The organism is Methylobacterium amylolyticum (assembly GCF_030700245.1).
Taxonomy (GTDB): domain Bacteria; phylum Pseudomonadota; class Alphaproteobacteria; order Rhizobiales; family Beijerinckiaceae; genus Methylobacterium.
In genome coordinates this window covers 1-49,711 of sequence record NZ_JAUYZI010000043.1, presented here as the reverse complement: position 1 = coordinate 49,711, position 49,711 = coordinate 1, and the positions used below count along the sequence as shown (strand labels likewise).

The following is a 49,711-nucleotide window of genomic DNA, read 5'->3' as shown; positions in this document are numbered from 1 at the left end:
GCCACCCTTGTATCTAGGAGGCGGCCCTGTGATGTGCTGAGATTGGGGCTGCGCCGGGTGGGGTGGCCACCCCACCCGGCGCGCGGCGTTTGGCGCCCGCCCACCCTCCGGCCACAACCGTGGGAGAGCTTTGGGACCGAACGCCGCCTCGTCACGCACGACCGGACAGTCGCTCGATTGCCGCTCGCATGGACAAGGCAGGTCACCGTGACACGCATCCTCTGTGGCGTCGACATCGGCGCCGACACCCTGGTCGCCCGCCTGGGCCGGGACGGGCCCGAACACACCTGCCGCAACACGCCGGAGGGTCTGGCCGACCTCGTCGCCTTCTGCCGGACGCATCGGGTCGACGTGGTGGCCATGGAAGCCACCGGCGGCTACGAGCGCTTGGCGTTCGGCCTGCTCTGGGGCGAGGGCCTCGCCTGCGCGCTGCTCAACCCGCGCGCCGTGCGCCGGTTCGCCGAGGGTATGGGCGTGCTGGAGAAGACCGACCGGATCGATGCTGGGCTGATCGCTTGGTACGCGCAGGTCAAGGCTGTCCGGCCCACCCCGCTCGCCTCGGCGGCGCAGGCCCGGCTGACCGCCCTGGTGACCCGCCTGCGCCAGCTCACCGCGCTCAAGGTCAGCCAGAGCAACCAAGCCCGTCTCGTCACCGATCCGGACGCCCTGGCCTCGTTCGCGCCCATCCTGGCCGCGGTCGCGGCGCAGACCCGGCGCCTGGAGGCGCTGATCGCCGAAGCGCTCGCCGCCGACCCGCTCTGGGCGGCGCTGGAGGCCGAGTTCCGCACGATCAAGGGCGTGGCGGGCCGCACGGTGGCGCTGCTCATGGCCGAGATGCCCGAGATCGGCACGCTCTCGGGCAAGGCGGCGGCCAAGCTCGCCGGCCTCGCCCCCCTGGCCAACGACAGCGGACGCCGCACCGGCCCGCGGCCGATCCGGGCCGGGCGCGCGAGCGTGCGCGGCATCCTGTTCGTGGTGGCCGAGATCGTCCGCCGCCATGAACCGGACTTCCAAGCCTTCCATCAGCGGTTGAGCCAAGCCGGCAAGCCCAAGAAGGTCATCCGCGTCGCCCTCGCCCACAAGCTGCTCGTGCGCCTCAACGCAAAAGCCCGAGATCTCCGTGCCGCTCTGCCCCAACCCGCTTGACACCCCAGACAGTCGCTCTCCCGCAGAGGGGAGAGGGAGGGGCCTGTCGGAACCGGAGTCGCAGGCCGGCCCCCGCCGGGCGAGCTGCCTCACCCGTGGTCGTGGTGCCCGTGGTCCTCCGGCAGACGCAAGCCGAAATGGCTGACCAGATCCTGCACCTGCGCCGGGCTGAGCATTCGCGGGTTGAGGTTGCGCAGGAGCAGGTAGAGCTTGGCCGTCTCCTCCAGCTCCTCCGTGGCGAACACCGCGCCCTCCAGGCTCTCGCCGGCCACCACCGGGCCGTGGTTGGCGAGCAGGACGGAGCTGTACCGGCCGGACAGGCCCCGGATCGCGTCGGCCACCGCCGGGTCGCCCGGGCGGTAGTAGGGCACCAGCGCGGTGGCGCCGTTGCGCATCACGCAATAGGCGGTCAGTGGCGGCAGCACCGCCCGCGGGTCGATCTCGGGCAGCATCGACACCGCCACCGCGTGGGTCGAGTGCAGGTGGACGATGGCCCTGGCCTCCCCCCGGCTCTCGTAGAGCGCCGCGTGCAGCGGGATTTCCTTTGTCGGTTTATCACCCGAGACGAGCCGGCCATCGGCGTCGAGCCGGGAGATCCGCGCCGGGTCGAGGAAGCCGAGCGAGGCGTTGGTCGGGCTCACCAGCCAGCCGCCGTCGGGGAGCCGCAGGGAGATGTTGCCGGAGGAGCCCGGCGTCAGCCCCCGCTCGAACAGCGAGCGCCCGTAGCGGCAGATCTCCTCGCGCAGCCGCGCCTCGTCGCTCATGCCGTCGCTCCCTCGATCACCGTGAACCCCACATCGATCCTCTTTGCTCCGTCGCCGACGAGGCAGGCGGCGGCCTGCCGCCCGATCTCCAGGCGCGGCGTGCGCACGGTCGCGAGCGGCTGCGGCATCGCCGCGCCGAAATCGAGCCCGTTGAAGCCGAACAGGGCGAGCCGCCCCGGTACCGCCCAGCCCGCCGCGAGGCAGGCGAAGTAGCCGCCGAGCGCCATGTCGTCGTTCGAGAAGTAGACCGCGTCGAGCTCCGGGCACCGCGCCATCAGCGCCTCCAGCCCCGCCCGCCCCGCGGTCGCCGAGGAGGGCCCGGGCCGGATCTCCTTGTCCATCAGCCCGATCCCAGCCTCGGATAAAACCTCCTCGAACCCCGCGAGCCGCTTGCCAGCCCGCAAGTCCGAAAAACAATCGTGGCCGACATAGCCGATGCGGCGGTAGCCCCGGGCGCGCAGGAACTGGGCGCTGGCCCGGCCGACCGCCCGGTTCGAGAAGCCGACCACGGTGTCGATCCCCGGCCCATCGAGGTCGATCATCTCGACGACGCGCACGCCGGAGGCGCGGGCGAGCGCCGCGGTGCCCAACGTGTGCTCCAGGCCGGTGAGCAGCAGCGCCGCCGGGCGCCAGGACAGGAGGGCCGCGGTCAGCGCCTCCTCACGCTCTGGGTCGTAGTCGCTCACCCCGATCACCCCCTGCACGCCCTCGGCGTCGAGCGCCGCCGTCAGGCCGCGCAGCAGGTCCGGGAACACGACGTTGGCGAGCGAGGGCACCACGATCCCGACGAGGCGCGCGCCGCTGCCGGCGAGGCTGCCCGCGAGGCGATTGGGCACGTAGCCGAGCCGGGCCACCGCCTCCGCCACCCGCGCGCCCGCCCGCTTCGAGTAGGAGCCGTGGTTGCGCAGCACCCGCGAGACCGTGCTCTCGCCGACGCCCGCCGCGCGGGCCACGTCGCTGAGCGTCACGAGCCGGCCCGGCGGCTGGAAATCCGACATCTCCCGGTCGCTCCCGGCAGGTTTCGGGCCCGGCATGGCGGCCGGCCCGGCGCCGCACGATCGGATTGGCAGCGCTGCCAATTCGCGATAAACGACGATTCGGCGCCGCCGGCAAGAGCGGCGCGATCGATTCGGTCCGTGCCCCGATCAGTGCCTGGGGGCGGGCCGGGGACGGGACGGTCAGGCCGGGTCGCGCGACGCGCCGACCCGCGAAGCGCAGGGAGCCGGCGATGACGGAGGCCACGACGGGCCGCGCGGCGGTGATCGGCCTCGGCTCGATGGGCGCCGGGATGGCGGCCTCGCTGCTGCGGGCCGGGTTCGCCGTGGCGGCCTGCGACGTGAACCCGGAGGCGGTCGCCCGCTTCCGCGCGGCGGGCGGGACCGGCGCCGGGAGCCCCGCCGAGGCGGCTTCGGGCGCCGACGTGGTGATCTCCGTCGTCGTCAACGCCGCGCAGACCGAGGCGGTGCTGTTCGGCGAGGGTGGAGCGGCTGCGGCGATGCCGGAGGGCGCGGTATTCGTCTCCTCCGCCACGATGGACCCGGCACTGGCCCGCGGCCTCGCGGCGCGGTTGGAGGCCACCGGCCGCCACTATCTCGACGCGCCGATGAGCGGCGGGGCGGCCCGGGCCGCCGAGGGCGGGCTGACCTTCCTCGCCTCCGGCTCGGCCGCGGCCTTCGCCCGGGCGCGGCCGGCGCTCGATGCCATGGCCGGCACCGTCTACGAGCTCGGCGACGCGCCGGGCCAGGGCGCGGCCTTCAAGATGATCAACCAGTTGCTCGCGGGCGTGCACATCGCCGCCGCCTGCGAGGCGATGAGCTTCGCCGCCAAGCAGGGGCTCGACCTCGCCCGGGTCTACGAGGTGATCACGAAATCGGCGGGCAACTCGTGGATGTTCGAGAACCGGGTGCCGCACATCCTCGACGCGGACTACGAGGCCCGCAGCGCGGTCGACATCTTCGTGAAGGATCTCGGCATCGTGCAGGACATGGCGCGGGCGGAGAGATACCCGGTGCCGGTGGCGGCGGCCGCCCTCCAGATGTTCCTGATGGCCTCGGGCGCCGGCATGGGCCGGGACGACGACGCCTCGGTGGCGCGCGTCTACGCGCAGGTTTCTGGAGCGACCTTGCCGCTCCCACCCGCCGCCTCATCCTGAGGTGCCCGCGTCAGCGGGCCTCGAAGGAGGCTTCCAGGGTTCGCGCGGGTTCTGGAGCCCTCCTTCGAGGCCTCCGCTACGCTCCGGCACCTCAGGATGAGGTGATCTGACAGGACAAGGCGCAGGGAGTCCGAAGACAATGCCGCGGTTTGCCGCCAACCTCAGCCTGATGTTCAACGAGGTGCCGTTCCTCGACCGCTTCGAGGCCGCCGCGCGGGCGGGCTTCGAGGCGGTCGAGTTCCTGTTCCCCTACGAGCACCCGCCCGAGGCCATCGCCGAGCGCCTCGAGGCGAACGGCCTCACCCAGGCGCTGTTCAACATGCCCCCCGGCGACTTCGCCAAGGGCGAGCGCGGGCTGGCGGCCTTCCCGGAGCGGGCGGACGAATTCCGGGCCGGGGTCGACACGGCGCTCCGCTACGCCGAGGCGACGGGGGTGCGCCGCCTGCACATGATGGCGGGGCTCGCCTCCCCCGACGACCCGCGCGCCGCCGAGAGCTACCGCCGGTCCGTGACCTACGCGGCCGAGACGGTCGCGGGTGCCGGCATCGACCTGCTGCTGGAGCCGATCAACGGCCGCAACATGCCGGGCTACTTCCTGAACGATTTCGGGCGGGTGGCGCAGCTCATCCGGGAGCTGGGCCTGCCCAACGTCAAGCTCCAGTTCGACCTCTACCACTGCCAGATCATCCACGGCGACGTGACGATGCGGCTGCGCGACCTGATGCCGATCGTCGGCCACGTCCAGACCGCGAGCGTGCCCGAGCGCCACGAACCCGGCACGGGCGAGATGGGCGACGCCTTCCTGTTCGCGGAACTCGACCGGCTCGGCTATGCCGGCTTCGTCGGCTGCGAGTACATCCCGGCGGCGGGCACCGAGGCGGGCCTCGGCTGGTTCGCCCCCTACCGCAAGGGAGCCTGACGCGATGGCCCTCGCCTCTCACCGCATCGCCCTCGGCTGCGTCGCCGACGACTATACCGGCGCCTCGGACCTCGCCAACACGCTGACCAAGGCCGGCCTGCGCACGGTCCAGACCATCGGCGTGCCGGCCGACGACCTGCCCCTGCCCGCGGCCGACGCCGTGGTGGTGGCGCTCAAGAGCCGGTCGATCCCCGCGCCGGAGGCGGTGGCGCGCTCGCGCGAGGCGGAGGGCTGGCTGCGGGCGCGGGGCGCGGGCCACGTGATGTTCAAGGTCTGCTCGACCTTCGACTCCACCGACGCCGGCAACATCGGCCCCGTCATGGACGCCCTCCGGACGGAGGCCGGCGAGCCGATCGCGCTGGTCACCCCCGCCTTCCCGGAGACCGGGCGCAGCGTCTACCAGGGCAACCTGTTCGTGGGCGCGGTGCCGCTGAACGAGAGCCCGCTGAAGGACCACCCGCTCAACCCGATGCGCGACGCCAACCTCGTGCGGGTGCTGGCGCGCCAGAGCGCCGGGTCGGTCGGGCTCGTCGACGTCGCGACGGTGGCGCGGGGGGCGGAGGCGGTGGCCGCGCGCCTCGACGACCTCGCCGCAGCGGGGCACGGGGCGGCCATCGCCGACGCGATCTTCGACGACGACCTGGAGGTTCTCGGGCGCGCGATCGTGGCGAAGAAGTTCTCGGTCGGCGCCTCGGGGCTCGGGCTCGGGCTCGCGCGGGCGCTCGCCGCGGACGGGCGCGGCACCCGGGACGCCGCCGGGGCGGCGGTGGGCGAGCCGGTGGGCGGGCACGCCGCCTGCCTCGCGGGAAGCTGCTCGCAGGCGACGCTGGCGCAGGTCGCGGCGGCCGAGGCGCACATGCCGGTGCTGCGCCTCGACGCGCGGCACCTGCTCGCCGGTGCCGACGCGGTCGCCGAGGCGCTGGCCTTCGCCGGCGACCGCCTCGCCGCCGGCCCGGTGCTGATCGCCTCCTCGGCGGATCCCGAGGCGGTGCGCGCCCTCCAGGCCGAGCACGGCGCGGAGGCGGCCGGCCGCGCGATCGAGGACGCCCTGTCGCGGATCGCCGAGGAGCTGGTGGCGCGCGGCGTGCGCCGCCTCGTGGTGGCGGGCGGCGAGACCTCGGGGGCGGCGGTCGATCGGCTCGGCCTGCGCGCCTTCCTGCTCGGGCCGGAGATCGCGGCCGGCGTGCCGGTGCTGCGCACCGTCGGGCGCTCCGAGCCGATGCTGCTCGCCCTCAAATCCGGCAATTTCGGCGGGCCCGACTTCTTCGCCCGCGCCCTCGACCTGATGCAGTGAACGTGTCCCCGTGCGGCGCTCGGGCGGAGGCGAAATCCGCCTCGCGCAGCGATGCGTCGGATTTCGCAAGGAGGCTTCCATGCACGCCCTGATCCTCGGCGCCGCCGGCATGATCGGCCGGCGCCTCGTCGACGCTCTCGTCGCCGAGGGCCGCGTCGGCGGGCAGCCGCTCACCGCCCTGACGCTCCTCGACGTGGTCGCCCCCGCCGCGCCCGAAGGCTTCACCGGCCCGGTGCGGGCCGAGGCCGCGGACCTGTCCGCCCCCGGCATCGCCGAGGCGGCGATCCGCGCGCGCCCGGAGGTGATCTTCCACCTCGCGGCGGTGGTCTCCGGGGAGGCCGAGGCCGATTTCGACCTCGGCTACCGGGTCAACCTCGACGCCACCCGGGCGCTGTTCGAGGCGATCCGCGCCGCCCACGCGGCCGAGGGCTACCGGCCGCGGGTGGTGTTCACCTCCTCGCTCGCCGTGTTCGGGCCGCCCTTCCCCGGGATCATCCCGGACGATTTCTCCTTACGCCCGGCGACCTGCTACGGCACGCAGAAGGCGATGGGCGAGTTGCTGCTCGCCGACTATGCCCGCCGCGGCTTCCTCGACGGGATCGGCATCCGGCTGCCGACCATCTGCGTGCGGCCGGGCAAGCCGAACAAGGCGGCCTCGGGCTTCTTCTCCGGCATCATCCGCGAGCCGCTGGCCGGGCAGCCGGCGGTGCTGCCGGTGCCGGACACCGTCCGCCACTGGTTCGCGAGCCCGGCCGCCGCGGTGGGCTTCCTCACCCACGCCGCCGGCCTCGACCTCGCCCGCCTCGGGCTGCGGCGCAACCTGACCATGCCCGGCGTCTCGGCCACCGTCGCCGAGGAGATTGAGGCCCTGCGCCGCGCCGCGGGCGACGCGGCGGTCGCCCTGATCCGGTGCGAGCCGGACGAGCGGATCCTGCGCATCGTCGAGACGTGGCCGGAGGCGTTCGACCCGGCCGCCGCGACCGAGCTGGGCTTCCGCGCCGACGATTCGTTCGACGCGATCGTCGCGCGGCACGTGGCGGAGTTCCACGGGGGCTGAGCGGTTCCGGTCGAAGGGCTCGCGATCACCGCCTCCGTCTTTGCGAGCGCAGCGAAGCGACCCGGCGGCGCCACATCGACGGGCGTCGCGCAGCCCTGGGTCGCTTCGCTGTCGCTCGCGATGACGGCGCGGGCTCGGAGAATCGAACGATTCGGCCGGAAACCGTGTGCGGCGTCAGCTCAGCGCGGGCGCGATGTCGGTCTGCGGGAAGTCGTCGCCCACGAACAGCAGCGGCACGCCGTGCGTCCGCGCGCAGGCGTAGGCGAAGCAGTCGCCGAGGTTCAGCCGGGCCGGGTGGCGGCCCTTGCCGTAGCGGGCGTGGGCCGCGAGGGCCGCGGCCCCCTCCGCATCCGTGACGGGAATCACCCGGATGCCGGCCGTATCCAGGAAGCGCGCGAGCTGCGCTTCCGAGACCGTGATGTCCTGATCCAGCTTGCGTGACAGGGCGGTCGCCGTCTCGAAGAGCGCGAGCGCCGAGGTGATCGGCGCGTGCGCCGCGTCCAGGCATCGCATCAACGCCCCGGCGGCCGGTTCCGCCGTCAGGATCGCGACCATCGCCGAGGCGTCGACGAACATCACTCGTCGTTCAGGCTGTCGTAGAACGCCTTGTCCGCCGCGAGCCCCGTCCGTGGCACCGCATCGATCTCGTCCAGGAGCGGCTTCAGGCGCTCCACCAGCGGCACGGCCTTGTCGCGCCGGTCGATCTCCTGCACGAGCGCGATCCGCACCGCCTCGGTCTTGCTCACGCCCAACTGCGATGCCAGCCTGCCCGCGAGTTCGTTGACCGCCTCGCTGCGGATGTTGAGCGGCATGTCCGCCTCCGTGTAGACACGACGAGCGTAGTGTCTACACACCCCCGCCGCAAGCGCCCCACACACGCAAGAGAGCCCGGATGACCCGCCTCGACGAGGCCCGCGCAGCCCTGCAGACCACCTTCGGCTACGCGGATTTCCGGCCCGGGCAGGACGAGGTGATCGGCGCGGTGCTCGACGGCGCCGACGTGTTCGCGGTGATGCCCACGGGCTCGGGCAAATCGATGACCTACCAGCTCCCGGCGCTGGTGGATGCCGGCCTGACGGTGGTGGTCTCACCCCTCATCGCCCTGATGCACGACCAGGTGCAGCAGATGCGCGGCTTCGGCATCGCCGCCGCGACCCTGAATTCGAGCGTGCCGGAGGCGGAATCGCGCGAGACGTGGCGCGGCATCCGCTCGGGCGACCTGCGGCTCCTGTTCGTCTCCCCCGAGCGGCTGCTGATGGACGGCTGCATGGACGCCCTGCGCGGGGCCGGGGTACGGCGGCTCGCGGTCGACGAGGCGCACTGCGTCTCGCAATGGGGCCACGACTTCCGCCCCGAGTACCGGGAGATCGCCCGCGCCCGGCAGGCGCTCGGCGACGTGCAGACGCTCGCGCTCACCGCCACCGCCGACGCCGCGACGCGCGCCGAGATCGCCGAGCGGCTGTTTCCGGAGGGGCGGCCGCCGAGGACCTTCGTCCACTCCTTCGACCGGCCGAACATCCGCCTGACCTTCGCGCCGAAGGACAGCCCGGCCCGGCAGATCGAGCGCTTCCTGAAGCACCGCCGCTCCGAGAGCGGCATCATCTACTGCTCGTCCCGCAAGCGCACCGAGCAGCTCGCCGAGACGCTGAGCAAGGACGGGTTCGACGCCCTGCCCTACCATGCCGGCCTCGACCAGGGCACGCGGATGAAGAACCAGGACCGCTTCCTCCAGGAGGACGGGGTGGTGATGACCGCCACGATCGCCTTCGGCATGGGCATCAACAAGCCGGACGTGCGCTTCGTCTGCCACGCCGACATGCCGAACAACGTCGAGGGCTACTATCAGGAGATCGGCCGCGCCGGCCGCGACGGGCTGCCCGCCGACACGCTCACCCTCTACGGCCTCGACGACATGGCGCTGCGCCGCCGCCAGATCGACGAGAAGGAGATCTCCGAGGAGCGCCGCCGGGTGGAGCGGCGCAAGCTGGAGGCGATGATCGCGCTGTGCGAGGGCGCCACCTGCCGCCGCCAGTCCCTGCTCGGCTATTTCGGCGAGACGAGCGGGGCTTGCGGGCGCTGCGACCTCTGCCGCGGCGGCGTCGAGCTGATCGACGGGACGGTGGCGGCGCAGAAGGTCCTGTCGGCGATCGTGCGCACCGGGAGCCGCTTCGGCGCGGCCTATGTCTGCGACGTGGTCCACGGCAAGGAATCCGACCAGATCCGCCGCAACGGCCACGGCAGCCTCAAGACCTTCGGCGTCGGCGCCGACAAGCCGGTGGCGGCGTGGCGGGCGATCCTGCGCCAGCTCTTCGCCGCCGGGGCGGTGGCCGAGAACGGCGACGGCTACGGCGGCCTGTCGCTGACCGACAAGGGCACGGAGATCCTGTACGGCCGCGAGACGGTCCAGGTCCGCCCCGACCCGGAGCCGAAGGCGGAGGCCCGGGACCGCCGCCGCGGCGCGCCGCGGGCGGCCGACGAGATGGGCCTGTCGGAGGCCGACGAGGCCCTGTTCCAGCACCTGCGCGGCCTGCGCGCCACGATCGCCCGGGGCGAGGGCATCGCCGCCTTCATGGTCTTCCCCGATCGGACGCTGATCGAGATGGCCCGGCAGAAGCCGGTGGACCTGTGGGCGATGCGCAGCGTGCACGGGGTCGGCGAGCGCAAGCGCGAGGCCTACGGCGAGCGCTTCGCGGCGGCCATCGCCGAGTTCCTGGCCCATCCCTCGGCGGCGTGAGGCCGCCTCCGTTCGCGCTACGGTGCGGGATGATGTTGCAACGCGGGCGCGGAACGCACTAATCCGTCGCTGCCGTGACGCCGCCCGGTCCGGGCCGTCCGGTCCCGGTTCCGGGACCGACCACGCCGAGGCTGACCATGTTCCGCAACGACGTCCCGATCACGCCCGAACTCGTGGCCCAGCACGGCCTGAAACCGGACGAGTACGACCGCTTCCGCGGGCTGATCGGCCGCGACCCGACGCTGACCGAGCTCGGCATCGTCTCGGCGATGTGGAACGAGCACTGCTCGTACAAGTCCTCGCGCAAGCACCTGCGCGGCCTGCCGACCTCGGCGCCGTGGGTGATCCAGGGGCCGGGCGAGAACGCGGGCGTCATCGACATCGGCGACGGGCTGGCCTGCGTGTTCAAGATGGAGAGCCACAACCACCCGAGCTTCATCGAGCCCTACCAGGGCGCGGCGACCGGCGTCGGCGGCATCCTCCGCGACGTGTTCACGATGGGCGCCCGGCCGATCGCGGCGCTCAACGCCCTGCGCTTCGGCGACCCGGAGCACCCCCGCACCCGCTCCCTCGTCTCGGGCGTGGTCGCCGGCATCGGCGGCTACGGCAACTCGTTCGGCGTGCCGACCGTCGGCGGGCAGGTCGGCTTCCATAAGCGCTACGACGGCAACATCCTCGTCAACGCGATGGCGGTGGGTCTGGCCCGGGCCGATTCGATCTTCTACGCGGCCGCGGCCGGCGTCGGGAACCCGATCGTCTACCTCGGCTCGAAGACCGGCCGCGACGGCATCCACGGCGCCACCATGGCCTCGGCCGAGTTCGACGCGGAGAGCGAGTCGAAGCGCCCGACCGTGCAGGTCGGCGACCCCTTCGCGGAGAAGCTGCTGCTGGAGGCCTGCCTGGAGCTGATGGCGTCCGGCGCCGTCATCGCCATCCAGGACATGGGCGCGGCGGGGCTGACCTGCTCGGCCGTCGAGATGGGCGCCAAGGGCGACCTCGGCGTGGAGCTCGACATCGACAAGGTCCCGGCCCGCGAGACCGGCATGACGCCCTACGAGATGATGCTCTCCGAGAGCCAGGAGCGCATGCTGATGGTGCTCAAGCCCGGCATGGAGGCGCAGGCCGAGGCGATCTTCGTGAAGTGGGGCCTCGACTTCGCGGTGATCGGGCGCACCACCGACACGCTGCGCTTCGTCATCAAGTGGCACGGCGAGACGGTCGCCGACCTGCCGATCAAGGAACTCGGCGACGAGGCGCCGCTCTACGACCGGCCGCACATCGCCAACACCCACCATCCGGTGGTCGCGCCCGCCGACGTGGCCGCCCCCGCCTCGCTCGCCGACGCCCTGACGCGGCTCGTCGGCTCCTGCGACCTCGCCTCGAAGCGCTGGGTGTTCGAGCAGTACGACCACTTCATCCTCGGCAACACCGTGCAGAAGCCCGGCGGCGACGCGGCGATCGTGCGGGTCGAGGACGGGCCGAAGGGCTTGGCACTGACCTGCGACGTGACCCCGCGCTACTGCGAGGCCGACCCGGTCGAGGGCGGCCGGCAGGCGGTGGCCGAGGCGTGGCGCAACATCTCCGCGGTCGGGGCCCGCCCGCTCGCCATCACCGACAACCTCAACTTCGGCAATCCGGAGAAGCCCGAGGTGATGGGCCAGCTCGTCGGCTGCCTCCAGGGCATCGGCGAGGCCTGCCGGGCGCTGGACTTCCCCGTCGTGTCCGGCAACGTCTCTCTCTACAACGAGACCAACGGGGTGGGCATCCTGCCGACCCCGACCATCGGCGGCGTCGGCGTCCTCGACGACGTCGCGCGCCACGCCACGATCGCCCTCAAGCGCGAGGGCGACGTGCTGGTGCTGGTCGGCGCCGGCGAGGGCTGGCTCGGCCAGTCGGCCTATCTGGCGGTGATCGAGGGCCGCGAGGACGGCGCCCCGCCCCCGGTCGATCTCGGGCTGGAGCGCCGCAACGGCGACTTCGTGCGCGGCCTGATCGCCTCGGGCGCCGTCGACACCGTCCACGACCTCTCCGACGGCGGGCTGGCCGTGGCGCTCGCCGAGATGGCGATGGCCGGAGGCCTCGGCGCGGCGCTCCCCGAGGTGCCGGTGGACCTGCCCGCCCACGCCTACCTGTTCGGCGAGGATCAGGCCCGCTACCTGCTCGCCGTCGAGCCGGACGCGGCCTCCGACCTCCTCTACAGCGCCTCGGCGCAGGGGATCGACGCGGCCGTGGTCGGCGTCGTCGGCTCCGACCGTTTGACCCTGCCGGGCGGCGAGACCATACCCGTGGCCGACTTGGCCGCGGCGCACGAGGGCTGGCTGCCCGCCTACATGGCGAGCCAGCCCGCCGCCCCCGCCGCCTGAGCCCTGACGGAGTTGCACCGATGCCGATGGACGCCCGCGAGATCGAGCGGATGATCGTCGAGGCCCTGCCCGACGCGCGGGTCGAGATCCGCGACCTGGCCGGCGACGGCGACCACTACGCCGCCACCGTGCTGAGCCACGCCTTCAAGGGCAAGACCCGGGTGGCCCAGCACCAGATGGTCTACGGCGCGCTCCAGGGCCGGATGGGCGGCGTGCTCCACGCCCTTGCGCTGACCACGGGCGTCCCGCAGGATTGAGGGGCCTCGAAGGATCGAGCCCGATGGACGACCGGCCGAGCCTCTACGACGACGATATCGTGACCTGGGCCGAGGAGCAGGCTGCGGCTCTGCGCGCGCTCGGCACGCGCGGTGATCTGTCGAATGCCGTCGATTGGGAGAACATCGCCGAGGAGATCGAGAGCGTGGGGCGTTCTCACATCCGGGCTGTCGAGGGCCTGCTGATCCAGACGCTCGCGCACCTGCTGAAGCGTGTCTCCGCGCCGCTCGCACCTGCGAGCCTGCACTGGCGGGAAGAGATCGCGACGTTTCAGGCCACAGCATGGAACGCGTACGAGGCGTCGATGCGGCAGAGGCTCAACTGGGACAGGATCTGGAAGGTTTCACTGACGGCGGCGGAAGCGGGTCTCGGCGCTTACGGGAACGAGCTTCTTCCAGGCTTGCCAAAGGCTTGCCCGATCGATCCGCCCGACCTTCTCGCAGAGCGCTTCGACATTGATCGCGCTCTCCGCACGCTCGCGAGTTCGGTTGCAAGGCGCTGATCGACAGCGCACATACGAGAACGGCAAAGAGCAGGAAGCCTGACATGACCGACGCAAACACGACCATCCAGAACGAGATCGCCTCCCAGGATGTGGTGGTGTTCATGAAGGGCACGCCGCAGATGCCGCAATGCGGCTTCTCGGGGCAGGTGGTGCAGATCCTCAACTACCTCGGCGTGCCGTTCAAGGGCGTGAACGTGCTGGCCGATCAGGAAATCCGCGAGGGCATCAAGGCGTTCTCGAACTGGCCGACCATCCCGCAGATCTATGTGAAGGGCGAGTTCGTCGGCGGCTGCGACATCACCCGCGAGATGTTCCAGTCGGGCGAGTTGCAGACCTTCCTCGCCGAGAAGGGCGTGCCGGTGAAGAGCGCCGCCTGATGTTTTCGGATTCGGCGTCGCGCTGATGAGGGCGCCTCCGGGCGCCCTTTTTCGTGCCGCGGCCCCGGCATGAGGCGCGCGCATTCGCGTTTCGCGGGGCGATACCCTATATCGGAACCCTTCCAGACGAAGAGGTTCCGCTCGAAATGGCGACGGCGTCGCTCGACAGCGCCCGCGCGGCCGCACCCGCGATCGAGAAGGCGCCCGATTTCCGCCCCGAGGCGATCCCCGGGCAGCGCCCCTCCCTCGTCGGCCTGACCCGGGCCGAGCTGAAGGCGCGGCTCGTCGAGATGGGCGTGGCCGAGCGCGAGAGCCGGATGCGCGCCGGCCAGATCTGGCACTGGGTCAACTTCCGCGGGGCGACCGCCTTCGACGCGATGACCAACGTCGGCAAGGGCCTGAAGGCCGAGCTGGCGCAGCACTTCACCCTCGACCGGCCCGAGGTGGCCAACCGCCAGGTCTCCCGCGACGGCACCCGCAAGTGGCTGCTGCGCATGGCGCCGACCAACGCCCACGAGCACAACCGCGGCGCCGAGATCGAGTGCGTCTACATCCCGGGGCCGGACCGCGGCACGCTCTGCGTGTCCTCGCAGGTCGGCTGCACCCTCACCTGCTCGTTCTGCCACACCGGCACCCAGCGCCTCGTGCGCAACCTCTCGGCGGCCGAGATCGTGCAGCAGCTCGTCACGGCCCGCGACGAGCTCGGCGACTGGCCCGGCCAGATGCCGAGCCGCGACGCCTCCGGCGCCGGCGAGGCGGGCCGGCTCGTGACCAACATCGTGTTCATGGGCATGGGCGAGCCGCTCTACAACCTCGACGCCGTGGTCGACGCGGTGGGGGTGATGTCGGACCCGGAGGGGCTCGGCCTGTCGCGGCGGCGCATCACCGTCTCGACCTCCGGCGTGGTGCCGCAGATCCCGCGCCTGGGCGAGGAGGCGAACGCCATGCTGGCGATCTCGCTGCACGCGGTGCGCGACGACCTGCGCGACGAGCTGGTGCCGCTCAACCGCAAGTACCCGATCGCCGCGCTGCTCGACGCCTGCCGGCGCTATCCCGGCCTCAGCAACGCCCGGCGCATCACCTTCGAATACGTGATGCTGAAGGGCGTCAACGACTCGGACGGCGACGCCCGCGAGCTGGTCCGCCTCCTCAAGGGCATCCCGGCCAAGATCAACCTGATCCCGTTCAACCCCTGGCCCGGCAGTGCCTACGCGTGCTCGGACTGGGACCGGATCGAGCGCTTCTCCGAGATCGTGTTCAACGCCGGCTACGCCTCGCCGGTGCGCACCCCGCGCGGCCGCGACATCCTCGCCGCCTGCGGCCAGCTCAAGAGCGAGACCGAGAAGCTGCGCGCCCGCGCTCGGATGATGCTCGAAGAGGGGCTCGGGGCCGAGGGGTTCTACGCCGGCGCCGAGGATTAGGGTCAAAACCTCATCAGCTTGGCCGTGCGAGGGGCTGCTTGCGATCCCAAGCAGTCCTACGAGTGAGTCGGGAGCGGGCGTTCCATGATGATCTATCGCTCCTCCCCATGGTAGCTGTCCCGGACGAGGGCGAAACCTAGCTTCGCTCCGGTCGGCGATGGAGCGCTTCGAGCCGGTCCGCCCATCGCCGTGGCGATCACGACGCCCGCGATCAGCCGCGCGATCATACCCTACTCACCTTGGATCAACGCGACGGGGGGAGGGAGACGCAGCGAGACACGCGCGCTGCGCTCGTACCGCCTCACTCACGCCCGCGAGGTCGAAACGCAACGTCTCGCCGCCGACTTGCGCCGTGAGACTGCCGAAGCGCGGGAGGACACGAGCCGGGTCGGCACCGCGACCCAGCTCGATCGGCAGAAGCAAGCCCTCGGGTACGGGCGCGCCCGCCCGGCCCGACCAACGGGTGGCGCCTGTCGTAATGGTGACGTCGACGATCGAGCCGGGCGGGCGCTGCCACCTCGCGCTCTCGATCGCCAAGAAGCCCTGCCCGGCGGTCGTCCGCTGGTAGGCGATCATCTGCCCGTCGCGGCGGAGTTCGATCGTGCAGTAGGGTCCCAGCGGCCCCGCCGACGCCTTGAGGAGCCAAGGGCCGACCGGACGCTCGGTGACGGTGTAACGCCCGATCTGCCTCGTCACCGTCTGGGCTTCCACACTCCACGTTGTGGTCAACGCGCAGAGGAACACGAGGGGGTGGACCACGCGCCGGACCTTCGGGTGAGCTTTCCGTGCCGCAGGCGAGGGATCGACGCCAGGCTGTACCGAGGCGGTGGGAAGGGTGAGGAGGTCGGCCATGCGTTCGCATAACCCGCCGATGGAGTGGCGCTCAACGTCCGCATCCCACCCCCTGCGGCCGTTCACAGGGTCGAGCGGATCAGGTTTTGATCCGAGGGTGCGTCCAGGCCGGCCGGTCCGCCGCGAGGGCTGTGCGACGGCACACATGCGGCGCCGGGCATCGCGCCGGGGCGCGGGCAGCCCCGCACTCGACTTGCTTGTCGGAATGAGATCTGCGGTTCTCTTCTCTCTATAATCTGCGTCATCGTATCGTCGGTCGGCGGTGTCATTCAGTCGTGAAGCGCGCGATCACACGTCCGATACAGTCCTCGTCTGGACCGGATTAAGGCCAAGCTTCGATCCGTCTCCTCTTATCAAGGTCGGCCCGCCGCGCGGTGCGGCTGCGGCGACCGCGGGAGGAACCGGACGGATGCGAAGACTCGCGGCACGACGCGCGACGACCCTCATCGCCACGGCCTGCTTCGGGGTGGCGGGCGCCACCTCCGCCCTGGCCGGCTCGGCCGCCCAGCCCGGCCAGACCATCGGTCTGCCGGTCGGCGCGCAGCTCCCCGTCGGCCTGTACTTCGTCAACCTGTCGAGCTTCGGCGTGCGCGGGACCGACCCGCGCGCCTCGACCTCGAACCCCAACCTGCCGACCCTGGCCTGGGCGACCCCCTGGCCCGTGCTCGGCGCGCGCCTGCAACTCTTCTTCACGCAGCCCGTGGTCGCCGCGAGCAGCCGCGGCGCCCCCTACCAGAGCGGGATCGGCCAGCAGCTCCTGGCCGGCCAGCTCGCCTGGGACCTCGGCGGCGATGTCGGCGTCAGCTACCTGTTCGGCGGCTACCTGCCGATCGACACCCGCTTCCTGACGCAGGAGGCCTCGTTCACCCACCGCTTCGCCGCGAGCTACACCGGCCACGGCTTCAACCTCACCGCCAACCTGCTCTACGGCACCTTCGTCAACGCGCGCTCGCCCGACGGCGTGCTCTACCCCGACTACCTGAACCTCGACCTGACCGCGACGCGCAAGTTCGGCAAGTTCGAGGTCGGCCCCGTCGCCTTCGGCTCGACCGATCTGCCGACCAACGTCGCGGGCTACCGGCGGCAGGGCCAGTTCGCGGTCGGCGGCCTCGTCGGCTACAATTTCGGCCCGGTGAACCTCCAGGCCTACGTCACCCGCGACGTGATCCAGCGCAACTACGGCGGCACCGAGACCCGCGGCTGGCTGCGGGCGATCGTGCCGATCTTCCAGGACAAGGCCGACGTGGCCCCCGACCGCACCCTGGTGACCCGCGAGCAGAACGACTGAGCGGGCGGGGATACGCGGTCAGCGGCGGTCGCCGGACGCGCCCCGCTCGGTCACGAGCAGCACGGCCTGGGCCGCGAGCCAGCCGGCGGCGCCGCCGCCGGCCTTCACGAGGAAATCGGTCGGCCGGCCGTGCCGGGTCGCGGTGAGCACCTGGCCGTATTCCAGCAGCGCGGCGGCCGCCACCACGGCCAGGAGCACGGCCAGGCGCTGGCGCGGGTAGGCCAGGGTGGCGAGCAGCCCGAACCCGCCATAGGCCAGCACCCGCTCCAGGTTCGCCGGCCCGACCTCCGGCCGCAGGCCGATCGGCGCCAGCGTGACGAACATCAGGGCCGCGAGGAGGGTCCAGACCGCGAGGCGGAGCAGGGTGCGCATCGGCCCCTGTTGGCGGCCCGCGCCGTGCGGGTCAATGCGGGCCCGCCCTCCGCTTGACGGCCAAGCACAGCCAGCGTCTAACGGCCTGCATCGGTGCGGGAACACCGCATTCGCGCCGCGGCCCCGGCTTCAGGACTGATGATCGCCACCCGATGCGCCTCCGCGCCCTCCTGATCGGCCTCGTCGGACTCCTCGCCCTGGCGGCCGTCGGCGTCGCCCTCGCGTGGCCGCTGCTCGCCGGGCACGCCCGCGACCGGATCGAGGCGCGGCTCGCGCGGGAGACCGGCCTGCGCTGGCGCATCGGCCGCCTCGAACTCGACGCGAGCCCCGGCCTCGTCCTGGCCGACGTGACGGTGATGGGCGACGGCCTGTCCGGCCGCCTCGCGCGCGCCCGGGCGACCGGATCCGCGGGCCTGCTGCTCGGCGGCGCGGGGACGGTGCAGGTGCGGGTCGAGGCCGCGAGCCTCACGGTGCCGATGACCCTGCCGGCGGCCCGCCCGGGGGAAGCCGCACCCGCGGGATCGGGCGGACCCGCCCTCACGGCCCTGCGGGCCATCGTGCGCGGCGCCGACGCCGCCCCGACCGGCGACGGCCGGACGCTGGCGCTCGCGGCCGCCGAGGCCGAGTTCGACCTCGACATCGCCCCCGGCCCTTCCGGCGGCGAGCCGTCGATCCGCGTCGCGCTGCCCGAGCGCGGCGCCGTCCTCGACCTCGAAGCCGCCCCCGGCGGCGCGGCGCGGCCACTCGCCCTGACCCTGGCGCCGGCCGGCGGCCCGCGGATCGCCGCCACCGCGACCGTCCGGCGCGACGGCGCCGACCTGCGGCTCGACCGGATCGCCGGGACGATCGACCGGGCCCCGTTCTCGGGCACCCTCGCCGCGGCGGCCGCGGGCGGGCGGCCGAGCCTCGCCCTGGACCTGCGCCTCGACGCGCTGGCGCTGACCGAGGCGGGCGCCGAGGCCCCCGCCGACCCGGGCGCCGGGCTCACCGTGCCGGTCCGGACCGACCTCGTGCCGGATCCCGCGTGGCTCGCCGGCTTCGACGGTCAGGCCCGCGTCGCGGTCCAGCGCCTCGCGCTCGGGCCGGTCCAGGCCACGGCGGTCGCGCTCACGGCCCGGGTGCGGGACGGCCGGCTGGACGCCGCCCTCGACACGGCCGCGCTCTACGGCGGGTCCGCCCGGGGCCGCTACGTGCTGGAGCCGGAGGGGCGGACCGGGCGCCACCAGATCGGCCTGTCGCTGTCGGGGGTGCGCGTGCTGCCGCTGCTGCGGGACGTGGCCGGCGTGTCGGGCCTCGACGGGACCGGCACGGCCCGCCTCGACGTGCAGGCGCGCGGCCTCACCCCGCGCGATCTGGTGCGCAGCGCGGCCGGGCAGGCCGAGATCGCCGCGGTCGACGGGCGGATCGACGGGCTCGACCTCGCCCGGGCGGCGGGGCTCACCGGCGTCGGCGGCAGCCTCGCCACCCGCCTCGACCGGCTCGGGGGCCGCTTCACCCTCGGCGAGGGCCGGGCGACCACGCGGGACCTGACCCTCAAGACCGGGCTGATCGAGGCCGAGGGCGCCGGCACCCTCGACCTCGTCGCCCGCACCCTCGATCTCCGGTTCAAGCCGATCCGGGTGACGGCGGGCGGGCGCCTCAACGTGCCGATCCAGGTCTCCGGCCCCTGGGACGGGCCGTCCGTCACCGCCGACGTCGCGGGGCTCGCCGAGGATCCGATGGGCGCGCTGGAGGGGTTGCGCAATCTCGGCGAGACCCTGATGCGCGGCACCCCGGGCGGCGATCCCGGCGAGGGCCTGGGCGGCTTCCTCGACGCGCTGATCCCCCGTCAGGACCGGCCCCCCGCCCGGCGCCGGCCGTGACCCCCATTCCCGACGAGGCTTAGCGCGACGATGCCCCTCCGACGCTCCCGGATCCCCGGCCCGCTCCGCCCGGCGCGCGGGCGCGCGCGCGGCCGGGGGGCGGCGCTCCTGGCCGCCGCCTGGGTCGCGGCCGTGCCCGCGATCGGGGCCGCACCGCGGTCGGCCGCGGCGGACGCGCCGCGGCGCGCCGCGCTGTCGGTCAGCGTCAGCCCGGCCCGGGCGCAGTGCTTCACCGACCGGGTGGAGGTGACCGGCACCCTGGCGCCGCACCAGCAGGTCGATGTCGGGGCCGAGCGGGAGGGGCTGAAGGCGGCGCAGATCCTGGCCCGGCCCCTCGACATCGTCACGGCCGGGCAGGCGCTCGCCCGGCTGGTGCCGGCGGACGGGCCCGAGTCGGCCGCGGTGACCGTGCGCGCGCCGGTGGCCGGCGTCGTGCTCCGCAGCCAGGGCACGGTCGGCCAGCCGGTCTCGCCGCGGCAGGGGCCGATGTTCCAGCTCATCGCGGGCGGAGAGCTCGACCTCGTCGCGGAGGCGCCGCTCGCCGATCTCGGCCGGATCCGTCTCGACCAGCCGGTGACCGTGCGCGCGCTCGGCGGCGCCGAGATCCAGGGCCGGGTGCGCCGGATCGACCCCGCCGCGGAGCCGGCCGCGCAGGTCGGGCGGCTGCGGATCGGGCTCGGCGCCAACCCGGACCTGCGGACCGGCACGTTCGCGCGCGGGGTCGTCACCGTCGGGCGGCGCTGCGGCGTCGGCGTCTCCTACTCCGCCGTGCAGTACGAGCCGGACGGGACGATCGTGCAGGTGGTCGCCGGCGACCGGATCGAGACCCGGCAGGTCTCGGTCGGCCTGCTCGACGGCACCGACGCCGAGATCCTGTCCGGCCTGTCCGAGGCCGACCTCGTGGTGGTCCGCGCCGGCCCGTTCGTGCGCGAGGGCGACCTCGTCGAGCCGATCCAGGCGGGGGCGGCCCGGTAGGAGCCGGGTGACCGCGGCATCGATCGGGTCCGAACGACGCGAGGCACGCGGGCACCCGAAGATCTCCTGTCAGGCTTAGTGTCTTCCGTCAGGCCTGCCATGGATCGATGATCGTCAGCCCGCAATCGGCAAAGCCTCCGGCATCGCGTGTGGCGATGTCGGCCCCCGCCATGCGCGTGATCGCCGCGATCAACGCGTCGAAGCCGTCGATCGGGGCGCCGGCGCTGCGCCGCCCGCTGACGATCCGCGCGTAGTGGGGCGCCGCGGCGGCGTCGAACGGGAGGACCCGACCCGCGAAATCCTCGGCGAACATCGCATCGACGAGGGCGGCCAACCTGTCGCGTCGGCGGCCAGCCGGCAGCACGGCGATCCCGTAGAGGATCTCCGCCCGCGTGACGCTCGTGGTGTAGAGCGAGTCTCGTGGCTGAGCTGCGATCCAGGCGACGACGCCCGCATCCGGGTCAGGCCGCATCAGTTCCGACACGACATTGGTGTCCAGAACGATCACCCGCCGAACCGGGGAGCCGGGCTGACTGTCACCGGCGGATGCGGTTCGAGATCGACCCCGCCCAAGGGAGCGAAACGTCGGCGGATCGCATCGGCGAGGTTCTGCGGCGCCGCCGCGGAGGGCGCGAGCGCGTCCGTCAGGATCGCGCTGGCCTCGGCTTCGACCGATCGGCGATTGCTGGCGGCACGCGTGCGCAGCCGATCCGCCACCCGGGCGTCGAGTTCTCGCAGAACGATCGTATCCGTCCGGCTTTTGGGCATCGTCACGCCATTCTGAGCGGTGGTGCGGGCGCTGGCAATGCGCGAGACGGCGCAGAAGCCGGACTCACGCGGCGATCCGCTCCCCCCGCAGCGCGTCCCGGCGCGGCACGGCCTCGCTCCACTCGGCGCGCTGGCGCGGCAGCGCCTCCGGGTGCTCCGCCTGGAGCCACGCGATCATCGCCTCGCGCACCGCGCAGCGCAGGTCCCAGGCCTGGGGGGCGTTGCGGGCGCTGACCAGCATCCGCACCTCGATGACCGTCTCCTTCGCGTCCGAGACCTGGAGGTTGACGACGTTGCCGTCCCACAGGGGCTGGGCGGCGGCGATCTCGGCGAGCCGCTCCCGCATCCGCGCCACCGGCGCGCGGTGGTCGAGGTAGAGGAATACGCTGCCGATCAGCGAGGCGCCGTCCCGGGTCCAGTTCTGGAACGGCTTCTGGATGAAGTAGGTCAGCGGCAGCACGAGGCGGCGCCAGTCCCAGAGGCGCACCACCACGTAGGTGGCGGTGATCTCCTCCACCCAGCCCCACTCGTTCTCGACGATGATCGCGTCCTCGATCCGGATCGGCTGGGTGATGGCGATCTGGATGCCGGCCACGAGGTTCGACAGGACCGGCTGCATTGCGAGGCCGAGGATCAGCCCGGCGGCGCCCGCCGAGGCGAGCAGGCTGACGCCGTACTGGCGCACCGGCTCGAAGGTCATCAGCGCGACCGAGACCGTCAGCAGCGCCACCAGCGTCACCGCGGCGCGCTCCAGGATGCGCACCTGCGTGAAGTGCTTGCGCGCCAGCAGGTTGTCCTCCGCGTCGAGCTTGAACCGGCGCAGGTAGATCACCGTGGCGATGTGCAGCGCCGTGGCGCAGCACCAGCCGACCAGGGTGACGAAGGCGACGAGCAGGATCTGGTTGAGGACGATCCGCACCTCCCAGGTCAGGGGCGCGGTGGCCGAGGCGGCGCTGATCGCCACGATCAGCAGCGCCAGCCGGCTCGGCCCGCGGGTCCGCGCCACCAGCGAGCGCCAGAACAGGCTGCGGTCCGCCACTGCCCGCTTCAGGGTGCGGAAGGCGATCCCGTGCACGGGCCAGATCACGGCGCAGCAGCCGCCGACCAGCAGCAGGCTCTCGACCCACCACGGCAGCCACGCGAGCCAGGCGGCCGCGGCGCGGGCGAGGGCGTCGATGTTCGACATCGGGCTCCGTCTCCAGGGCGTTGAGGCGCGGTGAGGCGCGTCGGTGCGACCTGGGAGAAGCCATGGCGTCGGCGCGGGTTCCGCAATGCACCATGTTCGTGCTGCAATGCGGTGTCGACTGCGGTGCCGACGTCGGGGCCTGTTGGCCGGGGCTCAGTAATGCACCGCCGCGCGGATCCCGAGGACGAGCGCGTTCTTGACGCGCCCGGCATTCGGGTCGCGCGGATCGGCGATGCCGCCGCCGGGATGCAGGACGAGCTGCACGTCGGGCTGGACCGTGAAGCCCGGCGCCACGACCGCCTGATAGGTGACCTCGATCACGCTCTCCGCCCGCCGCCGCGGCATCGGCCGCCCGGTGAACCGGATCGTGTCGTCGTCGGCGCCGCGGGCGTCGCCGCCGATCCGGGCGTAGGCGACGCTCACCCCCACCGTGTCGGCGTCGCGGCCGGGGATCAGGCCCCGGTAGGCGAGGCCCGCGTCCAGGTAGGCGTCGATCAGGCTGGAGCGGCTCGGCGAGTAGGCGGCGCGCACGAAGAAGCCGAGCCCCTCGTCGTCCTTGCCGGGCTCCTGGTAGAGGGTCTGGTCGTAGATCGCGTAGATCCCGGCATTGCCGCGCAGGCGCCGGCCGAAGCCCGCCGCGTTCGGGTCGGCGAGCGGCAGGCCGGTGATGTCGGTGCGCAGGCTCGCGAACCGGCCGGCATGCCGCCAGCCGCCGATGGTGATGTCGCCCGGCAGCCCCGCCGATCCGGGTCGGGTGTTGTAGGCGTAGGTCGCCTCGGCGATCAGCAGGGCCGGATCGCGCAGCCGGAAGGCGGTGCCCGCCGGATCGAGCCGCTGCGGGTCGACGGTGTTGCCGGGCCGGTTGGCGCCGGCGGGATCGCCGTCGTAGAGCCCGACCTGGAGCGAGAAGCCGTTGCCCGGCACGTACTTGGCCCGGATCGCCGGCGTCGCCAGCGGGTAGGCCGGGCCGCCGCTCGGCAGGTCGAGCCCGGTGATGGCGGGCCAGCCGAAGGTCGAGTTCACGAACAGGGTGGCGGTCTGGCTGACGAAGAACTCGGTGTCGGCCCCCTGCTGGCCGATCCGCACGCCGAGCGTGTTGTCGAACAGTTGCTGGTCGAGCCACAGCACGTAGAGGCGCGAGGACGGGAGCGCCTCGATCACGCTGGTGGTGAGCAGGTTGCCGACGTAGTAGCGCGACAGGCCGGTGCCGTGGATGAAGTAGGCGTTGGCGTGGGCGGTGGCGCCCTCCCAGCCCGCCAGCCGCTCCAGGTCGAGGTTGAGCCGCAGGTTCAGCCGGTCCTCGACGATCGCGCCGCGGCGCACGCCCCCGCGCGGGTTGCCGAGGATGTCGAGGAAATAGGAGAGGCCGTACTCGATCCCGCGCGCCTTCAGCGTGGGCCGCAGCCCGAGCGGGTCGCCGATCGGTCCGAGCGCGGGCGCGATCGAGCGCATGTAGCCGCCCGACGACTGGCTGGTCGATTCCGGCTGCGCGACCGAGACGCGGGGATCGTTGCCCGCGCCCTCGTAGACCGGCCGGCTTCCTTGCGCCGCCGCCGCCGTCGCGGCGAGCGCCCACACGGCCGCCGCCGCCGCGCGCATCCCCGGCGCCCCGTGCGCGGCCGCCATCCTCATGCCCGCGCGGTCACCGGGCCGCCCCGATCTCCACCGTGCCGAAGCCCGTCCGCCCGAAGCGGGCCGGCCGGTACATGTCCTCGACGCTGGCGGCGGGGTGCACGTAGGTCCCCGGCGAGACCGCCCGCACCACGTAGGCGACGGTGAGGAAGGCCGGCTGGTCGGGGGTGCGCTCGTAGGCCGCCACGAACCGGTCGTCGCGGAACTCGGTGTGGACCGGCTGCACGTCCGACTTGGCGAAGCTGAGGCCCTGGAGCGCGTCGGCGTCGAGCAGCCGCGGGTTGTCGATCTCCAGCCCGGCGGGCAGGCGGTCGACGAGGAGCAGGCGCGCGGCCGCGGCCTTGGCCTCGGTCACCTTCAGCACCACCACGAGGCGGTCGTTCTGGCGGATCGCCCGCGGATCGACCGCGCTGCCGTCGAGCCGGTGAAGGCTGCGCGCCACCGTGTAGCCCCGGGACTCGGCGGGCTCGGGCGTCAGCGGGTTGCCGTCGATGCCGAGCGCCACCTGCACCGGCTCGCGGCCGGTGTTGACGAGGCTGCGCGCGCCCCCCGCGAGGTCGGCCGCGCGGTAGACCCGGGCGAGCGGCCCGGCCTGGGTGGCCCCGTCGAGGCTGAACGACAGGCCCGCCGCCTCCTTCGACAGGGATTGCGCGGCGAGCACCAGCCACGCGTTCTCCTGGGTGCTGGTCGGGCGGGTGTCGCCGCGCTCCTCGCCGATCACCGCGGCGGAGGGGGCGAGCGCCCCCTGCGCCAGCCCGGTCTCGGCGGCCAGCGTGATCAGCCCGGCGCCGTCGCGCAGGCGCGAGCCGTAATCGGCCCGGTAGCCGCCGCCGTCCCGCTCGGTGCGCAGGGCCGACACCGCGGAGTCCATGGTGCGGGCCGCCCGCCCCCGGTCGCCGAGCAGCGCCAGGGCGGCGGCGATCTGCGCCCGGCCGAGCGCCGTGCGGAACTCGGCGAGCTTGGTGTCGGCGAGGTAGCGCAGGTCGCCCATCACCGGGCGGCCGTTGCGGGCGAGCACGTAGGCCGCGTAGGCGAGGTCGGCGCCGCCGTCGCGCACCTCCGTGGTGTTGGCGACCGCGTTGCGCATCCGGTCCAGCGCCTGCGCGAAGGCGGTCTGGGGCACCGCGAAGCCGCGCTCGCGGGCGCGGGTCAGGAAGTCGGTGACGTAGGCCGAGAGCCACAGGTCGTTCGCCCCCTGCGCCGACCACAGGCCGAAATCGCCGCTCGAATCCTGGCGCCCGAGCAGCCGCTCGATCGCCTCGCGCACCCGCCCGTCCGCGTCGGCGTCGAGGGCGAGCCGGTCCAGCGCCGCCAGCCGGTTGACGTAGAGGAGCGGCATCGCCCGGCTGACGATCTGCTCGGAGCAGCCGTAGGGGTAGCGGTCGAGCGCCCGCAGCAGCGCCGGCACGTCGAGCCCGGGCAGCGCCGAGGCCGAGACCGAGACGCTGCCGGTCCCCGGGATCACGTCGGCGAGGAGGTCGGCGCCGATCTGAAGGCTCTCGCCCGGCGCCAGCGTGCGGACCGAGCGGCGCAGCAGCGCCCCCGTGCCCGGCGCGATGCCGAGGGAGAAGCTCTGGCCGAGGCTGCCGGTCAGGCCGGGGCCGGTGAGCGCGAGGTCGAGCCGGGCGGTGCCCGGTCCCGCGGCGGTCAGCGGGATCGCGACCTGCGCCCTGTCCCCGGCCTCCAGCCGGACGCTCCGGTGCAGGGCGTCGGCGCCGACCACGACCGGGCCGGCGGGGTCGAGGTCGAGGGCGTAGTCGCCCGCCGGGCCCTCGACGTTGTCGAGCGCCACGAACAGCCGCGAGCGGTCGCCGATATCGAGGAAGCGGGGCGTCGTGGCGGTGAGCACCACGGGGTCGCGGATGATCACGTCGGCCTGCGCCTGCCCCACCCGCCCGCCGGTCCAGGCGGTGACCATCACCCGGCCGGTGCCGTTGAAGGCCGGGAGCGGGAACGTGACCCGCGCGGTCCCGTCCGCCGCCACCGCGACGATACCGGAGTAGAGCGCCAGCGGCGCCTGGGTCGGCGGCGCGTCGGCGAGTTCCCCGCTGCCCGCGTCGCCGCCGGAGCGGATGGCGCCGACCGTGCCCTGCATGCCGTCGATCAGGTAGCCGTAGAGGTCGCGCAGCTCCGGCCCGAGCGCCTTCTGGCCGAGGAAGTACCGGGTCGGGTCCGGCGCCTCGTAGCGGGTGAGGTTGAGGATGCCGACATCGACCAGCGCGACCACGATCCGCGCCTCCTCGCCGGGCTTCAGCCCGGCCACCCGCACCGGCAGGGTCAGGTCCTGGCGCGGACGGGTCTTCTCCGGCGCGTCGACCGTGACGGAGAGGCTGCGGGCCGGGCGGTCGACCGAGAACCACGCGAGCCCCAGCGCCCGGCCCGGCAGGCGCTTGGCCGCCTGATCGAGGGGGCGGTAGGCGGTGGCCACGAGGTAGGCCCCCGTGCCCCACTCGGCCTTGACCGGCAGGCTCACCGTGGTGCCGCCCTCGGGCACAGCGACCTCCACGGTCTCGTGCACCCGGTCGCCGACCACCAGCACGCTCGCCTGCCCCTTGAAGCCCGGGTTGATCTGGGCCCGCAGCGTGTCGCCGGCCGCGTAGGCCGCCTTGTCGAGGGTGAGGTCGAGGAGGTCGGGCGCCTGCGCCGTCTCCGAGCCGCCCCAGCCCACGTCGAAGCCGAGGCTCGCGGCGGCCTCCGGCGCGCCGGGCGCCGACACGTCGAGCCGGTAATGCCCGAGCCCGACCGGCGCCTCGATCTTCCTGGGTGCCTCGGCCGCGAGGTCGACCGTCCCGCCCGCCACGCGCCGGGCGGTCTTCACCGGCTCGAACGACCAGCGCCCGTCGGCCCGATACCACTGGTAGCTGCGCTCGACCCGCGACAGGCTCCAGGTGACGCCGGGCTTCGCCAGCCGCCGCCCGTCGGGGGCGGCGAGCACCAGCTCGAACCCGGCGATGCCGCCCTCCTTCAGCTCGCCGAAGGTCTTGCGCACCGCCAGCACCGGCGCGGCGGGCAGGATCGGCAGGGTGAGGCTGCGCGACAGCGCCCGCCCGCCGGGCTCGCCGACCGCGAGGGTGATCTTCGCCTCCATCGGCCGCGGGGCCGCGACCTCGGGGATCGGAACGGACACGGTCGCCGCGCCCTGCGCGTCGGTGGTGGCGTGCGAGGCGAGTTCCTGGGTGGTCGGCTCGATCTGCTCGTCGTCGAGGCCGACCGAGAAGCCCTCCAGGCCCGGCACGCCGCTGGCCTTGGCCGGCGCGACCGTGACGCTGCCCGACACGTCGAGCCCGGCGCCCGGCGCGCCGTAGAGGTAGCGCGCAGCGACCGCGACGCCCGCCGGCTCGCCCTTACGCAGGGCCGCCTGCGCGGGCTTGAGGGTCACCTCCAGCCGCTCGGGGACGTAGTCTTCCAGGAGGAAGCTGGTCTCGCCGACCGCGGGCGCCTTCGGATCGGTGTAGGCGGCGATCCGCCACGTGCCGTGCATCGCCCCCGACAGGAGCGCGAGCGGCAGCGCCCGCCCGCCGAGGCCGCCGTCCGGCACCGAGACGCGGCGGTACTCGACCCCGTCCGGGCGCTTGACCACGAGGGTCAGCGGCAACCCCGGCACCGCGGTGCCGCGGGGATCGCGCAGCAGGGCGGTGATCTGGACCGTCTCGCCGGAGCGGTAGACTCCGCGCTCGGTGAACACGTAGGCGTCGAGGCCGCCGGTCTCGGGGCGGCCCTTCACGCCGCGGTCGGTCAGGTCGAAGGCGCCGAGCGCGAGGTCGAGGAAGCCGTAATCGTCGCCCGACTGCGCCACGACGAGGCTCGGGGCCGCCCCGCCCTCCCCCCGGGCAAGCCCCGGATCGAAGGCCGCGTGGCCCTGCGCGTCGGTCTTCTTCGCCGCCAGCACCTCGTTGTTGCGGGCGATCAGGCGGATCTCGGCGCCGGGCGTGACCGCCGCAGAGCTGAGCGAGCGCAGGAACACGTGCACCCCGTCCCGGCCCTTGGTGGCGGTCAGCCCGAGGTCGGAGACCACGAACCACTGGGTCGCCTGCTGCTCGTAGCCGCCGTCCTCGTCGGAGGCGGGTGCCGTGCCGGAGGCCTGCGCCAGCATCACGTAGATGCCGGGCTCCAGCCGGCCGACCGCCTGGAGGACGGGAAAGGCGGTCACCGCCTCCTGGTTCAGCTCGGCCTTGGCGGTGTCGAGCGTGCCCTTCCAGACGCGCACGCCCTTCTCGGCGGCGAGCGAGCGGGCCGTGGACCCGCTGAGCTGGCTGAGGAAGTCCTCCGAGCGCAGCGTCGGCAGCAGGCCGCGGTCGCCGATGCGCAGCACCTCGACGTCGAGCTTGGGCGCGTTCACCGAGACCAGGGGCACGCCGGCCTGTCCGGTGCGGGGCAGGACGTAGTTGCGGCCGGTGAACCGCACCTGCGGGGCGCGGTCGCGCACGTAGACCTCGTAGTCGGCGGCCTTGAGCAGGCTCTCGCCCACGGCCGAGGGCAGGCCCGGGCGCACCACCACCGCGTAGCGGCTGCCGTGCTTGAGCCCGTCGACGCAGACCTGATTGCCCTCCCCCGTCACCGCCGCCCCGGCGCTGCCGGCGACCGCGAGGTAGGGCGCGAAGTCGGCCTTCGGCGCCACCGCCTCCGAGAAGGTGAAGCACAGGCGCGGGGCGGCCGCGTCGGAATCGACCTTGTAGTCGAGGATGCGGAAGCCGTGCTCGGCGCGCAGGGTCTCGTAGGCCTCGCGCACGGCGCCCGCGTCGGCGAGCGCGAGGCTCGCCGCGTAGGCGTCGAGCGCCGGCCGCCACTCTTCCTGCTCGGCCTGGGTCTCGCCGAGCAGCGCCAGCGAGGCCGCGGCGTCGGCGGCGGAGCGGGACCGCTCGTAGGCGCGGTAGGCCGCCGCCAGCGCCCGGCCGCGCAGGCGGGCGCGGCCCTGGTAGTCCCGCTCCTCCGTCTCCCCCGCGGCGGCCTGGGCCGCCCGGGCGTAGGCCTGCCAGTTGCGGGGATCGGCGGGGTCGGCGGCGACCGCGGCCGTGAGCGGCGTCAGCGCCTCGGCCGGCTTGTCGGCCGCGAGCAGCGCCTCGCCGTCGCGGCGGGACTGCGCCGCGGGCTTCAGCGGGCCCCCGGCCTCGCCCTTGAGGGCGGCTTCGAGCCGCACCGCGTCGCTCGCCAGCGCCGGCCGCAGGAAGGTCTTCTGGACCGGGGCAGCGGCGGCGGGCCGCGCCGGGGCGCGGGACGCGGGCGTCTGGCTCGCCGGTGTCTGGGCTGTCGGTGTCTGGATCGTCGGTGTCTGGGCCGCGGGCGTCTGCGCCGCGGCCCCGGCGAGCGTCAGGCTCAGGGCGGCGAGGCCGCCCGCGACCGTCCCGAACCAGCGCATCGGCCCTGCCCTCCCGGAGCCCCGCGGAGGCGGGGCGATTCGCGGCGAGGGCGGAGCTTAACCGATTCCGGCGCCGGGGCGAGCCGTCTCAGGCCGCCCGCACGGTGTCGAGGAACCGGCCGACCTCCGCGGTGAGGTGCTCGGACTGGCGCGCCATCTCGGAGGCCGCCGCCAGCACCTGGCTCGCCGCCGCGCCGGTCTCCTCGGCCGCCCCGGCCAGCGCGCCGATGCTGCCGGTGACCGCGCCGGTGCCGGCCGCCGCCTCGGCGACGTTGCGCACGATCTCCTGGGTCGCCGCGCCCTGCTGCTCCACCGCCGCGGCGATCGAGGTCGCGACCGCGCTGATCTCGCGGATGCGCCCGCCGATCCCGTCGATGGCGCCGACCGCCTGCCCGGTCGCCGACTGGATCCGGGCGATCTGCCCCGAGATCTCCTCGGTCGCCCGGGCGGTCTGGCCGGCGAGCGCCTTGACCTCGGCGGCGACCACCGCGAAGCCGCGGCCCGCCTCGCCGGCCCGGGCCGCCTCGATCGTGGCGTTGAGCGCGAGCAGGTTGGTCTGCGCGGCGATGCCGGAGATCAGCGCCACGACGTCGCCAACCCGGGCCGCCGCGGCGCTGAGATCCCCCACCAGGGTCGCGGTCTCGCCGGCCTGGGCCACCGCCTCCCGCGCGAGGCCCGCCGAGGCGTCGACCTGCCGGCCGATCTCCTGGACCGAGGCGCCGAGTTGCTCGGCCGCCGCCGCCACCGTGCCGACATTGGTCGCCGCCTCCTCGACCGCGACCGAGACGGCGCCGGTGCGCCCGGCGGCGTCGGCGGCGCTGCCGGACAGGCCGCGGGCCGTGGCCTCCAGCTCGGTGGCCGCCGAGGACACCCCGCCGACGATCCCGCCGACCGCGCTCTCGAAGGCGCCCGCCATGTCGCGCATCGCCGCCCGGCGCTGGGCCTCGGCGCCGGCGCGGGCCAGCGCGGCCTCCTCCTCCAGGCCGCGGGCGCGGGTCAGGCCCTCGCGGAACACCGCGACGCTGGCGGCCATGGCGCCGATCTCGTCGCTCCGGTCGGTGCCGGGGATCGCGGCGGCGGTGTCGCCGGCGGCGAGGCGCTGCATCGCCGCGGTCATAGCCCGCAGCGGCCGCCCGACGCCGCGCTGCATGTAGAGGGCGGCGCCCAGCGCGATCAGCAGCGCGAGGCCGCCGAGGGCCAGCGTGCGCCCGTTGGCGGCGTCGTAGACCGCCGCGATCTCGGCCCCGCTCGCGGCGGTGGCGGCCGCGTTCATGTCGATCAGCCGGTCCCACTCGGCGGTGACGGCGTTGATGCCGGTCGACATCACGGTGTTGTACATCTGCTGCGCGCCGGCCGCGTCGCCCGCGGCCGCCCGCGCCGCCGCCTGCGTCTGCAACTCCTCGTAGGCGGCGAGGTGGCGGCGGAGCGCGCCGTAGGTCTCGCGTTCCGCCGGGGACAGCGGCAGCGCCTCGTAGCGGGCGAACTGCTCGGCGAGCTGGGTCCTGCGCTTGGCGAGCGTCGCCACGACCTCGGCCTTCAGGGCGGGATCGGCGGCGGTGATCAGGCGGATGCCGTTGGTGCGCAGGCGCATCACGAGCACGCCGATCCGCCCGAGCGAATCGGTCGCCGGCACGCGCGCGTCGCGCAGCGAGGCGGCGGTGGTGTTGACCTCGCGCAGGCCCGCGAGCGACAGGCCGCCCAAAGCCGCGATCAGGACCACCATCATCGCGAGGCACAGGCCGAGCTTGGCCGCGATCGACATCCCGTTGCGCACGCCCTGTTCCTCCCACGCCCGCAGCGCGCGGGCCGGTGAGGCGTGACACAGAGCGGTTAATACAATTCCCAGCGGTGCTTATCGGAAGATTACACGCTTGTGCCGATGGGGCCCGTCCGGCGCGCTTCGCTTCGGCGCGCCGAATTCGAGGGCTGTTTCCGACCGCGTTGCGCGCAGGACACGACAGTTCGGCGTCTGCGTCGGCCGTTCCTACCAACCCCCCTCATCCTGAGGCGGCGTCGCGCAGCGGCGCCCTCGAAGGAGCCCTCCAGCCAGCCGCGCGATCCCTGGAGCCCTCCTTCGAGGCCCGCTGACGCGGGCACCTCAGGATGAGGGGGAGGGTCGGAAACGCCCCTCGGCGCGCCGTGCCGTATACCGTGCGCGTTGCGATCGTCCGCAGCTCCAGGCGGAGGCCGGGACGCGGACCCCGCCGTCGAAGGTGATCGCGTGGCCGCGGGCGTAGCGGCCGGCGGGGAAGTCCTCGCCCTCCGCCAGCCGCCAGCGGATCTCGGCCGTGTGGGTCGACACTCAGTAGACCTGCGCCGCCTCCGCGCGGGCCGGCTGCGGCCCGCCGCGGTCGAGGCCCTTCTCCACCACCTTGGCGAGGCCGACCATGATCGCGTCGATGGCGTAGTCCTTGGGTGTGTAGACCGCGCGCACGCCCATGTTCTTCAGGACCAGCTCGTCCTCCGGCGAGATGATGCCGCCGACCACCACCGGGATGTGGTCGAGCCCGGCCTCGCGCATCTGCGCGCGCACCTCGCGCACCAGCGGCACGTGGCTGCCGGACAGGATCGACAGGCCGACCACGTGGGCGCCGGTCTCGCGCGCCTTGGCGACGATCTCGGCCGGGGTCTGGCGGATGCCGTCGTAGGTCACGTCGAAGCCGACGTCGCGGGCTCGGAGCGCGATCTGCTCGGCGCCGTTCGAGTGGCCGTCGAGGCCGGGCTTGCCGACCACGAGCTTCGGGGTCTCGCCCAGCCGCTCGCCGAGATCGGCGATCAGCAGCCGCGCCTCCTCCGCCGCGCCGGAGGAGACCGTCTCGACGGTCACGCCGGTGGGCGCGCGGTACTCGCCGAACACGGCGCGCAGCCGGCTGCCCCACTCGCCGGTGGTGACGCCGGCCTTCGCCGCCTCGATCGAGGGCGGCATGATGTTGGCGCCCGAGCGCGCGGCCTGCTCCAGCGCGTCGAGGGCGGCGCCGGCCGCCCGGTCGTCGCGCTCCGCGCGCCACGCCCGGATCCGGTTGGCCGCCTCCATCTCCACCGTCTCGGAGACGGAGAAGATCGCCCCCTCCCCGGCGGTGAGCGGCGAGGGCTCGCCCTGCTGCCACTTGTTGACGCCGACGACGATCTGCTCGCCCGCCTCGATCGCCGAGATGCGCTTGGCGTTCGACTCGACGAGCGCCCGCTTGAGCGCCCCGGTCTCGACGGCGGCCACCGCGCCGCCGATGCCGCCGATGCGCTCGAGTTCCGCGCGCGTCTCGGCCTTGAGCGCCTCGACCTTGGCCTCGATCACCCGGCTGCCGTCGAAGATGTCGTCGTATTCCAAGAGATCCGTCTCGAAGGCGAGGATCTGCTGCATGCGCATCGACCATTGCTGGTCCCAGGGGCGGGGCAGGCCCAGCGCCTCGTTCCAGGCCGGGAGCTGGACCGCCCGGGCGCGGGCGCGCTTCGACAGGGTCACCGCCAGCATCTCGATCAGGATGCGGTGGACATTATTTTCAGGCTGCTGTTCAGTAAGTCCGAGACTATTTACTTGAACCCCATAGCGAAAAATGCGCTTCTTCGGGTCGTCGATCCCGTAGCGCTCCCGGGCGATCTCGTCCCACAGCTCCGAGAACGCCCGCATCTTGCAGATCTCGGTGACGAAGCGCAGGCCGGCGTTGACGAAGAACGAGATCCGCCCGAACACTTCGGGGAAGCTCGCCGCGTCGAATTCCGGATCCTCGCGCACCGTGTCGAGCACGGCGATGGCGATGGCGAGCGCGTAGGACAGCTCCTGCACCGGCGTCGCCCCGGCCTCCTGCAGGTGGTAGGAGCAGACGTTCATCGGGTTCCACTTCGGAACCGCCTGCGTCGTGAACAGGATCACGTCCTTGGTGAGCCTGAGCGACGGCGCGGGCGGGAATACGTAGGTCCCGCGCGACAGGTACTCCTTGATGATGTCGTTCTGGGTGGTGCCCTGGAGCGCGCTGATCGGCGCGCCCTGCTCCTCGGCGACCGCGAGGTAGAGCGCGAGCAGCCACGGCGCCGTGGCGTTGATCGTCATCGAGGTGTTCATCTGGGCGAGCGGGATGTCCTCGAAGAGGGTCCGCATGTCGCCGAGATGCGCGATCGAGACGCCGACCTTGCCGACCTCGCCGCGGGACAACTCGTGGTCCGGGTCGTAGCCGGTCTGGGTCGGCAGATCGAAGGCCACCGACAGGCCGGTCTGGCCCTTGGCGAGGTTGCCGCGGTAGAGCTTGTTCGACTCCGCCGCCGTGGAGTGGCCCGCGTAGGTGCGGATGATCCACGGCTTGTCGCGCTTGGCCTCCGCCGTGACGCCGTTCGCGCCCATCCCCGCCCTCTCCCGTGTGCAGACCTATCGCCCCGCACGCGGCGTGGCCTTGGCCCGCACCCTAGCGGAGGCGGGCGGGCCCGTCATCCGGGGGCGCCTGCACGAAAATTCCGGGTTGACGGCAAATCGGATTTGAGACGGTCCGGGCGGCCGCCCCCGTCAGCGGAGCGAGGACGCGTCCGAGGCGACGGGCAGGAAGCTGATGCGCAGGCTCGTGCCGGTCGCCCTGGCGAAGCGCTCCAGCGTCCGCGCCGAGGGTTTCGAGCGTCCGGCTTCCAGACGGGCGATGGCGCTCTGCGAGGTCTCCATCCGTGCCGCCAGCTCCTCCTGCGTGAGACCGGCCCGAGACCGGGCCGCGATCATCGCGTGTGCCAGGGAGAATTCCTCTTCGAGGGCCTCGTATTCCCTGCGATACGCCGCGTCCTTCATCCATCCGGCGTGCAGATCCGTCAGCTTGGTCATTGAACCTCCTGCGCGGCGATCATTGACCCCGTCTGTCCGATATCTTGACCTCATCCTGAGGTGCCTGCGCCAGCGGGCCTCGAAGGAGGGCTCCAGGGATCGCGCGGCCGGCTGGAGGGCTCCTTCGAGGCCTCCGCTACGCTCCGGCACCTCAGGATGTGGTCGAGGGTGGGAGCGGTGGGTGCCTCCGCCTCACCGCCCGAACCGCTCGAATTTCGGGAAGCTGCGCGCCATCATCAGGCCGACCTCGGCGCGGTGGCCGAGCCACTTCTCCAGCACGCCCGCGTTGGCGAGCCGTCCTTCCGCCGAGCCGTCCTGCCAGGGCAGGCCGTCGGCGAGGGAGAAGACGTGCGCGTGGGTGAGCCGCCCGCTGCGGCAGCGCTGGAGCCGCACGCCCTTGCCGCGGGACAATTCCGCCACCTCGGAGAGGGGGAAGACCAGCAGCAGCTTCTCCGAATTGACCGCCGCGACGTGGTCGCCCTCGGCCGGGACCAGCACGGTGGCGACCGCGTCGCCGTCGAGGCCGAGCACGCCCTTGCCCTTGCGGGTGTTGGCCACCAGCGCGTCGGCCGGCGCCACGAAGCCGCGCCCGTCCGAGCCGGCGACCAGCAGCTTGGTCTCCGGCCGGTAGGGGAGCGCGGCCACCACCTCGGTGCCGTCGTCGAGATCGACCATCAGCCGCACCGGATCGCCGAAGCCGCGCCCGCCCGGGAGCTTCGACGCCTCGATGGTGAACACCTTGCCGTTCGAGGCGAGCAGGAGGATCTTCTGGGTGGTCTCGCTGAGGAAGCTGATCTTCAGCCGGTCGTCGCCCTTGAAGGCGACGCCGGAGAGGTCGGCGACGTGGCCCTTCAGCGCCCGGATCCAGCCCTTCTCCGAGACGATCACGGTGATCGGCTCGCGCTCGACCAGCGCCGCGGTCAGGTCGATGCCGCCGACATCCGGCGGGTTCTGGAGGGTGGTGCGACGCTTCCCCAGCTTGGTCTCTGGCCCGAAGGTCTTCCGGACCGCCCGGATCTGGCTCTGGATCGTCTTCCACTGCGCGGGCTCGGAGGCGAGCAGCGCGTCGAGATCCGCCTTCTCCGCGGTCAGCGCGTCGAACTCGCGCTTCAGCTCCATCTCCTCCAGCTTGCGCAAGGACCGCAGGCGGGTGTCGAGGATGGCGTTGGCCTGGACCTCGGTCAGCGCGAACCGGGCCATCAGCGCGGCCTTCGGCTCGTCCTCCTCGCGGATGATGCGGATCACCGCGTCGAGGTCGAGGTAGACGATCAGGAGGCCGCCGAGAATCTCCAGGCGGCGGTCGATCTGCGCGAGGCGGTGGCGCGAGCGGCGCTGGAGCACGACGCGCCGGTGATCGACCCACTCGCGCAGGCACTCGGCCAGCCCGATCACCCGCGGCACGAGGCCGCCGACCAGCACGTTGAGGTTCAGGGGTACGCGGGCTTCGAGTTCCGTCAGCCGGAACAGCGACTCCATCAGGATCACCGGGTCGACGCTGCGCGCGCGCGGCTCCAGCACGACCCGCACGTCCTCGGCCGACTCGTCGCGCACGTCGGCGAGCAGCGGCAGCTTCTTCTCCTGGAGAAGCTCGGCCATCTTCTCGATCAGCCGGCCCTTCGGGATGCCGTAGGGGATCTCGGTGACGACGATGTTCCAGGTGCCGCGGCCGAGATCCTCCTTGTGCCAGCGGGCGCGGACCCGGAAGGCGCCGCGGCCGGTGCGGTAGGCTTCGGCGATCGACGCGGCCGAGTCGACGAGGATGCCGCCGGTGGGGAAGTCGGGCCCGGCCACGAACTTCACGAGCTGGGCCGAGGTCGCCTGCGGGTTGTTGATCAGGTACAGCGCCGCGTCGCACAACTCGGCCGCGTTGTGCGGCGGGATCGAGGTCGCCATGCCGACCGCGATGCCCTGGCTGCCGTTGGCCAGGAGGTTCGGGAAGGCCGCCGGCAGCACCACCGGCTCCTCCTTCTCGCCGTTGTAGGAGGGCCGGAAATCGACCGTGTCCTCGTCGATCCCGTCGAGCAGCAGGCGGGCGACCTCGGTCAGGCGCGCCTCGGTGTAGCGATAGGCGGCCGGGCCGTCGCCGTCGATGTTGCCGAAATTGCCCTGCCCGTCGACCAGCGGGTAGCGCTGGGCGAAGTCCTGGGAGAGCCGCACCAGCGCGTCGTAGATCGCCTGGTCGCCGTGGGGGTGGAAGTCGCCCATCACGTCGCCGACGATCTTGGCGCACTTCTTGTGGGCGGTGTTCGGGTCGAGCCGCAGCAGCCGCATCCCGTACAGGATGCGCCGGTGCACCGGCTTCAGGCCGTCGCGGGCGTCGGGCAGCGCCCGGTGCATGATCGTGGAGAGCGCGTAGGCGAGGTAGCGCTCCTCCAGCGCGGATTTCAGCTCGACGCTCTCGATGCCGTCGCCGGACGGCGGCTCGAAGGGCTGGCCCATGACGGCTCCGCGATCACCCGAAATTAGAACGTAACGCGAACAGATTTAAGCCGCTTCGCGCCCGAGCGCAACGAAGCGCGCCCGCTCTTCCGGCACGCCGAGGCCGCGGGGACCCCAGACGTGCCGGTCGAGGAAGTAGCCCGTCAAGGTAAACCCTTGGGCAACGCCGTCCGGCCCCGGCGGTCCGCCGCGGTGGAGGAAGCCCGGCAGCGGCAGCAGGCGGTCGCGGTAGGGCTCGCCCGCCGAGGCGCTGACCGCGCGGCCGGTCTTGGGCGAGACGTAGGCCAGGGCGTCGTTGGCCCCCGTGGCGGCGCAGGCCGTGAGGTCGAGGCCGAAGCCGAGCTCGGCCAGGATCGCCAGCTCGAAGCGCACCATCAGCGGCGGCGCCACCGCCCCGTCGTCGAGGTGGTCGATCAGGATGCCGGCCGCCGCGTAGAGCGCCGGGTGGGGATCGCGCTCGGGCAGGAGGCGCAGCAGCGCGGTCATGTGCGCGAGCCCGTAGAGCGCGAGGCTGGAGCCGATCAGCCGCGACACCGCGCTCGCCAGCGGCTCGACGCGGAAGGCGCCCAGCCCCTCGTCGAGCCGGGCGCGCCACGCCACCCGCACCCGGTTGCCGGGCTGGAGCACGGGCTGCAGCCGGCGCGAGCGCCCGCCGTGCACGAGGCCGAGATGGCGCCCGTGCTCCGCGGTCAGCGCTTCGAGGATGACGCCGGTCTCCCCGTGCCGGCGCAGGCCCAGCACCAGGGCGTCGTCGGTCCATTGCATGGGGGAGATATAGGGGCTGGACGGGCGGAAATCCGGTGTGCCCCGCGGCCGGGATCGCACCGTGGGATCTTCCACCCGCGCGGCATCCCTCCCCTCTCTGCGGGGGAGGGTAGGCCAATGGGCACCCTCGGCGTCAGCGAGGGTCGGGAGAGGGGAGCTCGGTGTCAGGCGAGGTCTCCGCAGCTCATGCCGGGCGCCGAATCCGGCACCGTCGCTCCCCTCTCCCGACCCGCTTCGCGGGCCACCCTCCCCCGCAGAGGGGGGAGGGAGATGCACGTGTCTTGTTCAGTTTATGTCTGCTGAGTTGTATTATCGCTTCGCTCAAAAAATCGCTTGCCGTCGAAATAGTCTTGGCCCGAATTGCGTATCGCTCGAAAAAATTCCATGCCGACGCGCCCTCTCCTCATCGCCCTCCCGCTCGTCGCCCTCGCCACGGCCGCCCACGCCGCGCCGAAGGGCAAGGCCGACGACGCCCCCTCCCCGGCCCTCAAGGAACGCATCGCCGCCCTCGCCCTCCGGCAGGTCGCCTTCGGCTCGGTGTCGCTGCTGCCGGTGCGATTCGAGCACGCCCGGCTCGCCGGGCCGATCGAGGACGGGGGGCGGACGCTCTACTGCGTGTCGGCGCAGATGAAGGGCCGCAGCTTCGGCAAGCCGGAGCGGCCGAAAGCGGTGCTGCGCTACGAGGGCGACCGGCTCAGCGCCATCGACGACGACGAGGTCTGCACCGGCCACCGCAGCCGGCCGTTCCCGGAGCTGGAGAGCCTGGGCAACAAGCCCTGAGCCGCAGCGCCGGCCGCCTGACCGGTCACAGCCACGCCCGCTTCTGGACCAGCGCCACCCGCGCCCCGGCATGCTCCGCGTCCGGGTTGCGCAACTCGCGGAATCCGGGGGCGCGCCCGGTGGTCAGGTAGACCACGAGAACGAGGCCGAGGGTGATCTTCGCGCGCATCGCCGGGGCTGCTCAAGCCTGCTGCCTAAGCGCGGGTGTCTAGGATCGATCGCTTTTTAACGGGTTGCTGCGGCGCACAAGACCGGGCCGGGAACCCGGGTTTTCCCCGGAACGCGGTGAACGAAAGGTTGCTTGCGCCGCACGCGCGATCGGCTATGCCCCGCCGGCCTGGCGGGGAGGGACGGATGCGGATCGGCGCTGCGGTACTGGGATTTCTGGCGCTCGTCGCGCCGGCGCGGGCCGCGGGCGGCGCGGCGGAACTGGCGGGCCGCGCGACGCTCGGCGCGGACGAGCGGCCGGTCACCCTGCGGCTCGCCTGCGACCCGGAGGGCTACGGCCTGTCCGCGACGCTCACCGTGCCGCGCTTCGCGGAGCTGTCGCCGGCCTTCGACTTCGACGCCCTGGAGGGGCCGACCGGCAGCACCAAGCCCCTCGCCGCGATCCGGGTCTCGGGCGCGGGCGGCGTGCGGGGCGTGACGGCGGCGGCGAGCGGCGCGGTGGCGGTCGATCCGGCCACCAGCTTCACGCTCACCGTGTCGGGCGCCCGGCGCGGCGAGGACCCCCTGCGCGGGCTCGGCCCCGGCCTGACCGAGGCGGGTGCGCGGATCACCTGGACGCAGTCGAGCCCGCGCAGGTCGGACGCGACCCTCGCGGCCGCGTTCCCGGTGACGGACCCGGCCGCCCTGCGCTCCGCCCTGGCGCCCTGCCTGCCCCGGTAGCGGGCGGCGCCGGGTGCCGACGCGACGGCGGTGGATCGGGCGGAATCGAGCGAACGCCTTCACCGCGCGGCAAGGCCGACCGGCGAGACTGCGGCATGGCCTCGGAAGACCCAACGCTCAGGCTGCTCGCGACCGGCACGGCGCTCGCCGGTGCCGCCGTGCTGATGACCCGGCCGGCGCCGTCCTGGGAGGGCGTCCTCGTCGGGATCTCGTGCGCGGCCGGCTGGGCCGCCCTCACGGTCGCGGCCCGGGCGACGGGACGGCCGCCGCCGCGGCGCCGGCCGCCGATCGCCGCGCGGCAGGTTCAGGTCATGCCCGCGGTGCCGGCGCCGCTCGATCCGGTGGCCGGGCCGGAGATCCGGAGCCACCGCCAGCGGATGGTGGAGCGGCACCAGCGCCTCGGGGGCCGGCGCTCGCTCCGGTCCGGCTAGGCGCTCGCCGCCGAGGCGGAGGCCGGACGAGGACTTGGAGCCGTGCACGATGGCGACGCGTGCGGTGCACGACAGTTCGGCGTCTGCGTCGGCCGATCCTAATCATACGACGTCCGGCTTAAGGGTTCGGGATCGACGCTCTCCGTCTTTGCGAGCGGAGCGAAGCAATCCAGGGGCGCCACCGTCTCAAGCCGCGCGCTGCCCTGGGTCGCTTCGCCTACGGCTCGCGATGACGGTGCGGGGCCGGATCACCGAACGGTTCACCCGGAAACGGTATCAGCCCCCCTCATCCTGAGGCGCCGGAGCGCAGCGGAGGCCTCGAAGGAGCCCTCCAGCCGGGCGCGCGATCCCTGGAGCCCTCCTTCGAGGCCCGCTGGCGCGGGCACCTCAGGATGAGGGGGAGGGTCGGAAACGCCCCTCGGCGCGCCGCGTCGCGGACCGTGCGCAACGCGATCGGGACCGCCTCCAGGAGCCCGCCCCGGCCGTCTCAGCTCACCTCGACCCGGGCGACGCCCGGCAGCGTGCGCAGCAGGCCGGCGATCTGCGGCGTCGCCTGGTAGCGGTCGCGCAGCCGCACCTCGACCTCGCGGCCCTCCAGCCGCAGGATCAGCGAGATCTCGCTCTCGCCGCGCATGGTCAGGCGGCTGTGCACCGCCTGGATGCCGCGGGCGTCGTCGAGGTGGATGCGCATGCCCTTCTGGTGGCGGGCCACCGCCTGATCGAGCGGCTCGGCGGTCTGGATCCGGGCGCGCACGTCCTCGCCCTCCAGGTTCGCCTGGAGCTGGAGCACCAGCGGCCGGCCGGGTTCCAGGATGTCGCGGTAGTGGCCGAGCCCTTCCGAGAAGATGATCGCCTCGAAATGCCCGGTCCGGTCGGACAGGGTGACGATGCCCATCTTGTTGCCGGTCTTCGTGCGCCGCTCCGCCCGGTCGAGGACGGAGGCCGCCACGCGGCCGACGCTGGTGGTCCCCGAGCGCACGGCGCGGCAGAACTCGGCCCAGCTCTGGACGCGCAGCTTGTCGAGCAGGTCGCCGTACTCGTCGAGGGGGTGGCCGGAGATGAAGAACCCGATCGCCGCGTACTCGCGCTTGAGCGTGTCGGCCACCGGCCACAGCTCGTGCGGGGGGACCTTGAGGCCCACGCTGACGGCGGCGACACCGCCGAACATATCGTTCATGTCCTCCTTGATGACCGATGCGCCCTCCTGCGCCATCGTCATCATCGGTCCGACCGCCGCGAAGGCCCGCGCCCGGTCCGGCTCGATGCAGTCGAGGGCGCCGCCCTGGACGAGGTTCTCCAGGGTGCGCTTGTTGACGTGCCGCGGGTTGAGGCGGCGGGCGAGGTCGGCGAGGTCCGCGAACGGGCGGTCGCCCCGCGCCTCGACCAGCGCCCGCACCGCCTCCCGCCCCACGCCCTTGATGGCGGCCAGCGCGTAATAGATCTTTCCGCCCCGCACCTCGAACACCTCGCCCGAGGCGTTGATCGAGGGCGGCTCGACGGTGATCTTCAACCTTTGCGCGTCCTGGCGGAATTCGGCGAGCTTGTCGGTGTTGTCGATGTCGAGCGTCATGGCGGCCGCCAGGAACTCGACGGGAAAGTTCGCTTTGAGGTAGGCGGTCTGGTAGGTCAGCAGCGCGTAGGCCGCCGCGTGGCTCTTGTTGAAGCCGTAATCGGCGAACTTGGCGAGGAGGTCGAAGATCTCGTCGGCCTTGGCCTTGGTCAGGCCGCGCTCGACCGAACCCTTCAGGAAGCGCTCGCGCTGCGCGTCCATCTCGGCGCGGATCTTCTTGCCCATCGCGCGCCGGAGCATGTCGGCCTCGCCGAGCGAGTAGCCGGCCAAGACCTTCGCGATCTCCATCACCTGTTCCTGGTAGACGATGATCCCGAAGGTCTCTTTTAGAATGGGCTCCAGCGTCTCGTGGGGATACCACGACGTCTCATTGCCGGCGTCGCGGCCGAGCTTGCGCTCGCAGTAGACCGGGATGTTGGCCATCGGGCCCGGCCGGTAGAGGGCCACGAGCGCGATGATGTCCTCGAACCGGTCGGCCTGCATCTCGCAGAGCGCCTTGCGCATGCCCGCCGATTCCACCTGGAACACGCCGACCGTCTCGCCCCGGCCCATCGGCTCGTAGGTCCTGGGGTCGTCGAGCGGCAGCGCGGCGAGGTCGATGTGGATGTCGCGCTGCTTCAGAAGGTCGGTGCAGCACCGCAGCATCGTCAGGGTTTTAAGTCCCAAGAAATCGAACTTCACGAGCCCCGCCTGCTCGACCCACTTCATGTTGAACTGGGTCACCCGCATGCCCGTCTTCGGGTCGCGGTAGAGCGGGACCAGCTCCTCCAGCGGCCGGTCGCCGATCACCACGCCCGCGGCGTGGGTCGAGGCGTGGCGGTGCAGCCCCTCCAGCTTCTTGGCGATGTCGATCAGCCGGGCGACGATCGGCTCCTCCTCGATCGCCTGCTGGAGCTTCGGCTCGCCCTCGATCGCCTGGGCGAGCGTCACGGGGTTGGCCGGGTTCTGCGGCACGAGCTTCGTCAGCTTGTCGACCTGCCCGTAGGGCATCTCCAGGACGCGGCCGACGTCGCGCAGCACGCCGCGGGCGAGCAGGGTGCCGAAGGTGATGATCTGCCCGACCTGCCGCTCGCCGTAGCGCTCCTGCACGTAGCGGATCACCCGCTCGCGGCCCTCGACGCAGAAGTCGATGTCGAAATCCGGCATCGAGACGCGCTCGGGGTTGAGGAAGCGCTCGAACAGCAGGGCGAAGCGCAGCGGATCGAGGTCGGTGATCAGCAGCGACCACGCCACCAGCGAGCCCGCGCCCGAGCCGCGGCCCGGGCCGACGGGGATGTCGTGGTCCTTGGCCCACTTGATGAAGTCGGAGACGATCAGGAAGTAGCCCGGGAACTTCATCGTCACGATGACGTCGAGCTCGAAGGCGAGCCGCGCCCGGTAATCGTCCTCGGTGAAGCCCGGCGCGGTGCCGTGCTGCTTCAGCCGCAGTTCCAGCCCGGCCTCCGCCTGCCGGCGCAATTCGGTCGGCTCGTCGGCGACGATGGTCTGGGCGACGCCCTCGGACGCCTCGGCCAGGGCCTCGGCCATCGGCGCTTTCTCGCCGCCGGCCACCGAGCCGAAATTCGGCAGGATCGGCTTGCGGGTCCGCGCCCGCACGGCGCAGCGCATGGCGATCTCGACGGTCGCCGTCAGCGCGTCGGGCAGGTCGGAAAAAATCTCGGCCATCTCGGCCCGGGTCTTGAGGCCGTGGCGCGGGGTCAGCCGGCGGCGGCGCTCGTCCGAGACGAGGCGGCCTTCCGCGATGGCGAGCAGCGCGTCGTGGGCGTCGTAATCGCCGGGACGCGCGAAGAACGGCTCGTTGGTCGCCGCCAGCGACAGGCCGTGGCGGTTGGCGAGGTCGATCAGCGCGGCCTCGACGCGGCGCTCGTCGGGCAGGCCGTGGCGCTGGACCTCGACGTAGAGCCGGTCCTCGCCGAAGGCCGCCTTCAGCGCCTCCATCCGTGCGGCGGCGATCTCGGGCCGGCCGGCGCGCAGGGCCGCGTCGAGGGGCCCGGAGGCGCCGCCGGTGAGCGCGATCAGCCCGTCGGACGCCCCCCGCAGCGCGGCGGCGGCCACCCGCGGCGCCTCGCCGAGCGGCGCGTCGAAATAGGCCCGGCTCGCCAGCCGCAGCAGGTTGGCGTAGCCGGCCTCGTCCTGGGCGAGCAGCACCACCGGGTGGTAGGTCGCTTGATGGCGCCCGTGCGGGTCCGCCGCCTCGAAGGCGAGGCTGAGCTGCACGCCGGCGATCGGCTGCACGCCCTCCTTGGCCGCCTTCTCCGAGAATTCCAGCGCGCCGAACAGGTTGTTGGTGTCGGTGAGCGCCAGCGCCGGCTGGCGGTCGGCGAGCGCCGCCTTCACGAGGTCGCCGACCTTCAGGGCGCCTTCGAGCAGCGAGTAGGACGAGTGGACGTGGAGGTGGACGAAGCCGACCTCCCGGAGCTGGCGTGACATCGCGGGCCTTGTTCGGGGCCGCACAGGATTCCGCCCCCGCCGGCTCCTGTCGATGACCCGGCCGCATCAGCACCCGGATATCCACCGCCCTCCCGGTCGCGACGGCCGATCCGCCGGTTCCGGGGCGCAAACGCGCCGCAACTTCCGGTTTCCTGTGCACAGCCGGTCCGGACCGGGAACCGATCGCGAACGCGCAAGCGGGCGTCAACGAACCGGCGTCAACGCTATCGCCCACGCGCCCACCGCCCCGAACAGCACCCCGAACGCCATGAGCTCGACCATCCCGGTCAGGATCACCCGCTTCAGCATCGCCGCGTCTCCCCTGTGCGTCAGCCCATATGTTCTTGTTTTGTTCCGTAAGGGAAGCGGGGACAGGCGGGATTCACGGGCCGGGGTGGGAACAGGGTTAGCGAACGGTTGACGGCGCGATCGGGTCAACGGCGCGATCGACGGATCCGCCGCCCGTCTCCGGCGAGCGCGGCGAGGCCGCGCGGGCGCGCCGCATCCGCCCGCCGCGCGCAGCCCCACGGTCCACGACGCGGCGAGCCGAGGGGCGTTTTCGACCCTCCACCTCATCCTGAGGTGCCCGCATCAGCGGGCCTCGAAGGAGGCCTCCAGGGATCGCGCGGCTGGCTGGAGGGCTCCTTCGAGGCCTCCGCTTCGCTCCGGCACCTCAGGATGAGGGGAGTTGGTGGGATCGGCCGACGCAAACGCCGAACTGTCGTGGACCGTGGCGCAGCCCTGGGTCGGGTCACCGCGCTCGCGCGACGCCGGCGCCGACGAGCGAGCGGTTCGGACAAAAAGCAAAGAAAGGCCGCCTCAGGCCGCGATCGCCAGATCCTCGGACGCCCCGCGCCCGGACCGGAACGCAGCCAGCAGGTCCGCGTCGAGCCCGTCGAGAACCGCCGCCGCCGCCTCGACCTGCGGGTGGATCGGCTCGGCGACGCCGTCCCGCTCGGCGCGGAAATGCTCCAGGATCTGGCCCGGCAGCGCGTCGAGGATGGCGCCGACGGGGTTGAACGGCGCGTCCGCCGCGGCGAGCGCCGGCTCCGGGACGGCCGCGACCGCGACCGGCTCCGCCGCGTCGATCTCCGGCCTCGCGGCCTCGGGCTCGGGCCGCTGGGCGGCCAGGGCGGCGCGCCACGCGGCGTCGGCGGCCAGCGTCTCCCGGCGCAGGGCCTCGCGGCTGGCCGCCGCCTCGGCGACCGCGCGGGCGGCCTCGCGGGCCGCGTCGCGGGCGGCCTCGGATTCGTAGCGGGTCAGCAGCGCGCCGACCGCGCGGGTCTCCGGGCCCGCCTCCGCCTCGCAGGCGGCGAGCGCCTGCGCGATCATCCGCCGCGACAGGCCCGCCCCGCGCGGGGCGTCCGCGCTCCCCCGCGCGGCGGCCAGCGCCGCCTGCATCGCCGGCAGCAGCGGTTCGGGCAGGCCGGCGCGGCGGTGGAGGTCGGCGACGCCGCGGCCGTCGCGCAGGCCGCGGGCGACCGCGGCGTGATCGAGCCCGGTGAGGTCGGCCAGGGCCGCCGCCACGAAGTCGGACCGCCCCGAGAGCACCGCCCGCAGGATCAGGCCGGCGGTGAGCTGCCGGGCGGCGCGCAGGTGGCGCACGAGGCGGCCGACCGCGGCCGCGCCCGCGCCGTCGCACACGTCGAGGGCCGCGCGCTCCGTCGCCTCGCCCTCCATCCGCTCGCACCGGGCCGCGCCGAGCCAGCCGCACGCGGTCACGAAGGCGGACAGGCTCCGCGCCACGGCGAGGACCACCGCGTGGCGGACCTCCGGCGGCAGGTCGGGCCGGACGAGCAGCGCCTCGCGCAGGGCCGGGCTCGCGCCGTGCCGCTCGACCATGCGCAGCAGGCGCCCGGCGGTGATCCGCGCCGTGGGGTTGGCGGCGAGCGCCACCAGCGTCTCCGCCTCGCCGATCTCGGCGAGCGCCCCCGAGACCGCGGGGGCGAGGTGGTGGCGCCGGGCGATCACCGCCCGCACCCCCGCGTCGCCGAGCGCGGCCGCGTCCACGAGGTCGGCGTCGGTCAGCACCGGCGAGCGGGCGAGCACCGGCCCGGCGACCTCCGGCACGTCGGTGGACAGGGCGACGACGAGCGGGCGCGGCGCCCGGGCGGAGGCTGCGCAGGCCTCGGCCAGGGCCCGGCGCACCACCGGCGCCGGGTCATCGAGGAGCGCGAGCAGGGCGGTCTTGGCCTCCCAGGCCGCGTCCGCGGCGAGGTCGCCGTAGAGGTAGATCTCCGCCAGCGCCGCGGCGGCCTCCGCCCGGCGCGCGGCCGGGGCGTTCTGGGTCAGGGCCAGGAACTGACGCAGGATCATGGGCCGCTCCGGGGGGCGAACAGGCTGGTCTTGTGGGGTATCGTCTTGGGCGCGCCGGCATCGGGCGCGGTCGCGAGGTCCGCCGGGCGGCGCGGGGGCAGCGGCGGGTTCGCCAGGGCGGTGCCCGGCGGGATCGCGGCCGGGGCCGCGGGCGGCGGCGCCGCGGCGGGCAGCGCGCCCGTGTTGGCCGGCCCGTCCTCGGCGGCCGCGGCCCCGGAGCGCGGGAACCACGTCGGTGCCGGCCGCTCGGGCGCGGGCGGCGTCGACCGGCCCTGCCAGAGCCGCGCGGCCGCGTCCGAGACCGCGCCCCGGCTCTCGGTCTGGAACAGGCTGCGCAGGTCGGCGCTGCCGCCGAACCCGGTCGCGGTCGCGGTCCCAGTCGCGGTCCCGGCCCCGTTCGCGGCCGCGGTTGCCGTCGCCGCGGCGGCGTAGGCGGTGGCGGCCCGCGGCGGCGACGGGGCCTCCTGGCGCAGGCCGGTCAGGTCGGTGGCGGAGACGCCCTGGGCCGCCGCCGAGAGGTTGGCGTAGAGTTCGGCGGCGGTGCGCGGGCGCCCGGTGCGGTCGTAGAACAGGCCCCTGTTGGCGGCGGCCGCCTCCGGCAGGTCGAGGGCGGCGGCCCGCTCGGGGAAGGTCCGCGCCGTGCCGATCAGGGCGGCGGCGCCCTTCGCCCCCAGCACGTGCGCGGCGTAGAGGTCGCCCGCCGTCGGCTCGCGGCCGAGCGCGCCGGTCAGCGCCTCGGCGTTCTTCTGGGTGAGCGCGCCGGCGAGCGTCGCCGAGATGCGCGGGTCGCGGCGCAGGTCGAGGATCGCCTGCCGCCGGTCGGCGTCGGGCACCGTGTAGGTGCCGTCGGCCTGCCGGGTGATCGCCTCCGCCTGCTCCGCGAGGCCGAGCCGCGGCCCGGCGCTCTTCATCACCCCGAGCCAGGTCTGCTCGATGAATTGGAACAGGCCGGTGGCCGTCGAGGTCCCGGCCTTGGCCGCCGGGTCGAGGGCCGATTCCCGCCGGGCTGTGGCGAGCAGGTAGTCGAAGCCGACGCCGCTGGCGCTCGCCCCGTCGCGGATCGCCTGCACCACCGGGCCCGCGGCCTGACCCGCTCCCGGGCCGGCGGCCGGGCCCGGGACCGGACGCGCCGCGGCGGCCGGGTTCTCGGAGGGGCTCGACGGCGTGGTGAACAGGAACATCCGGGCGGGCACGGGGTCTGAGGACCCTCCGAGCCTGCGTCGCTTATGGTAAACAACCTCTCAATCCGGCCGCCGTCGGGCCGGCCCGATTCAGGACCCGGTGAACTCGCCCGCGCCCTTCGGCCGGCGCATCCGGAAGCGCGTGTCGGCGGTGGCGTGGAAGTAGTCGAAGTAGCCCCCGCGCATGATCGGGTGCATCGCCGCGGTGTCGACCATCCCGTCCGCGACGAAGCGCGCGTCGACGTAGATCGACACCACCTGCCCGATCACCAGAAAATTGTCCGGCTCGCCCCCGTCGAGCGGCACCAGCGGCACGGTCTGGAGCCAGCGGCATTCCAGCGCCGCGGGCGAGGCCGCCACCCGGGGCGGGCGCACCTTGCGGGACGGCGCGGTCTCCAGGCCGGCGAAGGCGAACTCGTTCTCGCCGCGCGGCAGCGGCGCGGAGGAATCGTTCATGCCGTCGCGCAGGTCCCAGGTGGCGAGGCTGCACACGAATTCGCGCCCCTCCTCCGCGAAGGTCATCGCGTCCTTGCGGCCCGACGAGGAGAAGGCGACCATGTTGTCGGCCACCGCGTTGAAGAACGAGTAGGGCGCGAGGTTGAGCCGCCCCTGCCCGTCCATCGCGCTGATCCAGCCGATCGGCCGCGGCGCGACGATCGCCTTGAGCGGGTTGTGCGGCAGGCTGCGCGCCTCGCGGGGGACGTCGAAATCGTAGTGCACGGCTCATGTCCCTCGCGAGATGCGGGCGCTTCGGTCCGGCGCGGCGGCGCGCGGTGCTGGAATCGGGATGGGGGCTGGAGCCGGTCCCGATCGCGTTGCCCACGATACACGACGCGGCGAGCCGGGGGGCGTTTCCGACCCTCTACCTCATCCTGAGGTGCCCGCGAGAGCGGGCCTCGAAGGAGGGCTCCAGGGATCGCGCGGCCGGCTGGAGGGCTCCTTCGAGGGCGCCGCTGCGCGACGCCGCCTCAGGATGAGGGGGGGTGCTGGGATCGGCCGATGCGAACTCCGAACCGTCGTGTACCGTCCGCGTTGCCATCGTGCACGGCTCTCAGCCTCTGTTTTGACGCGCTCTCTCGCGCCGGGCCGGTGTCCACCCCGGCGGAGAGCGCTCCAGGCCGCTCACGCCGCGACGCGGATCGTCGAGGCGATCTCGTCCACCTCGCTCGACAACCGTCCGTCCGCCCCGCGCGTCACCAGCCCGAGGTCGGCCAGCGCCACCACGTCCGCGTGGACGCGGCGCACATCGCGCTTCAGCGCCCGCGCCAGGGCCCGGACGCCGTCCTCGGGCGAGCGGCGGAGGTGGCGCAGGAGGTCGTACCGCTTCGGGGACAGCACGGCGCACAGGGCGGCCCAGTCCCGGAACAGGATCCGGTCCCCGCCCCCGACGGATCGACCGGCCTCGGCGGCCTTCCAGGCGTCCGCCACGTCCGCCGCCGCGGCGCGCAGGCCCCGGCCGACCTCGATCTCAGTCGTCGCTCGGGTCTCGGCCATGGTCCCTTCTCCAGGCGGCGACGGCCGCCACGAAATCATCGAGCAGGCGGTCGATGCCGGCGAAGCGGTACGGGGCTTCGCCGCCGCGCTCGTGCCGATGATCACCCTTGCCCCGCTCGTTGTCGAAGCCGATCACCCGCTCCCCGTCCACGATGTAGACGAGGCGGTACTTGAAGCCGTGCTTCGCGGGTGGAACCGGTTTCGGTACGCGCCAGACGACCAGTTCGGCGAAATCCCGGTCCCCGAAGACCACCCGGCGGCGGATGACCAGGACCGCTGCCACCGCACCATGATACGGGACGGCGTGTTGTCTTCAAGGGCCAACACGGTCCGACGCGGTTTGTCGGCCCGTCGTTCCGGACCACGCAAACGGTCCGCCGCGGGAGCGGAGCCTCAGAGATAGGTGACGATGTCGGACAGCGCCGGCCGCGGCCGGTCGGAGGGGATCTCCCGGGCCCGGCCGATATGGACGAAGCCCGCCATCCGCTCCTCCGGCGCGAGGCCGAGGGCGTCGAGCACCCGGCGGTCGTAGGTGTACCACTCGGTCAGCCACGCGGTCGAGAATCCCAGGGCGTTCGCCGCGACCACGAGGTTCATGGTCGCCGCGCCCGCCGACAGCACCTGCTCCCATTCGGGGATCTTCGCGTGCGGCCCGGCGCGGGAGACGACCGCCACCGCGACCGGCGCGTGGCTCAGCCGGCGCCGCTCCTGCTCCAGGCGCTCGGGGCCGGCCTCCGGGTTGTCGGCGGCCCAGGTCGCCGCGAGGATCTCCCCGATCCGGGCCCGCGCGTCGCCGGCGATGACGAGGAAGCGCCAGGGGGCGAGCTTGCCGTGGTCGGGCACCCGGGAGGCTGCGGCGAGGATCGTCTCCAGCTCCGCGGCGGACGGCCCCGGCTCGTCGAGGAGCGGCGGCGGCACCGAGCGGCGGGTCCTCAGAAGGTCGAGGGTTGCGTTCATGCGTCTCGGGATCCTCGGCGTGGCGGCCCCAGGATGTGGCACGGGCGCGTCCGGCTGGGAAGCCGCGCCCCGAGCGCGCGCCGAACCGCGGCCTCCGCGACGAATCTTCTTGACTTTTTTCCTTTTCCATGCTCATAGTCAGTCGCCTGCCGCCCGGCGCCGAGGGAGCGATCCCAGGGGCGTCCAGCAGGGATCCGCGCTGGACTGAGCGCGGGTTTGGGCGGCGGGGCGGTGCCCGCGGGGTCAGGCTTCAGTCGGCCGGCCACCCGGGCGGCGCGTCCGGTGCGGGACGGCTCGGGTTGTGGGCATGGAGGCAGGGGCGTACGCGCCCGGCGCGGCACCAAATGAGCCGCGCCCGGACCCCAT

41 protein-coding genes are annotated in these 49,711 nt (G+C 73.4%); 17 read left to right on the top strand and 24 right to left on the bottom strand.

Annotated elements, in window-relative coordinates; genetic code table 11:
* The first annotated feature begins 207 nt into the window (after positions 1–207).
* Positions 208–1,146 (top strand): IS110 family RNA-guided transposase, encoded by a 939-nt coding sequence (locus Q8W71_RS24705; protein ID WP_305524427.1) that lies wholly within the window; start codon positions 208–210, stop codon positions 1,144–1,146.
* 89 nt (positions 1,147–1,235) lie between these two features.
* Here the strand turns inward: Q8W71_RS24705 and otnC are convergent, their stop codons facing one another.
* Together otnC and Q8W71_RS24695 are read right to left on the bottom strand one after the other, a co-directional pair.
* A complete protein-coding gene (gene otnC / locus Q8W71_RS24700) occupies positions 1,236–1,910 on the bottom strand; it encodes a 3-oxo-tetronate 4-phosphate decarboxylase (protein WP_305528067.1) in 675 nt (224 codons plus the stop codon).
* On the bottom strand, positions 1,907–2,908 hold the full coding sequence (locus tag Q8W71_RS24695; RefSeq protein ID WP_305528066.1) for a LacI family DNA-binding transcriptional regulator: 1,002 nt from the start codon (positions 2,906–2,908) through the stop codon (positions 1,907–1,909). Before Q8W71_RS24695 ends, otnC begins: the two co-directional genes overlap by 4 nt.
* A gap of 65 nt (positions 2,909–2,973) precedes the next feature.
* Between Q8W71_RS24695 and ltnD the strand changes: the two genes are divergently transcribed.
* From ltnD to denD, 4 genes are all read left to right on the top strand, one after another.
* Entirely contained in the window at positions 2,974–4,062 is a 1,089-nt protein-coding gene (gene ltnD / locus Q8W71_RS24690) for an L-threonate dehydrogenase (protein WP_370875521.1), read from the top strand.
* Positions 4,063–4,201: 139 nt separating this feature from the next.
* Positions 4,202–4,981: a 2-oxo-tetronate isomerase gene (gene otnI, locus Q8W71_RS24685; protein WP_305528064.1), complete on the top strand. Its 780-nt coding sequence runs from the start codon at positions 4,202–4,204 to the stop codon at positions 4,979–4,981.
* Between the two features lie 4 nt (positions 4,982–4,985).
* Complete coding sequence (otnK, locus tag Q8W71_RS24680; protein ID WP_305528063.1) at positions 4,986–6,275, top strand: 3-oxo-tetronate kinase; 1,290 nt, start codon at positions 4,986–4,988, stop codon at positions 6,273–6,275.
* A gap of 79 nt (positions 6,276–6,354) precedes the next feature.
* Positions 6,355–7,332, top strand: a complete 978-nt coding sequence (denD, locus tag Q8W71_RS24675) for a D-erythronate dehydrogenase (protein ID WP_305528062.1) — start codon at positions 6,355–6,357, stop codon at positions 7,330–7,332.
* 174 nt (positions 7,333–7,506) lie between these two features.
* On the opposite strand, the gene Q8W71_RS24670 is transcribed toward denD, so the two are convergent.
* Positions 7,507–7,908: a type II toxin-antitoxin system VapC family toxin gene (locus tag Q8W71_RS24670; protein ID WP_305528061.1), complete on the bottom strand. Its 402-nt coding sequence runs from the start codon at positions 7,906–7,908 to the stop codon at positions 7,507–7,509.
* Positions 7,908–8,144, bottom strand: coding sequence for a type II toxin-antitoxin system VapB family antitoxin (locus tag Q8W71_RS24665; protein WP_305528060.1), 237 nt, complete (start codon positions 8,142–8,144; stop codon positions 7,908–7,910). Before Q8W71_RS24665 ends, Q8W71_RS24670 begins: the two co-directional genes overlap by 1 nt.
* 80 nt (positions 8,145–8,224) lie before the next feature.
* Between Q8W71_RS24665 and recQ the strand changes: the two genes are divergently transcribed.
* The 6 genes from recQ (at position 8,225) to rlmN (ending at position 15,008) form a co-directional block, all read left to right on the top strand.
* Positions 8,225–10,066 (top strand): DNA helicase RecQ, encoded by a 1,842-nt coding sequence (gene recQ / locus Q8W71_RS24660; RefSeq protein ID WP_305528059.1) that lies wholly within the window; start codon positions 8,225–8,227, stop codon positions 10,064–10,066.
* Between the two features lie 137 nt (positions 10,067–10,203).
* Positions 10,204–12,429, top strand: coding sequence for a phosphoribosylformylglycinamidine synthase subunit PurL (purL, locus tag Q8W71_RS24655; protein ID WP_305528058.1), 2,226 nt, complete (start codon positions 10,204–10,206; stop codon positions 12,427–12,429).
* A gap of 20 nt (positions 12,430–12,449) precedes the next feature.
* Entirely contained in the window at positions 12,450–12,686 is a 237-nt protein-coding gene (locus tag Q8W71_RS24650) for a BolA family transcriptional regulator (RefSeq protein WP_305528057.1), read from the top strand.
* 23 nt (positions 12,687–12,709) lie between these two features.
* Positions 12,710–13,207 carry a DUF29 domain-containing protein gene (locus Q8W71_RS24645; RefSeq protein WP_305528056.1) on the top strand — a complete coding sequence of 166 codons (498 nt, stop codon included), beginning with the start codon at positions 12,710–12,712 and terminating at the stop codon, positions 13,205–13,207.
* 44 nt (positions 13,208–13,251) lie between these two features.
* Positions 13,252–13,587 (top strand): Grx4 family monothiol glutaredoxin, encoded by a 336-nt coding sequence (grxD, locus tag Q8W71_RS24640; protein WP_305528055.1) that lies wholly within the window; start codon positions 13,252–13,254, stop codon positions 13,585–13,587.
* Positions 13,588–13,733: 146 nt separating this feature from the next.
* Positions 13,734–15,008 carry a dual-specificity RNA methyltransferase RlmN gene (gene rlmN, locus Q8W71_RS24635; RefSeq protein ID WP_305528054.1) on the top strand — a complete coding sequence of 425 codons (1,275 nt, stop codon included), beginning with the start codon at positions 13,734–13,736 and terminating at the stop codon, positions 15,006–15,008.
* A gap of 234 nt (positions 15,009–15,242) precedes the next feature.
* Here rlmN and Q8W71_RS24630 read toward each other — a convergent pair whose 3' ends face one another.
* Complete coding sequence (locus tag Q8W71_RS24630) at positions 15,243–15,860, bottom strand: hypothetical protein (protein WP_305528053.1); 618 nt, start codon at positions 15,858–15,860, stop codon at positions 15,243–15,245.
* A gap of 409 nt (positions 15,861–16,269) precedes the next feature.
* On the opposite strand from Q8W71_RS24630, the gene Q8W71_RS24625 reads away from it, so the two are divergent.
* Entirely contained in the window at positions 16,270–17,148 is an 879-nt protein-coding gene (locus tag Q8W71_RS24625) for a transporter (RefSeq protein ID WP_305528052.1), read from the top strand.
* An 18-nt stretch (positions 17,149–17,166) separates the two neighbouring features.
* On the opposite strand, the gene Q8W71_RS24620 is transcribed toward Q8W71_RS24625, so the two are convergent.
* On the bottom strand, positions 17,167–17,520 hold the full coding sequence (locus Q8W71_RS24620; RefSeq protein ID WP_305528051.1) for a hypothetical protein: 354 nt from the start codon (positions 17,518–17,520) through the stop codon (positions 17,167–17,169).
* Positions 17,521–17,672: 152 nt separating this feature from the next.
* Between Q8W71_RS24620 and Q8W71_RS24615 the strand changes: the two genes are divergently transcribed.
* On the top strand, positions 17,673–19,382 hold the full coding sequence (locus Q8W71_RS24615) for an AsmA family protein (protein ID WP_305528050.1): 1,710 nt from the start codon (positions 17,673–17,675) through the stop codon (positions 19,380–19,382).
* A gap of 30 nt (positions 19,383–19,412) precedes the next feature.
* Complete coding sequence (locus Q8W71_RS24610; RefSeq protein WP_305528049.1) at positions 19,413–20,357, top strand: efflux RND transporter periplasmic adaptor subunit; 945 nt, start codon at positions 19,413–19,415, stop codon at positions 20,355–20,357.
* Between the two features lie 88 nt (positions 20,358–20,445).
* On the opposite strand, the gene Q8W71_RS24605 is transcribed toward Q8W71_RS24610, so the two are convergent.
* The 10 genes from Q8W71_RS24605 to recO form a co-directional block, all read right to left on the bottom strand.
* Entirely contained in the window at positions 20,446–20,865 is a 420-nt protein-coding gene (locus Q8W71_RS24605) for a type II toxin-antitoxin system VapC family toxin (RefSeq protein WP_305528048.1), read from the bottom strand.
* Positions 20,862–21,125 carry a FitA-like ribbon-helix-helix domain-containing protein gene (locus Q8W71_RS24600; RefSeq protein ID WP_305528070.1) on the bottom strand — a complete coding sequence of 88 codons (264 nt, stop codon included), beginning with the start codon at positions 21,123–21,125 and terminating at the stop codon, positions 20,862–20,864. The genes Q8W71_RS24605 and Q8W71_RS24600 overlap by 4 nt, the downstream gene beginning before the upstream one ends.
* 64 nt (positions 21,126–21,189) lie before the next feature.
* Entirely contained in the window at positions 21,190–22,311 is a 1,122-nt protein-coding gene (locus Q8W71_RS24595) for a mechanosensitive ion channel family protein (RefSeq protein ID WP_305528047.1), read from the bottom strand.
* 153 nt (positions 22,312–22,464) lie between these two features.
* Positions 22,465–23,937 (bottom strand): carbohydrate porin, encoded by a 1,473-nt coding sequence (locus Q8W71_RS24590; protein WP_305528069.1) that lies wholly within the window; start codon positions 23,935–23,937, stop codon positions 22,465–22,467.
* 16 nt (positions 23,938–23,953) lie between these two features.
* Complete coding sequence (locus Q8W71_RS24585; protein ID WP_305528046.1) at positions 23,954–29,299, bottom strand: alpha-2-macroglobulin family protein; 5,346 nt, start codon at positions 29,297–29,299, stop codon at positions 23,954–23,956.
* Positions 29,300–29,387: 88 nt separating this feature from the next.
* Positions 29,388–31,073, bottom strand: a complete 1,686-nt coding sequence (locus Q8W71_RS24580) for a methyl-accepting chemotaxis protein (RefSeq protein WP_305528045.1) — start codon at positions 31,071–31,073, stop codon at positions 29,388–29,390.
* Between the two features lie 528 nt (positions 31,074–31,601).
* Positions 31,602–33,632, bottom strand: a complete 2,031-nt coding sequence (locus Q8W71_RS24575) for a protein meaA (protein ID WP_305528044.1) — start codon at positions 33,630–33,632, stop codon at positions 31,602–31,604.
* A 159-nt stretch (positions 33,633–33,791) separates the two neighbouring features.
* Positions 33,792–34,094, bottom strand: coding sequence for a helix-turn-helix domain-containing protein (locus tag Q8W71_RS24570; protein WP_305528043.1), 303 nt, complete (start codon positions 34,092–34,094; stop codon positions 33,792–33,794).
* 192 nt (positions 34,095–34,286) lie between these two features.
* Positions 34,287–36,533, bottom strand: a complete 2,247-nt coding sequence (gene parC / locus Q8W71_RS24565) for a DNA topoisomerase IV subunit A (RefSeq protein WP_305528042.1) — start codon at positions 36,531–36,533, stop codon at positions 34,287–34,289.
* A 45-nt stretch (positions 36,534–36,578) separates the two neighbouring features.
* The gene (gene recO, locus Q8W71_RS24560) at positions 36,579–37,298 is read right to left on the bottom strand and encodes a DNA repair protein RecO (protein WP_305528041.1); all 720 of its coding nucleotides are present in this window, start codon (positions 37,296–37,298) and stop codon (positions 36,579–36,581) included.
* Between the two features lie 384 nt (positions 37,299–37,682).
* Between recO and Q8W71_RS24555 the strand changes: the two genes are divergently transcribed.
* A complete protein-coding gene (locus Q8W71_RS24555; protein ID WP_305528040.1) occupies positions 37,683–38,078 on the top strand; it encodes a hypothetical protein in 396 nt (131 codons plus the stop codon).
* Positions 38,079–38,103: 25 nt separating this feature from the next.
* On the opposite strand, the gene Q8W71_RS24550 is transcribed toward Q8W71_RS24555, so the two are convergent.
* The gene (locus Q8W71_RS24550) at positions 38,104–38,247 is read right to left on the bottom strand and encodes a hypothetical protein (protein WP_305528039.1); all 144 of its coding nucleotides are present in this window, start codon (positions 38,245–38,247) and stop codon (positions 38,104–38,106) included.
* Positions 38,248–38,432: 185 nt separating this feature from the next.
* Here Q8W71_RS24550 and Q8W71_RS24545 point away from each other — a divergent pair, with 185 nt between their 5' ends.
* Together Q8W71_RS24545 and Q8W71_RS24540 are read left to right on the top strand one after the other, a co-directional pair.
* Complete coding sequence (locus Q8W71_RS24545; protein WP_305528038.1) at positions 38,433–38,966, top strand: hypothetical protein; 534 nt, start codon at positions 38,433–38,435, stop codon at positions 38,964–38,966.
* A gap of 95 nt (positions 38,967–39,061) precedes the next feature.
* Positions 39,062–39,397 carry an energy transducer TonB gene (locus Q8W71_RS24540; protein WP_305528037.1) on the top strand — a complete coding sequence of 112 codons (336 nt, stop codon included), beginning with the start codon at positions 39,062–39,064 and terminating at the stop codon, positions 39,395–39,397.
* Positions 39,398–39,884: 487 nt separating this feature from the next.
* On the opposite strand, the gene dnaE is transcribed toward Q8W71_RS24540, so the two are convergent.
* The 7 genes from dnaE to Q8W71_RS24505 form a co-directional block, all read right to left on the bottom strand.
* A complete protein-coding gene (dnaE, locus tag Q8W71_RS24535) occupies positions 39,885–43,397 on the bottom strand; it encodes a DNA polymerase III subunit alpha (protein ID WP_305528036.1) in 3,513 nt (1,170 codons plus the stop codon).
* An 819-nt stretch (positions 43,398–44,216) separates the two neighbouring features.
* Complete coding sequence (locus Q8W71_RS24530; RefSeq protein ID WP_305528035.1) at positions 44,217–45,713, bottom strand: DUF2336 domain-containing protein; 1,497 nt, start codon at positions 45,711–45,713, stop codon at positions 44,217–44,219.
* Positions 45,710–46,894: a lytic transglycosylase domain-containing protein gene (locus Q8W71_RS24525; protein ID WP_305528068.1), complete on the bottom strand. Its 1,185-nt coding sequence runs from the start codon at positions 46,892–46,894 to the stop codon at positions 45,710–45,712. Before Q8W71_RS24525 ends, Q8W71_RS24530 begins: the two co-directional genes overlap by 4 nt.
* 90 nt (positions 46,895–46,984) lie before the next feature.
* A complete protein-coding gene (locus tag Q8W71_RS24520) occupies positions 46,985–47,614 on the bottom strand; it encodes a flavin reductase family protein (RefSeq protein ID WP_305528034.1) in 630 nt (209 codons plus the stop codon).
* 402 nt (positions 47,615–48,016) lie between these two features.
* Positions 48,017–48,388: an HVO_A0114 family putative DNA-binding protein gene (locus Q8W71_RS24515; protein ID WP_305528033.1), complete on the bottom strand. Its 372-nt coding sequence runs from the start codon at positions 48,386–48,388 to the stop codon at positions 48,017–48,019.
* Positions 48,363–48,671 carry a toxin-antitoxin system TumE family protein gene (locus Q8W71_RS24510; protein WP_305528032.1) on the bottom strand — a complete coding sequence of 103 codons (309 nt, stop codon included), beginning with the start codon at positions 48,669–48,671 and terminating at the stop codon, positions 48,363–48,365. The genes Q8W71_RS24515 and Q8W71_RS24510 overlap by 26 nt, the downstream gene beginning before the upstream one ends.
* A gap of 110 nt (positions 48,672–48,781) precedes the next feature.
* Positions 48,782–49,345, bottom strand: a complete 564-nt coding sequence (locus Q8W71_RS24505) for a nitroreductase family protein (RefSeq protein ID WP_305528031.1) — start codon at positions 49,343–49,345, stop codon at positions 48,782–48,784.
* Between the last annotated feature and the right edge of the window lie 366 nt (positions 49,346–49,711).

What these genes read in the sequence shown, in the direction of transcription:
- Q8W71_RS24590 (WP_305528069.1), bottom strand. Translation starts at nt 23,937, where the DNA reads ATGGCGGCCGCGCACGGGGCGCCGGGGATGCGCGCGGCGGCGGCGGCC.
- otnI (WP_305528064.1), top strand. Translation starts at nt 4,202, where the DNA reads ATGCCGCGGTTTGCCGCCAACCTCAGCCTGATGTTCAACGAGGTGCCG.
- Q8W71_RS24600 (WP_305528070.1), bottom strand. Translation starts at nt 21,125, where the DNA reads ATGCCCAAAAGCCGGACGGATACGATCGTTCTGCGAGAACTCGACGCC.
- Q8W71_RS24505 (WP_305528031.1), bottom strand. Translation starts at nt 49,345, where the DNA reads ATGAACGCAACCCTCGACCTTCTGAGGACCCGCCGCTCGGTGCCGCCG.
- purL (WP_305528058.1), top strand. Translation starts at nt 10,204, where the DNA reads ATGTTCCGCAACGACGTCCCGATCACGCCCGAACTCGTGGCCCAGCAC.
- Q8W71_RS24670 (WP_305528061.1), bottom strand. Translation starts at nt 7,908, where the DNA reads ATGTTCGTCGACGCCTCGGCGATGGTCGCGATCCTGACGGCGGAACCG.
- Q8W71_RS24515 (WP_305528033.1), bottom strand. Translation starts at nt 48,388, where the DNA reads ATGGCCGAGACCCGAGCGACGACTGAGATCGAGGTCGGCCGGGGCCTG.
- Q8W71_RS24615 (WP_305528050.1), top strand. Translation starts at nt 17,673, where the DNA reads ATGCGCCTCCGCGCCCTCCTGATCGGCCTCGTCGGACTCCTCGCCCTG.
- Q8W71_RS24540 (WP_305528037.1), top strand. Translation starts at nt 39,062, where the DNA reads ATGGCCTCGGAAGACCCAACGCTCAGGCTGCTCGCGACCGGCACGGCG.
- Q8W71_RS24650 (WP_305528057.1), top strand. Translation starts at nt 12,450, where the DNA reads ATGCCGATGGACGCCCGCGAGATCGAGCGGATGATCGTCGAGGCCCTG.
- parC (WP_305528042.1), bottom strand. Translation starts at nt 36,533, where the DNA reads ATGGGCCAGCCCTTCGAGCCGCCGTCCGGCGACGGCATCGAGAGCGTC.
- recQ (WP_305528059.1), top strand. Translation starts at nt 8,225, where the DNA reads ATGACCCGCCTCGACGAGGCCCGCGCAGCCCTGCAGACCACCTTCGGC.
- Q8W71_RS24550 (WP_305528039.1), bottom strand. Translation starts at nt 38,247, where the DNA reads ATGCGCGCGAAGATCACCCTCGGCCTCGTTCTCGTGGTCTACCTGACC.
- Q8W71_RS24545 (WP_305528038.1), top strand. Translation starts at nt 38,433, where the DNA reads ATGCGGATCGGCGCTGCGGTACTGGGATTTCTGGCGCTCGTCGCGCCG.
- recO (WP_305528041.1), bottom strand. Translation starts at nt 37,298, where the DNA reads ATGCAATGGACCGACGACGCCCTGGTGCTGGGCCTGCGCCGGCACGGG.
- Q8W71_RS24620 (WP_305528051.1), bottom strand. Translation starts at nt 17,520, where the DNA reads ATGCGCACCCTGCTCCGCCTCGCGGTCTGGACCCTCCTCGCGGCCCTG.
- Q8W71_RS24530 (WP_305528035.1), bottom strand. Translation starts at nt 45,713, where the DNA reads ATGATCCTGCGTCAGTTCCTGGCCCTGACCCAGAACGCCCCGGCCGCG.
- Q8W71_RS24595 (WP_305528047.1), bottom strand. Translation starts at nt 22,311, where the DNA reads ATGTCGAACATCGACGCCCTCGCCCGCGCCGCGGCCGCCTGGCTCGCG.
- grxD (WP_305528055.1), top strand. Translation starts at nt 13,252, where the DNA reads ATGACCGACGCAAACACGACCATCCAGAACGAGATCGCCTCCCAGGAT.
- Q8W71_RS24645 (WP_305528056.1), top strand. Translation starts at nt 12,710, where the DNA reads ATGGACGACCGGCCGAGCCTCTACGACGACGATATCGTGACCTGGGCC.
- Q8W71_RS24625 (WP_305528052.1), top strand. Translation starts at nt 16,270, where the DNA reads ATGCGAAGACTCGCGGCACGACGCGCGACGACCCTCATCGCCACGGCC.
- Q8W71_RS24525 (WP_305528068.1), bottom strand. Translation starts at nt 46,894, where the DNA reads ATGTTCCTGTTCACCACGCCGTCGAGCCCCTCCGAGAACCCGGCCGCC.
- Q8W71_RS24570 (WP_305528043.1), bottom strand. Translation starts at nt 34,094, where the DNA reads ATGACCAAGCTGACGGATCTGCACGCCGGATGGATGAAGGACGCGGCG.
- Q8W71_RS24585 (WP_305528046.1), bottom strand. Translation starts at nt 29,299, where the DNA reads ATGCGCTGGTTCGGGACGGTCGCGGGCGGCCTCGCCGCCCTGAGCCTG.
- Q8W71_RS24575 (WP_305528044.1), bottom strand. Translation starts at nt 33,632, where the DNA reads ATGGGCGCGAACGGCGTCACGGCGGAGGCCAAGCGCGACAAGCCGTGG.
- Q8W71_RS24610 (WP_305528049.1), top strand. Translation starts at nt 19,413, where the DNA reads ATGCCCCTCCGACGCTCCCGGATCCCCGGCCCGCTCCGCCCGGCGCGC.
- rlmN (WP_305528054.1), top strand. Translation starts at nt 13,734, where the DNA reads ATGGCGACGGCGTCGCTCGACAGCGCCCGCGCGGCCGCACCCGCGATC.
- Q8W71_RS24555 (WP_305528040.1), top strand. Translation starts at nt 37,683, where the DNA reads ATGCCGACGCGCCCTCTCCTCATCGCCCTCCCGCTCGTCGCCCTCGCC.
- Q8W71_RS24695 (WP_305528066.1), bottom strand. Translation starts at nt 2,908, where the DNA reads ATGTCGGATTTCCAGCCGCCGGGCCGGCTCGTGACGCTCAGCGACGTG.
- otnC (WP_305528067.1), bottom strand. Translation starts at nt 1,910, where the DNA reads ATGAGCGACGAGGCGCGGCTGCGCGAGGAGATCTGCCGCTACGGGCGC.
- denD (WP_305528062.1), top strand. Translation starts at nt 6,355, where the DNA reads ATGCACGCCCTGATCCTCGGCGCCGCCGGCATGATCGGCCGGCGCCTC.
- otnK (WP_305528063.1), top strand. Translation starts at nt 4,986, where the DNA reads ATGGCCCTCGCCTCTCACCGCATCGCCCTCGGCTGCGTCGCCGACGAC.
- Q8W71_RS24665 (WP_305528060.1), bottom strand. Translation starts at nt 8,144, where the DNA reads ATGCCGCTCAACATCCGCAGCGAGGCGGTCAACGAACTCGCGGGCAGG.
- Q8W71_RS24630 (WP_305528053.1), bottom strand. Translation starts at nt 15,860, where the DNA reads ATGGCCGACCTCCTCACCCTTCCCACCGCCTCGGTACAGCCTGGCGTC.
- dnaE (WP_305528036.1), bottom strand. Translation starts at nt 43,397, where the DNA reads ATGTCACGCCAGCTCCGGGAGGTCGGCTTCGTCCACCTCCACGTCCAC.